The sequence below is a fragment of the Nafulsella turpanensis ZLM-10 genome, from assembly GCF_000346615.1.
GTDB classification, from domain to species: domain Bacteria; phylum Bacteroidota; class Bacteroidia; order Cytophagales; family Cyclobacteriaceae; genus Nafulsella; species Nafulsella turpanensis.
Genome location: NZ_ANNU01000051.1, coordinates 1 through 43,705, shown reverse-complemented (window position 1 = coordinate 43,705; position 43,705 = coordinate 1). Strand labels below are relative to the sequence as shown.

Sequence of the window (43,705 nt, the reverse complement as noted above, 5' to 3'; positions counted from 1 at the left end):
TTGTTACCACTAAAAATAAAAAGGTCGGAAGAAAAAATCTTCCGACCACTCCTGCCTTCCGGGAATGCCTCTTTTCTACACTACTAAAATTAAACACCAGATTTTTTAACAAGGAATCTTTTACCTTAACTTAAACTGAGAGCTGCCCAGGTAATTGTTGCCACTGTACACCCTCACGTAGTATACTCCCTCCTTCATTTTATCTTTAGGATCAAAAGCAACGGTGTATCTTTTATACTCCTCGGTAGAGAGCAGCGTGGTTTCAGTGCTGGCCCACAGGTCCATCTCTTCCAGTGCAGGTACTTCTTCAAAAGCCATCAGGGTTTCGCCAGGCATTTCATCGGCTTTTTCTGAACTCAACTTAATATAGATATCGCCAGCAAGTTTTTTAGAAGAGTTTACATCGAAGCTGATATTCAGCTTATGCATCTTTTTCGCTTTTACCGTTAGCTTATCCTTACGCTTCTTCACAGATTCAACCCGGAAGTTGTAGGCCATCAGTGGCTTTTCGAGGCTACGGGCATACAGCACTTCATTTTCTTTCCGCAAGGCTGCAATCGTTTGGTTAAGCTCCGCAACTTCCGCTTCCAGGCGTATATTGCTTTGCTTCATCCCTTCGAGCTGTGCCAGCAGTTCCTGTCTGATTTTCTTTACTGCGTCATTCTCCTTCTTTAGCTGCTGAACAGTGGCCGCATTCTGTTTTGTCATGCGGGCTATTTCTGCCTCTTTACTGGCTACCTTATATTTTGCCTCTTCAATCGCTTTATTCAGTTCCTTGTTTTTTGTGGTGAAGCCGGCCAGGTCATTCTTCAGCCTTTCCATTTCGCTCTTTAAGGAAGCTTTTTCTGCTGTAAGGCTTTCGGTGCGTACTTTTTCTGCTTTTACATCTTCGGTAAGCAGCGAATTGTTGCGGTACATTACTCCAATGGTAAGCATGGAGGCGAAAAGCGTAGCAGTCACTCCGGCTGCCATTGCTTTAATTTTACTTTCGTATGTCATGGTTATAAGATGGTTGTGTGCCTTTTGATGATTCAAAGATGCACTCCTCTTGTTAAAGCTGAATTAAAGCCGAATTAAAAAAGAATTAAAATGATGGTATCGTAATTATCCCCTGCCTGCACAACCTTTGCCCTTCTACACTCGTTGTTTAAACATTAATTATTGAGAATTAAAATTTTCAGATAAATGGACAAACAACAAGAATTGCTAAAACAATATACATTAAACGATTTAAAGCTAAACAACCGCATTGTAATGGCTCCTATGACCCGCAGCCGGGCCGACAATCCGGAAAAGGCTCCTACCGATCTCCATGCCACTTACTACCGGCAGCGGGCTTCTGCAGGCCTTATTATTTCGGAAGGTTCGCAGATTTCTAAAAGAGGAGTCGGCTATATAAACACGCCGGGCATCCATTCCAAAGCACAGGTAGAAGGCTGGAAGAAGGTAACGGAGGCCGTACATGAAGAAGGCGGAAAAATATTTATACAGCTCTGGCATGTTGGCCGGATGTCGCACCCCGACTTCCATGGAGGTGAGCTTCCACTGGCCCCATCGGCCCTGAACCCGAACGAAAAATCGTATACCAGCGAAGGGTTTAAGGATACGGTAACGCCTAAAGAAATGAGCATCGAGGAGATAAAGCAAACGGTACAGGATTTTAAGCAGGCAGCTAAAAATGCAGTAGAAGCAGGCTTCGACGGGGTTGAAATACATGCCTCCAACGGTTACCTGCTCCACCAGTTTTTTAACAGCACCTCTAACCAGCGAACCGATGAGTATGGTGGCTCGCCTGAAAACCGCGGCCGCATTTTGTTAGAAATTATTGATGCCGTAAAAGAAGAGATTCCTGAAAACAGAATAGGTGTTCGCATGAACCCTTCCCTGCACGGTATTTTCGGGATGACACTTAATGAGGAAACCATTCCTACGCACGATTACATCATTAACCGGCTCAATAATTACCAGCTGGCTTACCTCCACCTTTCGGAGCCTTTCAGCGACGTGAGCGATATACCGGGCGCCGAACCCAATATTGCCAAACGTTACCGCCCTATTTACAAAGGCACCCTCATCATTAACGGAGGTTTTGACCAGGAAAAAGGGAACAGGGTAATTGAAGAAGGAAATGCCGATTTAGTCGCATATGGTAAGCTCTTTATCTCGAACCCCGATTTACCAAAGCGTTTCGAATTGGGAGCAGAGCTGAGCGACTGGGATTCGGATACTTTCTACACCCCGGGAGCAAAAGGATATACCGATTATCCTGTACTGGAAGAAGTGGAAAACGAGCACTAGAAAGAATGTATGTCAGCTAAACAGAAAGCCTGCCGGGATGTATACCGGCAGGCTTTTTTCTTAGTGCAGATTTTAGACTGCTGGCAGATCGAGCGGCACCGCTTCCTGCTCAGTAGCTTTAGGTCTCCCCTTCAGCAGGCCCGGAGCAATAAGATAAAAGCCAAGAGCAGTGAAGGCCGATATGCCTCCCAGTATCCACCAGAGTGTGCTAAAACCAAAATGGCTCACCAGCTGTGTTCCCAGGTAAGGCGCCACTACAAAAGCTAGCGCAAAAGAAAAGGAATAAAGCCCCAGGTAAGCCCCCCGCTTCCGTTCTCCGGCCCGCTGCACGATAAAAGATACCATAAAAGGCATGGCAAGAACCTCGGCCATACTCAGCAGGAAAATGGAGACGTATAACATATATGCTCCGCTGGTAAGATTAAGTAAAAGGAAAGAGAGGCCATTCAGCAGGCAACCCACCACAATAATCCGCCATAGTTTGAAGCGCTTTTCCAGCAGGTATACCAATACCATTTCCACCGTAAACACAATGAGGCCATTCAGGCCCAGCAGGGTGCCAATCCGCCACTCCGGCAGGGCATATACCTCGCGGTAATAGAGTGGAAGTGTATTGAACAGCTGAAAAAATACCATGGCAAAAAGGCTGCAGAGGGCAATGAACAACAGAAACGGACGGTCGCGGTAAGGAGATTCCTCCACAATAGCGGCTGCCTTATTTTGCTGAGGAGCCTCATTCCGAGGGTTTTTATTTCTGAAGTAAAAAAAGAACAGAAAGGAGGCTGCAATACAGGTTAAGCCATCGGCAATAAAAAGCCATTCATAGGAAAAAGTGGCCAGCAAACCACCAAGGGCAGGCCCGATAGAAAAGCCCAGGTTTAGCGCCATGCGGTTGAGTGAAAAAGCGCGGGTAACATTTTCGGGCCTGGCATAAATGGCCACGGAGGCGGAATTGGCCGGCCGCAGGCACTCAATTACCGTACTGGCAATAAAAATGGCTAAAGCCAGACTTACAAAATTAGTAAACAGAGGGATAAACAGGAAAAGAAAACCGCCCACGAACAGGCTGAGAAACTGCACGTAAAACTGTCCAATCTTATCGCTGAGCCAGCCGCCTAAAAAGGAGCCGGCAATGGCTCCAAGGCCAAAAGCACCCAGAATGATACCTGCCTGCTCCACACTAAAACCCAGGGGACCGGTTACGTAAATGCTCAGGAAGGGAAGCACCATGGAGCCACTTCGGTTAATAAACATCACCAGGGCCAGCATCCATGCTTCCTGCGACAGCCCTCCATAGGCATTCCGGTACAGTGAAGTAAACTGTTTCATAAGTTTAATACCGAAAATTACTCTATTTCAGGGATGCAGGAGTGCAGCAGGTCTTAGTTTTTTTCTGGTAGTAATACAGATGCTGCGGCAAAACAGGAGCCTTTTGCTGAAATAATTTTATTTATCAACCTTTCCCACGCGCATAAAAACAGGAAAGTGCACCTCCTTAACTTCGCCTTTTTGCCAGAACCGATCCATTTCTTCTTCAAAGTCCGCCAGGGGAGATATTCCTTTTTCGCTGATGTAGTGCTGCACGGCCGACCAGGAACCAAGGTAACCTGTTAGCTGCTCCCGTGTCCAGTAGCAAACGATCTTAAATACAGGTGCTTTTACTTCCGGGAAAGGAAAAGGAATTGACTGGTAGTCTTCGTCTATGTACTTCCGCTCTGCATCCCAGTAAGCTCCTAATGTATGGCTATACAGCTTTTGGAGTACAGGGCCTGCCTCCGACGATATTTGAATGAGCCCATAGCCCCAAACTGCCAGTAAAGCTCCTGGTTTTGCAACCCGCTTCACTTCCCGGTAAAAGGCATTGAAATCGAACCAGTGAATTGCCTGGGCCACACAAATAAGGTCAAGGCTGCCGGAAAGAAGAGGGGTTTGCTCGGCACGGCACAGGAGGTACTCGATATTTTCTTTTCGCCCGGCCTGCTCCAGTTGATTTTGACTGATATCGCTGGCATATACCTTTTCGAAGCGCTCGGCCAGCCGTAAGGCCGCCTGTCCGTTGCCGGTACCACAGTCCCATGCAAGTGAAAAGCCATCTACCTGTTCGAACAGCCACTCATAGAGCTCAGGAGGGTAAGTTGGCCTGAACCTGCAGTAAGCGACCGACTGGCGCGAAAAATTATCTTTGCTTTGTTTCATTTCTATCACTCCTTAAATGGATGCATTTTATCCTGCTGAAGCGGAAATAAAAAAAGCCTTACAAATTGTAAGGCTTAAAATTATGATAAAAGCATTATATAATTTTAAAACTAAACACGCTTAACGTTTACAGCGTTTAGTCCTTTTCTTCCTTCTTCCAGATCGAATGTTACTTCATCGTTCTCTCTGATCTCGTCAATCAGACCAGATACGTGTACGAAATATTCTTTTTCTGATTCTTCGTCAATAATAAATCCGAAGCCCTTCGAATCATTAAAGAATTTTACTGTTCCTTTGTTCATTATTGTATTAGTATTATAATTGATTATACACAAACCTACACTTTTTATTTTAAAGAGGATAATAAAAAATCATAAATCTGCACCTCTTTAACAAAACCACCCCTTCTACTGCTATTTAAACGGCTGTTACCATGGCTGCGAGCCTGCTATTTAACCTAACTCCTGCTTAAGAATATATCCTGCTGAAAAAGCATTTTAGTCAATACCTATAAACAAAAAAGGATACACAAACAGGTAAATAAATACCTTTTGCATATCCTTAAATCTTTCAGGAAGGAGCATCTAATCGACTCTCCTTTATATATTTTATTCGGGTCTGATTACCAGCCGCCTCTATCGCCGCCGCCACGGTTGCCACCGCCGCCGCCATAGCCGCCTCTGTCGCCACCGCCACGGTTGCCACCGCCACCGTAACCGCCGCCGCTGCCACCACGGCTTCCGCCGCCATAACCGCCACCGCCACGATTACCGCCGCCGCTTCTTCTTTCGCCTTCTTTTCTTTCTTCTGCTTTATTCACAACCACTGCACGGCCGCCAATTTCAGATCCGTTTAATTCTTCAATTGCTTTAGCTGCCTGCTCATCATCAGGCATTTCAACAAAACCAAATCCTTTGCTTCTTCCGGTGAATTTATCAGAAATAATCTTTACTGAGCTTACCTCACCATACTCTTCAAAAAATTCTCTTAATTCGTCTTCCTCAAGTTTAAACGGAAGACTTCCAACAAAAATGTTCATAGTTGACTGTAATTTAATTCCTTGTAATAAGTAAAAATAGACTTTATTTGATTAAGATAATCATATTTAACCAGATTTTTACATAAGATATAAAACTATCTGTTAAGTATAATCAAATTAAGCTTATTTAGTTCCGGAAATAAGATACATTATTGTACCTCCTCCCGCATGGTAAGAGTGATTTTCTATCGCCTCGGCCATTCTTTCGCCCAGGTGCGCATATTTTCGTCTGTACATTTCATAAAAGGCCAGGTAGCCCCTGCCTGCTGATTTAAAATATACTTCATCGTCGGCAGCATCTCCGCTTACCCTTGCCCATTGTTGCAGGGTAGCCTCCTGCTCGGGCTTTGCATAAGGAGGGTACATGGCAATGGCCTTATCCGACAGGCGCACTTCTATATCTCTGAAACCGGCCTCGGCCAGCATGCCCGGCAACAAATCGCCTAAAGAATTATCTCCCTCGCCCCGCTTCTTTTTCCCTTTCTCATAAATAAGGGCATACTTTACATGCTCTAAAGTTTCTTCCACCGAATCATCGGCCGAAAGGGAGCTTTTAATAAGGGACTGGACGCGGTTATTGGGTTCCACACATAAAATGGTTCCCCCGGGCTTTAACACCCGCTTCATTTCAGCAATGGCCAGGGCAGGATTTTTAATATGGATTAATACCGTCTGGCAGGTTACCATATCAAAGAAGTCATCCTCAAACGGCAGAGTGCGGGCATCGGCCGCCTGCAGGCTGAACCGGGCTCCCAGCTTCCTGAAATCTTCCTTCACTTCAGGATCTTCGACCGACCATTTGGGGTCGTTATCTACCGCATAAATGTCTGGATTCTCGGCCAGGTAAGGGGTTAGCAGCCGGCTCCAGTGGCAAAGGCCACAGCCTACATCCAGCAGGCTGTGATGCTGCTTTAGCCTGAGCCTTTCGGCCATCAGGTCCAGGAAATCTTTATTCCACCAGAAGTCCCTGTAACCACCAAAATAATCTTCGGAATGCCCTTGGGCTTCACTGTTCTCCATTATTTACCCATCCTTTCCTTCCGGCAAATCCAAACCTAATCTCTATTCTGTCTTCCCCGGCCCGACCAGTTATTCCTGCTCTTTCGAAAGTCAGTGGTCCTCTTTTGTCCCTGCTGCTGTCTGCGTTCCGGTGCTTTTGCCTGAACAGGAGCGGTATCCTGCGCGGGAAAGGGATGGTCTTCAACTACAGGAATATTTTTCCCAATTAGCTTATGAATATCTTTCAGGTATGCGCGCTCTTCTGCATCGCAGAAGGAGTAGGCCATTCCGCTTGCGCCTGCCCGGCCTGTACGACCAATTCGGTGCACATAAGTTTCGGGCACATTGGGCAAATCGAAGTTAATTACGTGCGAGAGCTCATCGACATCGATACCCCTTGCGGCAATATCGGTGGCGACCAACACACGGGTTTTTCGGTTCTTGAAATTCTGCAATGCATTCTGGCGGGCATTCTGCGATTTATTGCCATGAATGGCTTCTGCTCTTACACCAGCTTTTGTCAGGTCCTGCGACACTCGATTGGCCAGGTGCTTGGTTCTGGTAAATACCAGCACACTTTCGATGGCTTCATCTTCAAGCATATGCAGGAGCAGCGACTTTTTGCTTTTTTTATCAACAAAATAAACTGCCTGCCCAACTGTATCGGCCGTGGAAGACACAGGTGTTACCTCTACCTTTACCGGATCGATTAGTATGGCACTGGCTAATTTTACAATAGCCGGCGGCATGGTTGCAGAGAAAAATAAGGACTGCCTTTTAGCCGGAAGCTTGGCGATTACCTTTTTTACATCGTGTACAAAGCCCATATCAAGCATACGGTCTGCCTCGTCGAGCGTAAAAAGGCTGATATGGCGCAGGTCTACAAAGCCCTGGTTCATGAGGTCGAGCAAACGGCCCGGGGTGGCAACGAGAATATCTACTCCGGATTGCAGGGCATCGGTTTGTGATTTTTGTGAAACACCGCCAAAAATAACCACATGCCTGAGGCCTGTATGTTGTCCATAGGCTTTAAAGCTTTCGCCAATCTGGATAGCCAGCTCGCGGGTTGGGGTAAGAATAAGTGCTTTTATTTTTTTAGATCCTTTGTCTGCCTGCTTTTCATTGTACATGATTTGCAGCATTGGAATAGCAAAGGCAGCGGTTTTGCCTGTACCGGTTTGGGCACAGCCTAAAAGGTCTTTTCTTTTCAGGATAACGGGGATCGCCTGTTCCTGGATAGGCGTGGGTTTTTCATAACCTTCTGTTTTAAGCGCTTTTTGGATAGGCGCTATCAGGTCGAGATTTTCAAATGTCATGTAATAGTATCTAAGAAAGGCTGGCTTAGCCTGTTTGAGGGACTTAATCAGCGCGGTCTGTAAGGAAAATGATGGCGGCGGAATTGCCTCCATCTAACAAAGGTAGCTTGTTTAAAGTGATAAAAAGCTTAAGCACCGCTTTATTTTTAATTCGCTGTGTTATGCTTACTACCTGCATGCCTCCTAGAATGCAGAAAACCAAAAAATCGTTCCTTTTAAGTAATGACAGGAGACGATACTACATTACAATGGCAAAGCGAGGCAGTAATATAAATTTTCTGCGCCTAAATCTTCGCTAACCTAGCTTCCTACCAGGTCCGCTTTACTACATAAGTAACGAGGCCCCACACATCCAGTTGGTTTTCGTCTGTAAGGGCAATGGGTCGAAAGGGAGAGTCGAGTGCCTCAAGCCACAGCATACCTTCTTTCCGGTACAGCCTCTTCACGGTAAAAGAACCGTTAATATAGCAAACCACCAGCTTGTTGTGCTGCAGGGGAGCATTTCGATCTACCACGAGTATATCGCCGGCGGAAAAACCACTATCCTTAGCACTGTCTACCACACGGGCATAAAAAGTCGATGCAGGATTGTGAGCCACTTCCTGGTTCAGGTCTACAGAGGTTTCCATAAAATTCTCCCCCGCTAGTTCATCATCCTCTTCTGCCTCTCGTATAACAGGTATACGGATAGAGGATGCCTTTACCGGCTTACATATTTCGACCAACACGCTCATGTTATTAGGATTCGCTCCAACTCTATCTTCACGGCAAGTATACGAGATAAGGTAGCAGGCATGCAAGGCATCAAAAAAATATATTTTTCCACAAGCAGCTCAACGACAGGAATTTCAGGCGAAAGCGACCTCCGGATAATTTAGCTTCGGGTAAATTAAAAATCGGCACCCCATCCTGGTGGAGTCGAAATTCCACAGCAAACACAAAGCCAAAGAAAATAAGTTTGATGATTTATATATATTTGTCGCTTAATTTAATTTTTCAATTTCAGGCTGCCTGACTCCTTCTTATTACAAATGTCTTTCTCTCTGGCAAAAAAAGTACAACGATATATAGGCCTGCTTAGGGAAGTCAGGAACTGGCCGTCTTACCTCCTTTTTAAAGCCCGCTCTTCACAGGATGAGGATGACTTTACCTTTAAGTTCAGAAATACCAGCCGACTGCTCGTCGCACGTCGAATGCTCCCACCCTTTAAGGAAGTATTCTTCGACCAGGTATACCTGCAGGGCATTCCTCAAGAGTTTTTTCAGAAAGAAGATTTAACCATTATAGACATTGGCGCCAATGTTGGATTCTTCTCTCTGTTCATGCTGTTCCGCCATCCAAAAGCAAGGGTTTATGCTTTTGAACCCATGCCTTATAATTTTAATAAGCTTGCACAGTACAAGGAAGAGACAAAGCTCGATAAGCTGTTCCCAATAAATAAGGCGGTGGCAGGCACAGCGGAAAAGTTATCGCTCAATTATGCCGGCAATGGCTCTTTTACCACCATGGCCAGTATATTTAGCAATCAGCGCAAAGATCAAATCTTAGAAGTGGATGCCACTACCCTGCACCAGATTGCAGAAGAACAGCAGCTTTCTTCCATTGATTTTATCAAACTCGATTGTGAAGGAGCAGAATATACCATCTTGTATAATACCCCTCCAAGCCTGTTTAAGAAGATTAAAGCCATGGGTATCGAAACACACCCGGGGCAGGATGCGCGTGAGAATGCAGATGCCCTGGCAGTTTTCCTGCAGGAGCAAGGCTATCAGATTAAAATAAAAAAAGGAAGAAGAACCGGCTATATCTGGGCATGGCGTGCCAGGGAGTAGCTTAATTTAGTTTTAATCTCTCTCTGCTACTCTACTGCCGCCTTGAAGCGGCTGCGCTCTCCTTCTTCTGCCCAGGAAAGCCATCAGCCTCTTTTTCCTTAAAACAGGACATAGATCATAAAAGGAAAACTTTATTTTCCTGAAATTGCCCCTTCACCCCAAGAATCACTTTCCAGCTACTTTCCCATATAAATATAAACCTACATTTGACCTGCAAATTATCAATACCAAAACATTAAGGACAGGCAAAGCCGTTTCTATGAAGGGAAACCTGGTTTTTAGTACAGTAAGAATATTTAAGAAGCTCATCTCATGCAGGTTTTTACCTACACCAGAAAACAGGAACTGGCCAACAGCCTTACCCATGGCCTTGGCGTTTTACTTAGCATAGCCGGTATTGTTATTTTATTCTCCAGGGCTGCCAGCCAGTCTATCAGCAGGCTCGACTGGGGTGCACTGCTCATTTACAGCGTCTCCTTACTAATGGTGTACGTCAATTCCACCATTTACCATGCCGCCAGAAGCGAAGCCGCAAAACACCTGTTTAAGGTACTGGACCACATCAGTATTTACTTCCTCATAGCGGGCACTACCACTTTCTTTGTGGTGTATTATACAGATAAAAGCTTCTCCACTACTGCTTTTTTAGTGGCGCAGTGGTTACTGGTGCTGGCTGGCACAATTTTTAAAATTTTCTTTACCGGTCGTTTTAAGGTGCTGTCTACCTTTCTTTACATAGCCCTTGGCCTGATGGTGTTGCTCATCATCCGTACCCTCTGGCTCAACATTCCACCCACTATTTTCAGCTGGATTATCGCCGGGGGTATTTTTTATATCTCCGGAACCATCTTCTACCTCTGGAAGAAGCTGTACTACCAGCATGCCATCTGGCACCTGTTTGTACTCTGCGGCAGCATAAGCCACTACATTGCCCTGCTGTACAGCCTGCAGCCCACCAGTTAAGTAAGGAAAAAAAGAGCGGCAGACTTTAATAATCTGCTGCTCTTTGTATCATTAATTTCTGATGGCCATTAGCTATCGAGCCACTCTTCAGCCTCCTGCTGCGTATTAAAGCTTTGCTTTGGCATTTTTGTCTCCTTCGAAACCCCGTCCAGCTGCATTTCCGCAACCTTATCTCCCTGAAGTTCTGCTACTCTACGAACACCGGCCTTCACAATCATGGTTTGTGCCTGTTCATGCAGGGTACGAACCGAGGCAGGATGAATTTTCATCTCGCGGGCATCTGTTAATAATGTAAAGCCAGGGCTTAAAACTGCTATTGTTTTCTTCCAGTCATTGAGGTATTCCGGAACCACTTCAGGCCCACGCCAGAATCCATTGATCGTCAGGTAAGCTCTGTTTCTAATTTTGTTAACCGACAGCTCATACTGCGGTGTTTGAGCAATTGATGTAGTCATAAATGAGTATATGATTTAAATTAACCTGTTTTTCCTATCAAGAATTTTTACCAAAATGGACTTTATTGCAAATTCTTCGCCCTCAATTTAATGTTCCGGTGTGTAGTTTTACAAGTAGAGGTATTGTTTTATTAACTCGTCCTTTAAAAGAAGGCCTCACCTGCACCTAATTAATGCTGCAAATACCTCCATAATACACAGGAGTTATCCGGAATTTTACTTATACTGTAGCAAGGAGAGGATTTCTTCACCTGCCCTCATTTTTTTCACTTAAATAAATTTTACTTATGGGACTCCTCAGTGGTTTAATGGGCCATGCTTCCGAAACTTCTTTAGATAAGATTGCCCCGGAATTTGAACCTATCTTAATAGAGGGAGAAAGCCTGCAAAAAGCTTATCAGGTGGTAAGGGATATGTTTGTCTTCACCAATAAGCGGCTCATCCTCGTCGACAGGCAGGGACTCACCGGCTCAAAAGTCGATTACCAGTCCATCCCCTACAGCAGCATTACCCGCTTCTCGAAGGAAGGACAGGGCATGCTCGATCTGGATGCAGAGCTAAAAATATGGATAAAAGGAGAAGCTTTACCTATCAAAAAAGAGTTTAGGAAAAGTGACAGCGTCAATGAAATTTATAAGCTGCTCAGCACTTACACATTGAAATAGATACTCCTGGGCTTACCGGAAAACGTTACCCCTACTGCCCGATAGATTCTGCAAGTATAAGTGCAACCTTTCCTGCTATGCCAGTACTCGCATTGGCATAGCAGGAAATTTATTGGCGATGCAGTACATGGAGACCGCCAGGGCTCTCACCCCCCTCTTCCTCAACAGGCACAAACCGCTTAAAGCAGTTTAGCGGCCCGGGTGCATTTTACGGATGGGCGTTAGCAGGTACTCCAGTCCGTTTGCTTTTATTTCGTAGATGAGTCCCAGTTGCTCGCCAAGCTTGCCCTTCGGAAAACCCTTCTGATGGTACCATACCAGGTAAGGCTCCGGCAGGTCAATTATTTTTCTTCCTTTGTACTTTCCGAAGGGCATTACGGCTCTTACCAGTTCGAGCAGAACGTGTTGTTGTGAAGATGGCTGCATGCCCTAAATATAGCCCGGCCGCCTATCCCGAGCAAGCCAAGCCACAAAGTTTACTTTCGACGCTTTACGCCCCTCACCGCTTCGGCTGTAAAGGGATCTTCAGGCCAGAAGTGCTTCGGGTAGCGCCCCCGTAAATCCTTCCGGACTTCTTTATAGGTGCTTTCCCAAAAGCTGCGCATATCCTGCGTTACCTGCACAGGACGGTAGGCGGGCGACAGCAGGTGCACCAGCACAGAGGTTCGTCCTTCATTAACGGCAGGAGTTTCGAGCTGGCCAAACATTTCCTGCAGTCGTACCGCCAATACGGGCGCACTACCATCAGCCTGGTACTGCAAACGGATCTGTGATCCGCTGGGAACGCTAACTTTTTCTGGAGCCAGACGTTCCAGTGCCTGCTGCTGAGGCCAAGGCAGCATAGCTTCCAGCATTGCCTGCAGTTTCAGGCGCGCAAAGTCTTCCCGCTTCCGAACATTCATCAGGTAAGGGGTGAGCCAGTCTTCGAGCATTGCCAGCAAGCCGGTTTCACTTACATCAGGCCACTCCTCTTCCGGCCGCCACTGCCGAAGGCTTAATACCCTTGCCTGCCACTGGCGCACCTCCCCTGTCCAGCTGAAAATATCCAGCCCTTCCGCCCGTACCGCTCCACATAAAATAGCCAGCCGCTGTGCTTCCGGCACCTGTGCCAGCGGGCTGATTTCCACCAGTATATCGCCCAATCGTATTTCGCTGCGAGCCATGAGCTCACCCTTATGGGCATCCCACTCCAGCACTTCCTTTTCCTGCGCCATATCCAATACATCGGCAGGGTTAAGTGGCGCCGCCACAAAAATACGGCCTGCCTGCCCCTGCCGTCCACTGTCGAGGCGCGCCACTGCCAGCCACTCTTGGTGCATCAGCGGATCGTGCTCGGGCAGCAGGGCCAGCCGGCCATTCGAAAGTCTGTAGCGGCCGCTGGCTCCTTCCCGCCTGGCAATTCGTTCAGGATAGGCAACTGCCAGCAGGCGGCCCACATCCGTATCGGCAGGCATTTGAGCATCGGGAGCAGTACGGAGCAGCCTTCGCCAGTGAGCCGCCAGCCGCTCCACGCGCTGCATTAAATTCCTGTCGGCCCGGGCTCCGCCTGAGCCCTTCCGCCGTAGTGCCTCTACCCGCAGGCTTAAATCGCTGCCTGCAGAGGGCGGTAAAATATCCCGTTCTTCCAGCAGGGCTGCCACCTCCGCCGCCAGTGCGGGCAGCTCCCACTCTGCCCCCTTGAGCAGGAGATTGGCGAGACGGGGATGGGTAGGAAAGTGCAGGAGCTCCTTACCTTTAGGTGTTATTCTTCCTTCCTCCATACTCTCCAGCCGCTGCAGCAATTCTTTGGCACCTGCCAGTGCACCAGCAGGAGGAGGAGTAAGCCAGGCCAGTGCCTGCATATCGCTTACGCCCCAGTTGGCGAGTTCGAGAGTGGCGGGCGAAAGATCTGCTTCCAGTATTTCGGGCTGGCGGTGAGGTTGTAGTTTATACTGCATCGGCTCTGCCCACAGGCGGTAGGCCACGCCCGGCCCCAGGCGCCCCGCACGACCCGCACGCTGGTCAGCAGTATCGGCCGACACCTTTACCGTCTCCAGGCGGGTAAGGCCCGATTGCGGATCGAAGCGAGGAATACGGCTATAGCCGCTGTCTACCACCACCCCTATACCTTCTATCGTTAAGCTGGTTTCGGCAATGGAGGTGGCCAGCACTATCTTTCGTTTTCCCTTCGGGTGGGGCAATATTGCCTGCTGCTGTTCCTGCTGGGGCAAATCGCCATACAGGGGGTATACTTCTACTCCTTCCGTCTCTTCCAGCAATTCTGCCGTGCGTCGGATTTCGCCGCTCCCCGGCAGGAAGGCCAGCACATCGCCTTCCTCTTCGCGGAGTGCCAGGCGAACCGCCCGGGCAACCAGCCGGGTAATGGGTTCCCGCTCCTCCTGCGCCAGGTAGCGCAGCTTTACCGGGTATTGCCGGCCTTCGCTGCGGATAACGGGTGCTCCTCCGAGCAGGCGCGACAACTCGTCCCCTTCCAGCGTGGCCGACATAATAAGGAGCCGTAAATCTTCGCGCAGCACAGCCTGTGCTTCCCGGCTGAGGGCCAGTGCCAGATCTGCCTGCAGACTTCGCTCATGAAACTCATCGAAAATGACCAGCCCTACTCCTTCCAGCGCATTATCGTGCTGCAACATGCGGGTGAGGATTCCTTCAGTCAGGACTTCTATACGAGTTTGGGAGCTTGTTTGGTTTTCGAAGCGCACACGGTAGCCGACGGTTGCTCCAACTTTCTCGCCCATCAGCTGAGCCATGCGCTGAGCAACCGAACGGGCGGCGAGACGGCGAGGCTCCAGCATCAGTATTTTCTGTCCTTTCAGCCATGCTTCCTGCAGCAACTGCAGCGGCAGAATGGTACTCTTGCCTGCGCCGGGTGGTGCCTGCAGGATAATGGTATTCCGCTCCTGCAAGGCTTTTTTAAGTGCCGGAATAATATCGAAGATAGGAAGTTGCTGCTCTGCCATAAATGCCCTGTAAAAATAGCCCGCTGCAAAAGTACAGGGATTCCGGCGAATCAGAAACACGTGCCCCTTTTTCCGGGCAATCTTTCAGCGCTTCTGCCCGCACACCAGGTACAGGCGTTCCCCGGAAGAGCGGCTACCATTCAGCATATTAGTATTCCTTCATTTCAGCAGCTAGTTACAGCTGTTTCCTTATTACCTTGACTTCTTCATCAGGAAAATCGGCATAGAAACGCTGCTGGTCTTTAAAGTTGAATACTCTTCCTTCGTTCCGGAGCTTTTCAATTTCAGCTAAATCGGGAGACTGGAAAAGCCAGCCTGGCACCTGTGGCATCATTTTCTCCATAATGCCCCTTTCCGGCATATCTAAAACCGGCGCGCAGTAACAGGCGGCCTGCCCGTAATTTACCGGCACGGCCGTCGACTCAGGAGCGTCGCCCACTGTTTGTGACACTATGGAAAAAGCCTGCGTTTCCAGGGCTCTTGCCCTTGCACCGATATGTACCCTGCTGGAACCACGGATGGTTTCCGTGCAGCTTGGCGCCAGAATAAGTGAGGCCCCTTCAGAGGCCAGAAGCTTAGAGCCGAGGGCAAACTCTACATCATAGCAAATCTGGATACCAAAACTGCCCCATGGAGCTTCGAAGAGGGTTAATACTTTGGGCGCTCTCCCTACTCCCCAGTCTTCGGCCTCAAATCGGGTAGTGAAAAATTTATCCTGATAGCCCACCATTCCTTTCGAAGAAAAAACATACGCCCTGTTCAGTACATTTCCTTCTTCCTGTACCGGGAAACTGGGAGCCACAATGGCGACATTGTACTTTCCGGCCAGCTCTGCAAAGGCCGAGCAGAAATCTCCTCGTAAAGTATCCATGGCCTTTATTTGCTCCCGTACATTCATCAGGCCTGCTTCTTCCGGCAACAAAGGGAGCAGGTCCAGCGAACCATATTCAGGAAACAGCAGGAGTTGCGCTCCTTCCTTTGCAGCGCCTGCGATCCATTCTTCGAGGTGCTGGTGCCACTCATCAAAAGTTTTATGTTCGACAATAGGATATTGCGCTGATGCTATTTTTACTTTCATCTGTGTTAATCAAATTTAATTTTATTCCGGAGCAGAAGAGAAAGACGATCCGGGAGGAAAGGGACAGCCATTGCTGCTGTAGCTGCTGGCTGGTTAATGTTCCATAACGGAATTAAAACATGACTGGTTACAGGCATAGCAGATTACCAATCGGACTCCTTCGGGTATAGCGAGAATAACCCGCTGAATTGCGTAGGGTGCTTTCATTTTTTCTAATAGCAGCCAGAGTGTCTGATAACTTTCTAAAACATCCTTAGCCCTTAATTTACGTTAGTTAAGAAGGAGAGAATGAATACCCAACCAGTGAAAGAAGACAAAGAAAAGGAAGTACAGGAGCTGCTGAAATTCAGAGAAATCGTGGAGTCTGCTGAAGACATGATCTACGAGCTGGATGAAGACGGGAAGTTTATATATGCCAATAAAGCCGTGGAAAGCTTTTCCTGCCTTACGAGAACCGAGCTCCGGCAGGTATACTGGTGGGAATTAATAAGGGAAGATGCCCGCCAGAATCTTATCCATTACTATAAAAACCAGTTAAAGAACCGCATCAGCGATACCTATACAGAGTTTCCGATGGTTAACCGGAAGGGAAAAGAAATTTGGATTGGCCAGAACGTTCGAATGGTATTTGAAGATAAATGGGTTACCAGGGTTCGGGCCATTGCCCGCGATATTACCGGCCGGCGAGAAGCGGAAGCAAAACTGGCAGAATCGCAGGAAATATTCCGGAAGGCTCAGGCAACGGCCAAAATCGGGAGCTGGGAATATGATATTGTCACAGATAAGGTTGTTTGGTCGGAAGAAATTTTCAGTATTTATGATCTGCCACAGGGAGAGGCTCCCAGCCGGCAGCAAAGCGGAAGCTACTTTCCGGAAAAGTCGTTAACCCAAATTCAGCAGTCGTTCGATGACTGTATTGAAAAACAGATTCCTTTTGACCTGAAGCTACCTTTTGTCAGCGCTGCCGGCAAAAATAAATGGGTTCGCGTTGTGGGTGCCCCTACTGTGCGTAATGAGGAGGTGGTTAAAATAGCAGGTGTTTTTCAGGATGTTACGGCCGACAGGGAAAATGAACTTCAACTGGAACACTACCAGAATAGTCTTAAGCTTCTCAACAGCATTGCTTCTGACAGAAACATTTCGGCAGATGAACAAATAGAAAATGCCCTTGCTGTGGTAACGGAATTTCTGCAGCTTCCCTTTGGTATCTTCAGCAAAATTGAAGGGAACATTTACCATGTAGAGCATTTCGTTACCCGCGATGGTGATAGCAGCATAAGGAAAGGTCAGCAGCTCTCCCTGCCGGACATGTATTGCGACATTACCTACAGGTTTAACGATGTGGTGGCCTTCAATAACGCAGGCAATTCAGAGTATGTTACCCATCCCAGCTACCTCAACTATAAGCTCGAAACCTACATCGGAATTCCTGTGTGGGTGAATAATGAACGCTACGGCACGGTCAGCTTTTCCTCCCCCGAAATAAGAAAGCAGGGTTTCTCCAAAAATGATATTGAATTTATCCGGATGCTTTCGCGCTGGATTGGCTATACCATTGAACGGCAGGAAGCACAGGAGACGCTGCTGCAGGAAAAGGAAAAAGCAGAGGCAGCCTCCCAGGCAAAAGGCGAGTTTTTGTCGGTCATGAGCCACGAAATTCGTACTCCACTCAATGCGGTTATTGGCATGTCGCACCTGCTTATGCAAACGAAACCGCAGCCTCACCAGCTTACCTACCTTAAAACACTTCGTTTCTCGGCCGAAAACCTGCTGGTACTGGTAAATGATATACTCGACTACAGCAAAATAGAAGCCGGAAAAATTGAATTCGAAGAAACCGACTTCCTGCTCCGCGACTTGATTGTGGGAATTAAGGAATCTTTAAGCGTAAAAGCAGAGGAAAAAGGTATACGCCTGAAACTACTGTGGGACGACGATCTGCCCGAGGTTGTTTGTGGCGATTTTGCCCGACTCGCACAAATACTCAATAACCTGATTGGCAATGCCCTTAAGTTTACGGAAAAAGGCCATGTTAAAATCATAGTCAACCTTCTTGAAGAAGAAGAACACCAATACCAGGTGGAGTTTATGGTCGAGGATACAGGCATTGGCATCTCTCCTGAAAAGCAGTTGCTCATTTTCGACAAATTTTCGCAGGCCGAAAGTAATACCACCCGCCGTTTTGGAGGCACCGGCCTTGGCCTTTCCATTACCAAACGCCTGCTGGAGATGATGGGCAGCCAGATTATGCTGAAAAGTGAAGCAGGGGTGGGCTCAAAGTTTTACTTTACCCTTCGCCTGAAGCGTAGTAATAAAACCGCTGCTGAACTCAATAACCTGCTCCCTGCCACATTTTTTAGCGAAAGCCTAAAAGGTGCCAGACTATTGTTGGTAGAAGATAACCAGGTGAATCAGTTTATTGCACTGGAATTTTTAAAAAACTGGGGCATGGAGGTAGAGGTCGCCAACAATGGAGTGGAGGCTGTTGAGCTGGCAAAAGCCAGGATATATGATCTCATTCTGATGGACCTGCAAATGCCGGAGATGGACGGTTACGAAGCCTCCAGAACCATTAAAGCACTGGAGAGCCCCTCCGGAAAAGCTCCTATTATTGCCCTTACAGCCTCTGCCCAGCTCGACTCTAAAGACAAGGTATATAAAAGTGGCATGGTCGATTTTGTGGCAAAGCCATTTAACCCCAATGAGCTCCGCGCCAAACTTCATAAGCACCTTGGCGCTGCTGAAAAATAAAATGAAAAATCAGCTAATCTCACCTTCAACCTTCCGCATAAATTGCTTAATTTCATATTCGTCAAGGCCTAAAAATTAATGGACTATCTCTACCGCGAAGCCACTTATGCCGACTTTCCTTCCATGATGAAGGTAAGGATGGCTGTGCGCGAAAATATGCTCAGCCAGCCCGGGAAGGTACAGGAGAAGGACTACCTGGAAATACTCTCAAGTGGCGGAAAAGGATGGGTCTGCGAAACAGGACAGGAAATGCTGGGCTTTGCCATTGCTGATATTGACCGGAAAAACATCTGGGCGCTTTTTATTTTGCCTGACTTTGAACAGAAAGGCATTGGCCGGCACTTACACATGTTAATGCTCAACTGGTGCTTTCAGCAGCCAGGAGTAGAAAATCTCTGGCTCAGCACGGATCCCGGAACAAGAGCAGAGCAATTTTACCAGAAGGCTGGTTGGGAAAAGAAGGAGCTACTGGAAAACGGAGAGCAGCTTTTCGAAATATCAAAAAATAGCTGGGTGGCACAGTGGTCGCTTAACAGCTCCATTTAAAGAAGAAAAATTATAAGCATGAAAAATCAGCAGAATAACCCTATGCTCAATCCTTCTAAAAAGCACTTAATTATTAGCACGCTTACCTGGTTGTGCGGAGTAACACTGCTGGTTTTAGCCATGACTGATTTTTTTCGGGACCCACCCTTTAAAGGGGACCACTTAATGCTTTACCTGCTAATAGCTGGCGCTACAGTTGCAGTATCCCTGCAATACATCTCCTTTTTCCGCAACAGGGATTCCACATCTGATTCGGAATCAAAGAAATAATCGATTACTTTCTACCATTTACTTTTTAATAAAAAAATTACTCCATGGAAAATACAGACGAATTTTTAAAAGCGGCCATCGAAGAAGCAAAGAAAGGATATGCAGCAGGAGGTATACCCATTGGATCGGTGCTGGTGCATAAAGGAGAAATTATTGGCCGGGGCCACAATAAGCGGGTGCAGGAAGGCAGTGTGGTTCTCCACGGCGAAATGGATGCTCTTGAAAATGCCGGCCGCCAGCCGGCTTCGGTATACAAGGAATGTACCCTCTATACCACCCTTTCGCCCTGCCCTATGTGCTCCGGCACTATTTTGCTGTACGGAATTCCCCGGGTAGTAATAGGCGAAAATAAAACCTTTATGGGCGAAGAAGAACTACTGAAGAGCCGGGGTGTAGCAGTAAGTGTCGCCAATAATGAGGAATGCTACCAGCTCATGCAGCAGTTCATTAAGGAAAAACCTGAGCTGTGGAATGAAGATATTGGGGTGTAATAAACTTTAACGGGAACATGCCAACCGAAGCTAAAACGGAGCCTATCCGCATCGGAACGGAAAGGCTTTTATTATCACCTCTGCAAATAGCCGACAGTCAGGCCCTGCTCGCTTACCGCTCAAACCCTGCTGTTGGTGGTTTTCTTACCTGGAAACCTAAAAATTTAGAAGAGGTAGAGGAATACATTCGAACAGCTAACTCCATTACCCCAAACACCCCGGAAACGTGGTATCAGCTGGGAATCAGGCTTAAAGATTCGGGTTTATTAATTGGCGATATGGGTGTTCACTTCTTTGGGCCTCAAAATCAGCAGACAGAGCTGGGCTATGCCATCGCGCTGGAACATCAAAGAAAGGGCTATGCTTCAGAAGCCATAAAGGCAGTAATAGACTTTCTGTTTGGCATTTACCGGAAGCACCGTATCACTGCTTCGGCAGACCCCGGAAACAAAGCCTCAATCCAGCTACTCCAAAAGCTGGGAATGCGGCAGGAAGCTCACCATATCAAAAGCTTCTGGATAGATGGTGAGTGGACAGATGATATTGTTTTTGCTATCCTTCGGGAAGAATGGGCGCAGAAAAACGCCTAATCTTTATCTCCATGAAATAAAGTTAAGCCAGCAATAGGGCTTTCGAGGATACGCCCCACCCGTAGCCCCTGGTCGGCAGCCGCCTGACGAAGGATGTTGCCATAGTAGAAAGCGATAGAGCCTACAAAATGCACCGGCAGTTCCTGATGTCCTTCATACTTGAGTACATTCGTGCGGATAAAGGCAGTAAAGCTGTTGTACACCAAGGTGTAACAGTACGGGTCCTTCAGGTTATGAAAGAGAAAACGGGAAAAGGTGGCCAGGTAAGGCTTGGGAAATGCCTGGCGGTAAATACGGTCCAGCACCTCCTCCACTGTTACTGAGAAGCGCTTCTGGAAGCGCGCCTGCAAATGCTCCGGCATATCGCCCCGCAGAAAATCCGACACTACTTTTTTACCCAGGTCACACCCGCTTCCTTCATCGCCTAAAATATACCCAAGGGCGGGCACCTGCTCAGCAATTTCTTTTCCATCGTACCGACAGGAGCTCGAACCGGTACCAAGTATACAGGCAACCCCCGGCTCATCGAGGCACAGAGCACGGGCAGCCGCCAGCAGGTCATGCTCTATCACCAGCTCAGTATCAGGAAACAGCACCTTAAAGGCCTCCCTAACAATATTTTTCGATTTTTCGGAACTACAGCCAGCGCCATAGAAAAACAGCTGTTCTACCGGGCCTTCCGGTATCTGCCCCGGCAGCTCTTTTTGCAAATGGGCAGTCATTTCCGCAGCCGTCTGGTGGTGCGGATTACATCCACTGGTACGAGCCTGAGAAATAGTGCCATCTGGCTGGAGAATCCGCCATTCTGTTTTTGTAGATCCGCTGTCTGCTATAATTATCATTAGTTGTTCGTTTTTAGTGGCTGATGGTTAGTTCTGCATGTCTATTCCCTGCCCAGGTACCTGCTCTTTAATGGAAACTGTAATGGCGAACAGAGTGCCGCCATCGCCTGCTTATTTGCAGAGTTCCCCTTTGATGCTCCCTCTCTCATAGATAAAGATTGCTTCACTCCGCCGGGCTGCGTTCGCAATGACAGCCTTTTAAGGACCTCTCCCTCTCTTGGATCCTGGCTCTAAAATTCTACATCCATCGTCACTCTACTCATTTCCAAATTTCCACATTCTCAAATTAGTTTTCCTACCACCTCAAACTTATCAAAAACTTTTTCGGTATGGGGGGCATCTTTTAATTCGTCTGTTAAATCCTGCCCGGCCCAATGTTCATAATGTTTGCCGTTACGCCAGAGGCGGGAGGCGCCTACATCGTATATCTGGCCGAGGTAGGCTACCCATATTTCCGGACGATCCTGTCCGTTTCGAAGGGCCAGCTGAGCGCGGGTATACACCTTTAGCTCTTCACTCATGCCTGTGTGCTCAGGTGTTGGTAGTCCTTCAGAAGAACGTTCAGGAATTTTACCGGAGGCATGTTCGTCTCCACTCCCAGCAATTCTTTTGCCTTATCGCTCATAAGCTGCACAGGCTGACCATTGGCCGTACGACGATACAGCTGCAACGTTTCACGTATCAGGGCAATATCTTCATCGGTCAGGCGATTTACCTGCGGAAATGTTACCACATGGTCTTCATCCTGCACAGGAGCATATACCGGCTGCATTCGGGTAAAAGTATCTTTCCGGTATTTTACCACGGTGGTGCCGGCAGCGATATCGCCCAGGCGCTGGCCTTTCCCTCCAATCAGGATACAAAGAATCGCCACGGAACCATAGAGCAGAAAGTCTACCGGGCGTAAAATCCAGCGCAACAAATAGCTTCCAAGCCCGGGTGAGGTGCCATCGAGCCGCACCACTTTAATATGCAGCTGCTTTTTGGCCAGGCTTTGTCCGTTAAAGAAAACCTCACAAATCAGGTGGTACAGAAACACCGGGAGCACCAGCACCACATTTACATAAATGGGCAGGGTCTGGATTTCTATATTGATGTACACCAGCACCAGCAGGTAGGCCCCCAGCAAAAGAGCATCGAGCAGGTAAGCGCCTATCCGCTCCCCCAAACCTGCGACCTCATAATCTATCAGTACATTTTGTGTGGTTTGAATACCAACTTTTTGCATGATTAGTTATATTTGACCTCGGAGTAAATTGCAAAGGTATGCGCGAGGCCTTGTTCGTCAAAAATAATTATAATAAATGGAAAGAGTTTGAGGAACTGCTGAATAAAAAACAGCGCGTACAGCCCGACAGACTGGCATCTCTCTTCATTACCCTTACCGACGACCTGGCTTATGCCCGGACGCATTACCCGCGCAGCCAGAATACCCGCTACCTCAATGGACTGGCAGCAAGCGTGCACCAGGAAATTTACCGCAACAAGAAAGAAAAGTCCGGCCGCTTTGTAAGCTTCTGGCTATACGAGCTTCCGCTGATTTGTTACGAGGCCCGCTGGCAGCTGTTCTATGCCTTCCTCATTTTTGCCGCCGCCATAGGACTGGGCGCCCTGAGTGCCGCCAATGACAACACCTTCAGCCGCCTGATTATGGGCGATGCCTATATTAACATGACGCTTGAGAATATAGCCAGTGGCGACCCTATGGGGGTATACAAGAGCATGGGCAGGCTGGAGATGTTCATCCTCATTACACTCAACAACATTAAAGTATCACTCTCCACTTTTGCCTTCGGCCTGCTATTTTCCGTAGGCACGGGCTATTTTCTCTTCCAGAATGGGGTAATGCTCGGTGCTTTCCAGTACTTCTTTTACCAGAAAGGACTTTTCCTCACCTCCTTCCTGACTATTTGGATACATGGCACCCTCGAAATCAGCGCCATTATTATTGCCGGAGGGGCGGGACTGGTCATGGGCAACAGCATTCTCTTTCCAGGCACTTTTCCGCGACTGGAGTCATTTAAGCGGGGGGCAAAAAAGGGATTGAAGATTGTTATCGGGCTGATTCCGCTCTTTATTACCGCCGGTTTTCTGGAAGCATTTGTTACCCGGCTTACCGACTGGCACTGGACTGCCAAAGCATTTATTATTCTTACATCGGCCGCTTTTATTGTCTACTACTTTGTAATTTACCCTGCACAATTATATAAAAAACATGCAACAGGCAACCCTCCACCACCGGCCAATTAACTTCAAAAAGGAAAGAAGTTTCAGCCAGAAATTAAATGCCACTTTTGAATTTCTGAGCCAGAACTTCAGGCCCATTACCAAAAATATCCTGCTGATTGCAGGACCCTTTGCCTTACTTACCGGCATCTTCTACGGGATGTACCAGGGCGAGACTTTTGGCGCTGTGCTGGCAGGGCGCAATGATCCTTTCGGTGCCGAAGGTCCCAACACCGCTTTATTAGTGACTGGAGTCATTGGCATGATGGTTTGCTCCATTATTGCCCTTACCCTTATTGTGGCTGTTACCATGCGGCACCTCCGGCAGTATATCGCTGAAGGTCATGCCCGCATTTCAACGGGAGCAGTATGGGCGGGTATAGGCAGAGAGTTCTTTCAGGTATTAGGCACCTCCATCGCCTTGCTTATTGGCGTGCTTTTCGCTACAGGTATTATTGCACTCCCGGTCATTCTCCTATCTGCAGCCGAGCCTACCCCTGTTTTAATTGGGTTGATGATGTTGCTGATGTTTATAGCTATTTTGATAATATACCCCGCTCTTACCCTGCTCTACCCCATTCGCAGCATGGAAGGTGTGGGTATTTTTACCGCCTTTAGCCGCTTATTTAAGCTCATTTCAGGCAAGTGGCTCAGCACTGCAGGCCTGGTTATTATTGTTGGCTTTATTCAGTCCATTATGGGCATTATCTTTGCCGTTCCGATGTATATTATGATGTTTATGCAGGTGATGCATGTTGCCGATGGAGAAGCTACGGCCGAAGCACCTGGCATGCTCTATAATATCCTGTTTTCGTTGGCTTCCGGTGTGAGTATGCTAGGCTCCTTTGCGCTTTACAGCATCCTTTTTATCGCCATTACTTTCCAGTACTACAGCCTTCGTGAGCGAAAAGAAGCGAGTGGATTACTGGAAAGAATGGAAAGCTTTGGTGTGCAGAAGAATGATTTACATGACGAAGACGAGCATTATTAAGCTTTTATATCCTTTTTTCCTCTTTCTTCTGCTTAGCCTACCGCAGCTCTCAAAAGGCATGGAGATGCAGACCGATAGTACGGCTGCACCCCAAATCCGCCATATTGAGCAGGAAACCCTACAGGAACTGTATGCCGATGAGGAAATGGACTATCAGCTGGCCAACCCGGACAATAACTGGTGGTTACAGTTCCGCAACTGGCTTCTCCTGCAATTGCTCAGGCTCTTTGGTACACCTAAGGCCGCCGGCTTTATCGAAGTAGTACTGTACACTATCTGCTTTGGCGCCATCGTATATACGGTGCTGCGGCTCATGAACGTAGACTTGAGCGGCCTCTGGAGTGCCAAAAACAGGCAGGCAGTGCTGCAAAATGAAGACCATGCCCCACATGAAAATATCCATGCCATTGACTTCCAGACGGCCCTGGCCGATGCCCTTCAAAACCAGGAGTGGAATAAGGCCATTCGACTGCTTTATCTTTCCGCCCTTAAAGAGCTTACCGATCGCGAGCATATTCAATGGAAGCCCGGCAAAACTAACTACCAGTACCAGCAGGAGCTTAAGCTTCCGCAGCTGCAATCGCCCTTCCGCCAACTAGGGTATTTCTTTGAATGGGCGTGGTACGGCAATTTCCAGATGCAGGAACAGTCCTTCCGGGAGGCAGAACAGCATTACCAGTCTTTAACGCAAAGCCTCCGTCAGCGCACATGAACAGGAAGAAACTCACCCCCTACCTGCTTATAGGGCTTGCACTTCTGCTGATGGTGCTGGCTGAACTGCTTATTCCCAAGCCTCTGAACTGGACCATTACCCTTTCCGCGGACGATAAAAATCCCTATGGGGCCTATGCCCTTTATCAGGTGCTGCCAGAGCTTTTCCCGCCACAGGGCATTACCCATAACCACCTCACTATATACGAGATGGATACGGCCCCTGCACAAAGGAACTACCTGATACTCGCGGAGCATTTTGCCCCCGATAAAGCAGATGCAGATGTGCTGCTGGAAAAGGCAGCCGAAGGAGCCCACGTTTTTATAGCTGCTCTCCACTTCCGCGGTTCTTTTGCAGATACCCTGCAGTTGCAAACCCGGCATAACCTTTTTGAAAGCATTAGTCAGGAAACTTATTTTGATGGGACAGCAGATTCTACTTTTATCCGGTTTACCCATCCGCAGCTACCGCAGGAGCGTTTTGCCTATACCCTGGCGGCCCTGCCGGCGTCCTTCGACTCTCTAGCAGCCGAAAGTGAAGTACTTGCACAGAACCAGGCGCAACAAGCTGTTTTCATTCGCAGGCCCTGGGGTAAAGGACAGCTATATCTTTCCACCACTCCCCTGGCATTCTCCAACTATTATCTGCTCGAAGGAAATAACCATCGTTTTGCCGAAACGGCTCTTTCGTACCTGCCACCTGCCCCGCTGTACTGGACGGAGTTCTACCAGAGTGGCCGACTGGAGTCCTCCTCGCCTCTGCGCTTCGTGCTAAGCAGGGATGAACTACGCTGGGCCTACTATTTTGGCATGATAGTACTGCTCCTTTTCGTGCTCTTCGGCCTAAAGCGAAAACAACGGCCTATTCCGCTAATGGACGCACCACAAAACACCAGTCTAGAATTTGCAGGCACTATTGGTCAGCTTTATTTTCAGCAGGGCGACCACCGCAACCTGGCACTTAAAAAGATTACCTACCTGAATGAATACATCCGAAGCCATTACCGCCTGCAGGCAAACTGGCACGACCCTTCTTTTGTGCAGCAACTGGCGCTGAAAAGCAGTAATAAGGAAGAAAAAGTCTTCCAGCTGGCAACACAAATTCATCAGGTAGAAAACCATTCGCAAATCTCTGCCGATGATTTACTTCAACTGAACAAAATCATCCTGATGTTTTACTATTCGGATGAGCACAATTTTAACCCAACGCAAGAATCACACTCGATATGAATACAGAAGAAAACCTTAGCAGCCCCTTTCAAACCAGTCGGCTGCAGCTGGAAGAACTGCGGGAAAGTGCTGAACGTATCCGCTCAGAAATAGGAAAGGTTATAATTGGCCAGCAGGAAATGGTGGAGCTGATGCTCATTGCGCTGCTGGCCGAAGGGCATGTATTGCTGGAAGGCGTGCCGGGGGTAGCCAAAACCCTTACCGCCAAATTGCTGGCAGGCAGCATTTCCACCGGTTTTTCACGCATCCAGTTTACGCCCGACCTCATGCCTTCGGATATCCTGGGCACCTCGGTATTCAATATGCAAACAACCACTTTTGACTATAAAAAAGGCCCTATCTTCAGCAATTTGGTGCTGATAGATGAAATAAACCGCGCCCCGGCCAAAACGCAGGCTGCCCTCTTCGAGGTAATGGAAGAGCGGCAGATAACCATGGATGGCAATACTTTTAAAATGGAGGAGCCCTTTATGGTGATGGCCACCCAAAACCCTATTGAGCAGGAAGGCACATACCGCCTGCCGGAAGCACAGCTTGACCGTTTTCTGTTTAAAATAGTAGTGCCTTATCCCGGACTGGAGGAAGAGGTAGCCATTCTTGAAGGGCACCAGCAGCGGAAAAATGTGGTTGCCAGCAAGGCCATTGAAGCAGTGCTGTCGCCCGATCAAATACAGCATTGCCGCCAGCTGGTAAAAGAAGTGCATGCCAGCCCTGAACTACTTCGCTATATTGCACAAATCGTCAACAGTACCCGGAACCATCCCGACCTGTACCTTGGCGCTTCGCCGCGTGCTTCCATTGCTCTTTTAACGGGTGCTAAAGCCGCGGCAGCTTTACAGGGAAGAGATTTTATTACGCCTGAAGATGTAAAGCGTCTTACCGCTCCCGTCCTCTCACACCGCGTACAGTTAACTCCTGAGCGCGAAATGGAAGGTGCCGCCATGGCCGATGTTATCCATCAGCTGGTCGAAAACATAGAAGTACCCCGCTAGTGCAGCTTATTCGCTCCCTATATATCCAGCGGCGCTTTTACTACTTTGCGCTGTTCCTTACCGGCCTGGCCCTTGCCGGCTTTAGCCTGCGCCTGCTCTTTGTGCTGGCCCAGGCGGGCTTTTGGGTGCTGCTCCTGTTCCTGCTCCTCGACTTGTTTTTGCTGTATCGCACCCGCCGTGGCATTAGCGCCCGCCGCATTTTGGCCGACCGTCTGTCGAATGGCGATGAAAACCCGGTGTTGCTCGAAATAGGCAATCATTACCCGCACCCTATTCAGCTGGAGGTAATCGATGAGGTACCGCCCCAGTTTCAGCTTCGCGACCTTTGTTTCCATTTCAGGCTCACCAGTGGAGAGCAAAAAAGCCACACCTACTTTTTGCGTCCCGTAAAAAGAGGTGCTTATCATTTCGGGAACATCAATTTGTTTGCGCAAAGCATTTTAGGTTTCTTCAGCCGGCGGTATACCATACAGGCCGAACAGGAGGTGCCGGTGTACCCCAGCTACCTGCAAATGCGGAAGTATGAGCTTCTGGCTATTTCTAATAAGCTGCAGGATTTGGGCATAAAGAAAATCCGCCGCCTGGGCCACAATCAGGAGTTTGAGCAGATAAAAGAATATGTACGAGGCGACGATTACCGCACGCTCAACTGGAAAGCCACGGCGCGCCGTGGCGCGCTCATGGTAAACAAGTACCAGGATGAACGCTCACAGCAGGTATATTCACTCATAGACAAGGGCCGCCTCATGCACATGCCCTTCCATGGCTTAAGTCTGCTCGACTACGCCATTAACGCCAGTCTGGTACTCTCGAACATTGCTATTCGGAAGGAAGATAAGGCGGGACTCATGGCCTTTCAGCATAAAGTGCAGGCGGTGGTACCTGCCAGCAAACACCCCCGGCAGATGCGCCTGATACAGGAAGCCCTGTACAAGCAAAAAACGGCCTGGCGCGAATCCGACTTTGGGCGGCTCTATCTTAGCCTGCGCCAGACACTCAACCAGCGAAGCCTGCTGCTGCTTTTCACGAACTTCGAGTCTTTACAGAGCATGCAGCGGCAACTGCCTTACCTCCGCCAGATGGCGAAACAGCACCTGCTGGTGGTTATTCTCTTTGAGAATACTGAAATTCAGACAGCCCTCCGGAAAGAAGCAAATTCGCTGGAGGAGGTATATACCCAAACTGTTATGGAAAAGCTGGCTTTTGAAAAAAAGCTGATTGTAAAGGAGTTGCATCGTTACGGTATTCAGGCGCTCCTGACGGCCCCGGAAGATCTTACCCTCAACACCATTAATAAATACCTGGAGCTAAAAGCCCGTGGTATGATTTAAATGTTCAGCTTAAGGACTGCATATTCCGTATAAAATCTCTCTCACCTACTCTATACCGAAGCAGACAGATGGCTAACTTTGGCCAATCGACCTACTTTAACTCGCCAAATAAAATTATTTTTGTACCTGCAGCGTTCTGGTATTGATTTGAAGAAGTTTTTCCCCTTTATCGCCCTCCTTTGCTTTACGGCCCTCCAATCTTATGCTCAGCAGGAGGGGCTCATCAGCGGCCGCATTGTTACGGCCGAAGATACCACTATTGGCATTGCATATGCGCATGTGTACAATAAGAACAACGAAAAAGGAACCACCACCGGTATGGGAGGCAACTATCGCCTGCTGGCATCTCCAAAGGATTCGCTCGAATTCAGAATGATTGGATATGTAGATACCACTCTTTCTTATGCACAGGCCATGGCCCTTAACTTTGTCATCCCGTTGAAAGAAAGGGTATACAAGCTGCGGCAGGTGGAGGTACGGGGTGAGCACCTGACAGAACCCTTCGCACCGGAAACCACACCGGACGACCCTTATTTTGGCTACCCCAGCGTAAGACCCAGCGGTCGTTCGCGGGAGGAAGATAAGATTGGTCTTACGGGTGGAATGGGGGGTACAGGGGTTACCGGCGCGGTAACTGCCCTGGCGAATAAGTTTAATAAAAAGGCCAAGCAGCGGGAGCGTATCCGTCAGCTAAAAGAGCAGAAAAGACAAAACCAATACTATGAGGCCCTTTTCGAATACTGGTTCGACAAAGAAATTGTACAGGAAATTACTGGTCTTGAAGGCAGGGAACTAAATCGCTTCTTAAAATTCTGCAACCCCAGTCTCGCCTTTCTAGAAAGCGCCACCGAATACGAAGCAATTTTAGCGATTCAACGGTATTACGAGAAGTACCAGAATGTTAACAGGTACTGAATAAAAACCCATTGCTACTCAGCTAGGCTAAAACAGCTTTGCATATACATTGAGCCAACGCTCGGGGAGTTCGCCTTCTACGGCAGTAAGATAATCGGAATAGCTGCAGGGGACCATAAAGTTGCGGCCATAGCGACTGTTCTTCTCCTCAGGGTGTGGCACTTCCATCCACCACTTTTCACTGAGGGTGCTCTTATAAAAGGTTATGGTAGCCGGCTCGGAGGGCATGGCTACAATATAACGTTTGTAGTCATTGCTCGCAAAACTCTGCTCCTTTTTGCGGTTGTAAAATCCTTCGATAAAGTACCAGATCATGGTAGCAATAACCGAAGCGGTGGTCTTGCGACTGTCGTCGAGACCAGGGTGATATTCGAAAAAACCCACGGAACTCAGTTTTTCACTCAGGCCGGCATACCAGCACAACTGGCAGGCTTCTTCGCCCGTAAGTCCGAAAGGCTGAGCCCGTACACTTCCGGGAGCATCAGCACCTTTTATGGCCGTGATATCAAAGCTTAAAAGATCGGCATCGCGAATAACGGGCTCTGACTCTTTTATATCCTCCCGCATTTGCCCCAGCCGATGAGCCTGAAAATAAAAGCGCTCCAGCACAGCCATGGCATTGGCGTCGGTAAGGTAGCTCTGGTAGCCCAGCAGGTTAAAGTTGAAAAGATAGTTTGGCTCATGTACCAGCATTTTATGAATGTGCCGCTGGTTATCGGGTAGCTCCTTCTCATCTTCCATATCCAGGAAAGCATCGACACTTACGACGGACACAAGCTTCTCCAGATCTTCATACGCCAGGTACTGCCCAAAAGCCATATCGTGGGAGCCGCCAATGAGCACAGGCAATATATTCTGCTGAATGAGCATCTGGCAGGCTTCCTTAATACGAAGGTGAGTTTCCTCAGGAGTGATTCCGGGGCTTAGATTACCAAGATCGGCGATTTTTAAAGTGCCCGAGCTTCCCTTCTTTAACTGGTACAGCTTCCGGCGGATTTCATTGGCTGCCTGCTCCGCCCCTTCGCTATTGGCCGCACCCCTGTATTCGCTCAGCCCGATAATGGCCATGTCTACCCCTTCATACTCCGGAAAGGTTTCGCCATGGATTAGCATACTCTTCATGAGCGAATTATGAGGCTTTATTCCGGCATACACCCATTCTTCAATGCCGGTAAAAAATATCTTGATATCGATGCTATCCATGCTTTGGTTGTTTGTTGCTGGTTGTTTGTTGCTGGTCTTTAGTGGGTGGTGGCTTGTGCCTGTTTGTTAATAGTGGGTTATAAGTACTAAGACACCTCCAATGAAATTAGCACAAATCTCCGACTTCCTCTTTAATGGTCTCTGGCAGTTTGATAGAGATTACTTCACTCCACAGAGCTACGTTCGCAATGACAGCAGTTTAGAAGGGCCTCCGTCTTGGCTCCTGATTCCGAGCCATTTACTCAACTTCACCCATTATCTATCACCTCTCACCTCTAGTCTCATTCAATCTCTAAATATACAGAAGAGAATAAATTCGGCCAACAGGCGGAAATAAAAAAGGGAGCTTTGCAGCTCCCTTTTTGTCAGAATTTTTCTAATTAACCACCGAAGTCGTCGAAACGAATATTTTCAGGTGGTACGCCCATATCGTCGAGCATTTTCAGTACGGCCGCGTTCATCATTGGCGGTCCGCAGAGGTAGTACTCTACTTCTTCCGGTTCAGGGTGGTTCTTCAGGTAGTTATCGTACAGCACCTGGTGGATGAAACCAACATAACCATCTCCTTCATCGTCGAGGCTTTTCTTCACTTTCCAGTTATCTTCCGGCAGCGGCTCAGAAAGACCTATGTAGAAGCGGAAGTTCGGGAAGTCTTTTTCGATATTCCTGAAGTGGTTGGTATAGAAAAGCTCTTTTTTGGAGCGGCCACCATACCAATACGATACTTTACGGTCAGTCTTCTCTGTATGGAACAGGTGGAAGATGTGCGAGCGCAAAGGTGCCATACCGGCACCACCACCAATGTAAATCATTTCGCGATCGGTCGGGTTGATGAAGAATTCACCATAAGGACCTGAAATAGTTACTTTATCGCCCGGCTTACGAGAGAATACGTAAGAAGAACAGATACCAGGATTTACATCCATCCAGCGATTGTTGGCTCTATCCCATGGTGGCGTAGCAATACGGATGGTGAGCATGATGATGTTTCCTTCGGCCGGGTGGTTTGCCATAGAGTAGGCACGGAACACAGGCTCGTCGTTCTTCATCTTCAGCCCCCACATCTGGAATTTATCCCAGTCAGACTTATACACATCCTGCGGGTGGTTGAGTTCAGGCTTAGGCGTAATGTCCATATCCTTGAAATCAACGGTAATTTCCGGCACGTCAATCTGGATATACCCACCTGATTCGAAGTCGAGGGTTTCGCCTTCAGGCAACTTCACCACGAATTCCTTAATGAAGGTCGATACGTTATAGTTTGATACTACTTCGCACTCCCACTTCTTGATACCGAATATTTCTTCCGGAATTCGGATGCGCATATCCTGCTTTACCTTTACCTGACAGGAAAGACGAACATTTTCTTTCTGCTCGGTACGGCTCAGGTGACCTACTTCGGTAGGGAGCACTTCGCCTCCACCATCTTCTACCACACACTTACACATGGCGCAGGTACCACCACCACCACAGGCAGAAGGAAGGAACACCTTTTGTGAGGAGAGGGTAGATAAGAGTGAGCTACCTGCAGAGGTAACAATTGGGTTCTTCTCATCCCCATTGACAACAATCTTCACATCGCCCGACTGCACCAGCTTAGACTGGGCAAAAAGGAGAATAAACACCAATAGTAAAATTACCAGGGTAAAAGCTACTATTGCAGTAATTACTACAGAACTCATTTACCTATCTCAGTTTTGATTTAACTTACAAGTTCCCTTTACAGGAATTGATGCAAATATATTCAATAATGCCGAATAAAGGCAGTAAAGTTTTAAAAATTTAGCACATCAGCCACCCTTTGCCACTGCCGGTTTCAGTGCAGTAAAAGCCAAACAAGCAGGCCTTATAAGACCTCCTTTCCCGGGAAACCTTCTCCCCACTAAAAAGGCAGCAAAGTTTTCCAGGTGCCTTTCATTAAATTGTATTTAAGGGTAGAGGGTAGAGCCTGCCAGAAGTACCGGCTCAGGTGAGTGGCAAAGCTTGGCTGCATATAACAGTTAATGGTACAACCCTGGCAAGCCGGCAGCCTCCCTTCCTGCGCAATAAGTGTCTGCACCTCAGGCGAGTGGTAGAGAGCCTCCAGCTGGTTTTCAATCGAAAACTCCTTCAGCCCAAGATGATAGCAGGGTAACACCAGCTTATTTTCCGGAGAAATTACTACCGTTGTACTTCCTGCCTTACAAACCGGCTTTTCTACCTGGTTTCCGCCATCTTTTCGGAGACCGATAAAGCCATCATTAAGATATACCCCCCGTTTTTTACCCCACAGTTGTAGTTCTTTTAAGGCGGCTAGTGTCAAACCACCACCCGTCTCCACCTCATTGTAGCCGAATACCGGGTTCAGGATTAGCACCAGGCCCTCCGGCTGGCTAATATTTTCATAGACCTCCTTTACCTGGTGAATATTGCTGTTCATCACGGTAAAAAGAATATCGGGCCGTTCCCCAAGCGCTTTGGCTGTTTTGATGGATTCTACAACAAAGTCAAAGCAGGCTACCCCGCGGGAGGCATCGTGTTCTTCCTTATGCGGTGAGTCAAGGGAAAAATGGAGCATATCGACCAGCCCTTTCAGTCGTTCTGCCCATTTTGGGTAAAGAAGTGTATTAGTAGTGAGGGTGGTAATAAAACCCATATCTTTGGCCATCCGGAGCAGCTTATCAATCTGCCGGTGCAGGAGTGGTTCTCCACCGGTAAAGTCAATCACTTTCACACCCAGCCGCTTCAGGTCCCGCAGGTTAGCGGCTACCTGTTCCTCATTAACATAGGGTGAGGGACGTTCCCAGATATCGCAGAAGCTACAACGCGCATTACAGCGATAGGTAACATAGTAGTTGCAAAGGACAGGGTGAGAAAGTAGCCGCATACATCAAATAAAGCGTAAAAATCTTGTCTTTCAAAAAGTAACCGCCATACAGACAGGCAGAACATAGTTGCTGTATGGATGCCCCCTCTCCCCTTCCTTCCTTTTTTACCTGAACTTGTACACCAGAGTAAAAGGTGGAGAACCTGAACAGCCCGCATAAAATCCTTCCTGCTCCCAAACTATCCTGCTCCACACGCCTTTAATTATTAAGAGACAAGTATCTGGCAAACAACTTTTTACAATCATAATTAAAATATTTTTTATGGAAAGATTAAAAGAAAAAGTCGCCGTGGTAACAGGTGGTGGTACAGGCATAGGAGAAGCAATTTGCAAAAAGTTTGCAATGGAAGGAGCCAGGGTGGTGGTGGCAGGAATGCCTCAGGACCCTGTGGAGGATGTTGTATCGGAAATTGAGGAAAGGGGCGGCAGGGCAATTGGTTTCAAGGGTGATTTGGCTGATAAAAAAGATGCAGAAAAATGTATTCGCATGGCTGTGGAGGAATTTGGGAAGCTGGATATCCTCATTAACAATGCAGGTATTTTTCCTGTTACAGCCGAGCTGCAGGAGTATGACATAGATGCTTTCGACAGCCTGATCCGCAACAATATCCGCAGCGCTTTTATGATGACCCGAGCCGCCCTTCCGGAGCTCCACAAGACCAAAGGTTGTATTGTTTCTGCCGGCTCTGAGGCAGGCCGCTTAGGAATTGCCCAGAATACTCCTTATGGGGGAACCAAGGGCTTTATCCATGCTTTTATGAAGGGAGTGGCTATTGAACAGGCAAAGCACGGCGTTAGAGCCAACTGCGTGTGCCCCGGACCTATTGATACCGCCTGGACCCGGAAGGAAGAGGGACCTATGGATGAAAAAATGGAAAAGACCATGATTGGGGCCAATGCCATGGGTCGCCGGGGTACTCCCGAAGAGGTGGCCAATGTATATTTATTCCTTGCTTCCGACGAGGCATCCTATGTTACAGGTGCCCTCTGTTTTGTAGACGGAGGCACTACTGTTGTAAAAGGCAATGTAGGAGAACAGGCCGATGAAAGCATGAAACAACAACCAAAAGGCTCTTTGCCGCTACGCCACTCGAAAGATGGGGCAACAGAAGTACGCTGGCCTAAAAGCAGCTCGGCAAAAGAAAAGACCTGATTTGCGATACAGCAATAAACAATTATAAGGCAGGTGGCCCCCTTTAGCTGTCTGCCTTTTTTAACCCGAAAACTGTTAGGCTCCTTATCTCAGGTGTACAGTTCCCTCCCCCTGAGCGCTCAATGGCTATCGATACATGTTTGGAATCGTTACCTTCACGATTGTTCCTTTTCCTAGTTCAGATTCAAGAAGAATGCTCCCCTGCAGCTTTAACAGGGCTTCTTTCACTATATACAAACCAAGTCCGGAGCCGGGTTTCTTATCCGTGGCCCTGTAGAACATATCGAACACCTTTCCCTGACGCGACTTTTCTATCCCTATTCCGTTATCCTCAATGGTAATTTGGGCCTCTTCTTCATTCACCTTAACATTAACCCCTACCATACCGCCATGTTCCTGCAGGCGCTGGTATTTAAATGAATTGGAGAGCAGGTTACTTAAAATAATATGCAGGCGGCTATCGTCTGTGGCAAAAGGCACTTCCTGCAGAATCTCGACTGAAAAATTGATACTTTCTTTCTGATAACTATATCGTAGCTGGGCAACCACTTCCTGGAGCACCTCCTCAAAGTCAACCTCTTCCGGTTTCACTTCCATCCGGGAATTGCGGGAGTAATCAAGAATATCCTTAATAAAGTTATCCTGCTTCTGCAGGCTTTTTCGCACGAGCACCAGCAATTCCTTAATCTTATCCACATCTTGTTCCTGGCTAAGAATAATTTCGATAAGTCCCAGAACAGAGGAGTTAGGTGCTCGCAGGTCGTGCGATACCCGGTACACAAAGTTATCCAGCTCTTCATTCAGCTTTTTCAGCTCTGCATTTTGTGCTTCAAGCTGTTGCTCGTGCTGTTTTATTGCCGTTATATTCTGCTTAAGTCCAATCAGCTTAAAAGGTTCTCCTTCTTTGTCACGCAGGCTTTCACCCATGCATTTGACAACAATAATTTCCTTATCTGAAGGCCTGATACAACGAAATTCGAAGGAGAACTTTGGTTCATTTAAAGAGCGGTTTAAGTTTTCGCTGAAGTGAGCGGTATCCTCCGGATGAACGAGTTCTTTAAACCTGCTAATAGAAAGTCTATCGAAAGTTGAAAGGCCAAAAAGCGTGCAAAAACCTTCCGACACCTGTAGCTGCCCTGTCCGTAAATCAGCTTCAAAGATCCCTATTTCAGCCACTTTCTGAACTTTAGAAAGAATCTCCTGCCGTCCCCTTACCTCTTCGTAGAACTTCAGGTACTGCCCGATTACATCCTGCAACTTTTGGTTCTTGCTCCTTAACTCAAACAGCTTTACTACCTGGCTGCCAAGGATCCGCAGTGCAAAGGCTTCACCGCTCCCCAGTTTACGGGGCCTGGTATCCCCAACTGCCAGAGTTCCTAACTTGTGCCCTCCCACACTTATCAAGGGCATACCCGCATAAAAGCGAATGTATGGCTCTCCAATCACTAAAGGATTATCGAAAAATCGCTCATCCTGCAGGGTGTCCTTCACTTCCATTATATCATCATGATGGATTGCATGACTGCAAAAGGCAATATCCCTTGCTGTTTCCTGAATCTTAAGCCCCACCCTTGCCTTAAACCACTGTCGGTGAGTATCGATAAGCGTAATAAGGCAAATAGGAGCATGGCAAACCTGTGCAGTCAGTTCGACAATATCCTGAAACTCCTGCTCCTCGGGTGTATCCAGCACCCGGTAGTTTATGAGGCGCTTTAGCCTCTCCTCTTCATTGTCCAGTAGACCTGCTACAATCATGCTTATAAATAGAAAAAATTAATTAATCACTTAAAAATGCGAAGGTCATTGTACTCTTCAGAGTTAAAATACGAACATTTTATTAAAAAGTATTAATTGTTATAAATTATTCTTTCATTCTATTAGCTGTGGAAGGGAGAGCTTAGTAACTAATAAAGAGCACTTTATAGCATTAAGCAAAATAAAGGAGGAGATCCGCTCCCGAATCTCCTCCTTTATCAGCTACTATTTCAGTTTTATTTATTTTCTCTTCACCTGCTCATATCCCTGATCTTTCTTTTCATCCCAATCTTTGCGGTGGGTCCGCTTTCCCTTCAGGAGGGTAGGTGTTAAGGTGGCCAGCAGAACAGCAATTAAATAAGTAATAAAGGAGAAGGCATACCTGAATTCAAAGCCTACGCCAATAATCCAGTAGAAGATAAGCTCCACAATTACACCTACCAATACCAGGCGTGCACTATTATAAAATGTGCGGGTAAGACTTCTTTTAGCTATCCAGAAGGCCGTACCTAGGTAACTGAGAAAGCCAATGGAAAGAAAAATCATGATACCGGTATTTTCCATATAATCCTCTGTAAAGCCGAGGTTATACTCCGGGTGAATAAGATTTCCCCACACATACACATAGAGCAGATTGGCTACTATTGGTACCAGCTCGGCACACAAGCCATACAGTGCAATTATCGTTGGGGTAATTTTTCTATTCTCTAATGAGGTATCCATAATGTATCGGTAAAAAATTAAGATCTCTTTACTAAAAATGCTTCACTTTCCTAATTTATACTGTAAACCAAGCGGTATAGTTTGTTCTGAGTCTCAAAATTTTCCGGAACAGGGATTTGAGTTTGGACGGCAACTGCCTGTATGGCATAAAAAAAGCCAACCCTAAGGTCAGCTTTTTTCATTATCGTATACTCATGGTTTAAGAGAGCACTTTCAGGAGCAGTGCTATTTTGCTTTTCAGGTTGCGACGGTCCACGATAAAATCGAGGAAACCATGTTCCAGTACAAACTCTGAGCTCTGAAAGCCTTTTGGCAGATCTTTACCAATGGTTTCGCGAATAACACGTGGACCGGCAAAGCCTATGAGAGCATCGGGCTCGGCAATATTAAAATCGCCCAGCATGGCAAAAGAAGCTGTTACCCCACCGGTGGTTGGGTCGGTCAGGAGCGAGATATAAGGAATACCTGCTTCTGAGAGTAACGCCAGCCTGGCCGAGGTTTTCGCCATCTGCATCAGAGAATAGCCTGCTTCCATCATACGGGCACCGCCCGATTTGGAAATCATCAGAAAAGGAATTTTATGTTCCAGGCTATAGTTAATGGCCCTGGCTATTTTTTCCCCTACCACAGACCCCATGGAACCACCAATAAAGCTGAAGTCCATACAGCCTACCACCAAATCCTGCCCATGCACTTTGCCGTGCGCAGTCCGTACCGCATCTTTCAGGCCCACTTTTTTTTGCGAAGCCTGTATCCGCTGCGGGTAAGGTTTACTGTCGACAAAGGAGAGTGGGTCGGCAGATTCCAAATCGGCATCCAGTTCTTTAAATTCATTTTTATCGAACAGAATTTCGAAGTATTCCTTCGAGCCGATTCTTACATGGTAGTTATCGTCCGGTACTACATAGCAGTTCTCCTTCAGTTCACGGGTATGGATAATCTTCCCGGCAGGTGTTTTAAACCATAACCCATCTGGTACTTCCTTCTTTGCTTCTGTAGGGGTAAGGATTCCTTTATCCTTTCTCTTAAACCAAGCCATAAGTCTCTTTTTGTTAAGAGTGCAAATTTATGCAATCGTTACTTCTTGAGAAAGATAAACGTCCTGAATCGCATTTAAAAGTTCAACACCTTCTTTCATTGGGCGCTGGAAAGCCTTACGACCACTGATTAGGCCCATACCACCGGCACGTTTGTTCACCACTGCGGTACGAACGGCATCCTGCAGGTCAGATTCGCCGGCAGATGCCCCACCTGAGTTAATTAAGCCAATTTTGCCCATATAGCAGTTGGCTACCTGGTAGCGGGTAAGGTCAATTGGATTGTCGGACGACAGCTTATCGTACATGCCCTTGTGGGTTTTGCCAAAGCCAATTTCCTTAAAGCCTCCATTGGTTTCTGGTAGCTTCTGCTTAATAATATCGGCCTGAATGGTTACACCCAGGTGGTTTGCCTGGCCGGTAAGGTCGGCGGCTACATGGTAATCAGTACCATCTTTCTTAAAGTCGTTGTTACGGGTATAGCACCAGAGAATAGTGGCCAAACCTAATTCATGCGCTCTTTCAAAGGCGGCAGCTACCTCCACAATCTGGCGGTTCGATTCCGGAGACCCAAAATAAATAGTCGCCCCAACGGCCGCTGCACCTAAATTCCATGCCTCTTCAACCGTACCAAACATAATCTGGTCGTATTTATTCGGATAGGTCATAAGCTCGTTATGGTTGATTTTTACCACGAAAGGAATCTTATGAGCATACTTACGGCTCATGAGCGCCAGGTTACCAAAAGTAGTGGCTACGGCATTACAGCCACCCTCTATCGCCAGCTTGATAATATTTTCAGGGTCGAAGTAGGCAGGGTTAGGAGCAAAAGAAGCACCTGCAGTATGTTCAATGCCCTGGTCGACTGGCAGAATGGATACATAACCAGTACCGGCAAGACGTCCTGTATTGTAGAGAGAGGCCAGACTCCGCATTACCTGCGGATTACGGTTTGAATAGGCAAAAATCTCATCTATACTGTTGGGGCCAGGCAGGTAGAGCTGATCTTTAGAGATGGTTTTACATTCGTGGTTGAGCAGGTTTTCTGCTTCTTTACCTAAAAGCTGTTCGATTTTGTTGGTTGACATAGAGCTAAAAAATTAACAGTTTGTAAAATTTCTTTCATTGGTACTTTATGGTCCTTTATCGGGCAGCGCCATTCCGGAGCATTTTCATACCTTTATTTAACGGGCCAATTTTATAAAGAATAATCAATATGAACAAATATATACTAAAGTTGCTCCTGGGGGTTTTTGTTTGCTGTATTATCAGTTATAGCGCAAGTAGTTGCAGTCGTACCGTGTATGTAAGGCAGCAGGGACAAACTTACCATGACTACGAAGCCATGAAGCACGATAAAGTGGTAAATAAAACAAAGCGCCCGAAAATGAAACAGAAGAAAAACAAGTTAAGGAACTACTGATAAACCTCCCCTCTTATTGGGCCTCCGCTAAAGCAGCAGAGGCTTTTTCTTTTTACAGAAGGCAAAAGAAAAGGCCACTCCTTACAGAATGGCCTCTTTGTTAACTTATAGCTATTTATCTACTTCTTCGTAATCTACATACTCCCCACCACGGAAATTCACCTGCTTTCTTTTTTCTTTCGGCGGCTCATACTCTACATGAATACTTCCTTCCGGACGACGGCGGTTTTGCCGCTGCCGCTGTTGCTTATGACTATTTTTATGCCGCTGCCCCAGCAGGATGAAAAAGGCCTTAAAGAAAAAACCAATAAACCTGTAAAGCAGGTAACAGATGAGTAAGAAAGTAAAAATCTTTAATATCATATCTTTTTGCTAACTTATTTACTAAGGTATAAGTTTCGCTCTGAATAAATATTGAGGAAGTAGTCGTCCATCAGGTCATCGATAAAGTAAATCGCCTCGCCGGTCGATTTCATCTCCGGCCCCAACTCCTTATTTACATTCGGGAACTTATTGAAAGAGAAAACCGGTACTTTTATAGCATAGCCCTTCCTGTGCGGGTTAAATTTAAAGTCTCTTACCTTCTTTTCTCCGAGCATTACCTTTGTGGCATAATTCACATACGGCTCCTGATATGCTTTACATATAAAAGGCACGGTTCGCGATGCCCGTGGATTGGCCTCGATAATATATACCTTATCATCTTTAATGGCAAATTGAATGTTAATCAGGCCGACCGTCCCCAGGGCAAGGGCAATCTTTTTGGTATACTTCTCAATCTGTTGCATAACAAAATCGCCTAAGTTGTAAGGCGGAAGCACTGCATAAGAGTCACCTGAGTGTATACCTGCCGGTTCTATGTGCTGCATAATTCCGATGATGTGAACATCTTCTCCATCACAGATGGCATCAGCTTCAGCCTCCATTGCACCCTCAAGAAAATGGTCGAGCAGCACTTTATTGCCGGGTATATCGCGCAGCAGGTCAATTACATGTTTTTCGAGTTCTTTCTCATTAATCACAATCTTCATCCGCTGCCCTCCCAGCACATAACTGGGGCGTACCAATAATGGAAAACCTATTGTTTTAGAGAGCTCCACTGCCTGCTCGGCATCTTCAATAACTCCAAATTCCGGGTAAGGGATATTATTTTCCTTCAACAGCTGAGAAAAGCTTCCCCTGTCTTCAGCTAAATCGAGTTTTTCATAACTTGTACCAAGAATTGGAATTCCATAACGGTTAAGCTTTTCAGCTAACTTCAGCGCTGTCTGTCCACCCAGCTGCACAATAACGCCAACAGGCTTCTCATGCAGGATAATATCATAAATATGTTCCCAGAACACCGGTTCGAAATATAGCTTATCGGCGATATCCGGGTCGGTCGATACAGTTTCTGGATTACAGTTAATCATGATGGTTTCGTAGCCACATTCCTTAGCGGCCAGAATACCGTGTACGCAGGAATAGTCAAATTCAATTCCCTGCCCGATGCGGTTAGGTCCGGAGCCTAAAACAATTACCTTTTTCCGGTCGGAAGAAACCGACTCGTTCTCCTCCTCGAAAGTAGAGTAGAAATAAGGGGTCTCCGCTTCAAACTCTGCAGCGCAGGTATCGACCATCTTATATACCCGCTTCACTCCCATTTCATGCCGCTTCTTAAACACTTCGCTCTCCATGCAGCCCAGCAGGTGGGCAATTTGACGGTCGGCATAGCCACGCGATTTAGCTTCCTTCATCAGTGGAAGCGGCAGCGTATCGAGTTGATACTTTTGGATTTCCTTTTCCAGCACGACCAGCTCTTCGACCTGGCTCAGAAACCACCTGTCGATTTTGGTCAGTTCCAGAATGGTACGCATGGGTATGCCCAGTTTAAAGGCATCATAGATGTGGAAGAGCCTGTTCCAGCTGGGGCGCTTCAGGCTCTGGAGTATTTGCTCCTGATTCGTCAGCTCTTTGGCGTCGGCTCCCAAACCATTCCGCTTTATTTCGAGCGACTGACAGGCTTTCTGCAGGGCTTCCTGAAAGTTGCGGCCAATACCCATTACCTCTCCTACCGATTTCATCTGGAGTCCCAGGTCCCTGTTAGCACCTTCAAACTTATCGAAGTTCCAGCGAGGAATTTTTACAATTACATAGTCTAGGGCAGGCTCAAAATACGCTGAGGTGGTTTTGGTAATCTGGTTTTTAAGCTCATCCAGGTTATAACCAATTGCTAACTTAGCGGCTATTTTGGCGATAGGATATCCGGTAGCTTTCGATGCCAGTGCTGAAGAGCGCGATACCCGGGGGTTAATTTCGATGCCTACAATATCATCATCCTCAGGATTAACTGCAAACTGTACGTTACATCCGCCCGCAAACTGGCCAATGCCATTCATCATGGTAATGGCCAGGTTGCGCATTTTTTGATACACTGTATCAGGCAGCGTCATAGCCGGCGCCACGGTAATGGAATCTCCCGTGTGGATGCCCATTGGGTCGAAATTCTCGATGGAACAGATAATAATAATATTACCGATGTTATCCCTTAACAGCTCCAGTTCATACTCTTTCCAGCCAAGGATACTCTTTTCAATTAGTACTTCATGGATAGGTGAAGCATGCAATCCGGCCGTTAAGGCCTTTTCAAATTCTTCAGGTTTTTCTACAAAACCGCCACCTGAACCGCCAAGGGTATAGGAGGGGCGGATAACCAGCGGGAATCCTATTTCCTGCGCAATTTCTTTTCCCTGCAGAAAAGAGGTTGCTGTTTTTCCCTGGCATACATGCACCCCTAACTCCTCCATCTTCAGCCTGAACTTCTCCCTGTCTTCCGTGGTTTCGATGGCATTAATGTCCACCCCTATAATCCTGACGTTGAATTTTTCCCAGATTCCTGCTTTATCACAGTCAATGGCAAGATTGAGAGCTGTTTGTCCACCCATTGTTGGTAGCACTGCATCTATCTGCGGGTGTTCTTTCAGAATCTGTATTATCGATTTCTTTTCGAGCGGTAAGAGGTAAACATGATCTGCCGTTACGGGATCAGTCATGATGGTTGCAGGATTTGAGTTTATAAGTATTACCTCAATTCCTTCGTCTCTTAAAGAGCGCGCTGCCTGAGAACCAGCGTAATCAAACTCTGCAGCTTGTCCAATTACAATCGGGCCACTCCCAATAATCAGAATTGATTTGATGGAATTATCTCTTGGCATTTAAGTAGGGTTGAATTTTTATGAGTGGAGCATTGCATTTTGGATGCAAAGTTAAATCTTATTACCTAACATTCAAATGCCGATGCTTCTTATTGCATTAATGCAGTTAAGGGGTAACAAAACCCCCTGCTAATTGTACCGTATACTAAAATAGAAATTAATTCTGGTATAGTATTTGATAATTACATTATTGAACGTAACTTAAGCAAACGGAGGAAATAAAAATGATGATATATATTGATAATTTGTTAGAAGCATTAAATGAACTTGTAGCTGGTTTGCGGGAAAAGCTAAGCCCTAAACCGGAGCTACAGCCGATTCCTGTTAGGTCCGGCAATGGCAGCAGACCATCCAGGAATTAAAATAAAAAGCTTAGAAGCAGAATTTAGCGGTTAATAGCCGCTTTTTTTATGCCTTTATTTTTAATTTTGGCTAGCGTAGCTTTTTCTTTTTTTCCTGGTCTGGATCTTTGTCTTCTCTTCCTTTGCTTATATAGTTTCCATCTTTGAGGCTTCAGCTATATCACTCCCCATACAATTACCTGACTTTTTACACATCCTATAAATTTGATAAGCTGCCATTTTGCCATTGCTCTTCCTAAGTAACCTGAACTCGGGAATTGATTCTACGAATAGAGGGTCAAATACTTTAAATTCAGCATGATATA

At 47.2% G+C, this 43,705-nt stretch carries 43 protein-coding genes; 19 read left to right on the top strand and 24 right to left on the bottom strand.

All coding sequences use genetic code 11. The features are described 5' to 3' along the window. Positions 1–120 precede the first annotated feature (120 nt). Entirely contained in the window at positions 121–999 is an 879-nt protein-coding gene (locus tag F752_RS0118485; RefSeq protein WP_017733239.1) for a hypothetical protein, read from the bottom strand. 186 nt (positions 1,000–1,185) lie between these two features. Between F752_RS0118485 and F752_RS0118480 the strand changes: the two genes are divergently transcribed. After that, positions 1,186–2,298, top strand: coding sequence for an alkene reductase (locus tag F752_RS0118480; RefSeq protein ID WP_017733238.1), 1,113 nt, complete (start codon positions 1,186–1,188; stop codon positions 2,296–2,298). Between the two features lie 72 nt (positions 2,299–2,370). On the opposite strand, the gene F752_RS0118475 is transcribed toward F752_RS0118480, so the two are convergent. The 7 genes from F752_RS0118475 to F752_RS0118435 all read right to left on the bottom strand — a co-directional run bounded on the left by F752_RS0118475 (position 2,371) and on the right by F752_RS0118435 (position 8,582). After that, entirely contained in the window at positions 2,371–3,627 is a 1,257-nt protein-coding gene (locus tag F752_RS0118475) for an MFS transporter (RefSeq protein WP_017733237.1), read from the bottom strand. Between the two features lie 117 nt (positions 3,628–3,744). Continuing rightward, positions 3,745–4,494 carry a class I SAM-dependent methyltransferase gene (locus F752_RS0118470; protein ID WP_017733236.1) on the bottom strand — a complete coding sequence of 250 codons (750 nt, stop codon included), beginning with the start codon at positions 4,492–4,494 and terminating at the stop codon, positions 3,745–3,747. A 110-nt stretch (positions 4,495–4,604) separates the two neighbouring features. Further along, entirely contained in the window at positions 4,605–4,796 is a 192-nt protein-coding gene (locus F752_RS0118465; RefSeq protein WP_026135836.1) for a cold-shock protein, read from the bottom strand. Positions 4,797–5,116: 320 nt separating this feature from the next. Further along, positions 5,117–5,533 (bottom strand): RNA recognition motif domain-containing protein, encoded by a 417-nt coding sequence (locus F752_RS0118455; RefSeq protein WP_017733234.1) that lies wholly within the window; start codon positions 5,531–5,533, stop codon positions 5,117–5,119. A 123-nt stretch (positions 5,534–5,656) separates the two neighbouring features. Further along, the gene (locus F752_RS0118450; RefSeq protein WP_017733233.1) at positions 5,657–6,553 is read right to left on the bottom strand and encodes a class I SAM-dependent methyltransferase; all 897 of its coding nucleotides are present in this window, start codon (positions 6,551–6,553) and stop codon (positions 5,657–5,659) included. 35 nt (positions 6,554–6,588) lie between these two features. Then, positions 6,589–7,848 carry a DEAD/DEAH box helicase gene (locus F752_RS0118445; protein WP_017733232.1) on the bottom strand — a complete coding sequence of 420 codons (1,260 nt, stop codon included), beginning with the start codon at positions 7,846–7,848 and terminating at the stop codon, positions 6,589–6,591. A gap of 308 nt (positions 7,849–8,156) precedes the next feature. Beyond that, positions 8,157–8,582, bottom strand: coding sequence for a LexA family protein (locus F752_RS0118435; protein ID WP_017733230.1), 426 nt, complete (start codon positions 8,580–8,582; stop codon positions 8,157–8,159). Positions 8,583–8,879: 297 nt separating this feature from the next. Here F752_RS0118435 and F752_RS0118430 point away from each other — a divergent pair, with 297 nt between their 5' ends. Both F752_RS0118430 and trhA read left to right on the top strand, forming a co-directional pair. Beyond that, complete coding sequence (locus F752_RS0118430; RefSeq protein ID WP_017733229.1) at positions 8,880–9,680, top strand: FkbM family methyltransferase; 801 nt, start codon at positions 8,880–8,882, stop codon at positions 9,678–9,680. A gap of 312 nt (positions 9,681–9,992) precedes the next feature. After that, positions 9,993–10,643 (top strand): PAQR family membrane homeostasis protein TrhA, encoded by a 651-nt coding sequence (trhA, locus tag F752_RS0118420; protein ID WP_017733228.1) that lies wholly within the window; start codon positions 9,993–9,995, stop codon positions 10,641–10,643. A gap of 68 nt (positions 10,644–10,711) precedes the next feature. On the opposite strand, the gene F752_RS0118415 is transcribed toward trhA, so the two are convergent. Further along, entirely contained in the window at positions 10,712–11,098 is a 387-nt protein-coding gene (locus tag F752_RS0118415; protein WP_017733227.1) for a hypothetical protein, read from the bottom strand. A 287-nt stretch (positions 11,099–11,385) separates the two neighbouring features. On the opposite strand from F752_RS0118415, the gene F752_RS0118410 reads away from it, so the two are divergent. Continuing rightward, the gene (locus F752_RS0118410) at positions 11,386–11,763 is read left to right on the top strand and encodes a PH domain-containing protein (RefSeq protein ID WP_017733226.1); all 378 of its coding nucleotides are present in this window, start codon (positions 11,386–11,388) and stop codon (positions 11,761–11,763) included. Positions 11,764–11,952: 189 nt separating this feature from the next. On the opposite strand, the gene F752_RS0118405 is transcribed toward F752_RS0118410, so the two are convergent. The 3 genes from F752_RS0118405 to F752_RS0118395 all read right to left on the bottom strand — a co-directional run bounded on the left by F752_RS0118405 (position 11,953) and on the right by F752_RS0118395 (position 15,798). After that, positions 11,953–12,189: a DUF3820 family protein gene (locus F752_RS0118405; RefSeq protein WP_040664862.1), complete on the bottom strand. Its 237-nt coding sequence runs from the start codon at positions 12,187–12,189 to the stop codon at positions 11,953–11,955. A gap of 50 nt (positions 12,190–12,239) precedes the next feature. Beyond that, entirely contained in the window at positions 12,240–14,720 is a 2,481-nt protein-coding gene (hrpB, locus tag F752_RS0118400) for an ATP-dependent helicase HrpB (RefSeq protein WP_026135834.1), read from the bottom strand. A 175-nt stretch (positions 14,721–14,895) separates the two neighbouring features. Beyond that, complete coding sequence (locus F752_RS0118395; RefSeq protein WP_017733223.1) at positions 14,896–15,798, bottom strand: carbon-nitrogen hydrolase family protein; 903 nt, start codon at positions 15,796–15,798, stop codon at positions 14,896–14,898. A 288-nt stretch (positions 15,799–16,086) separates the two neighbouring features. Here F752_RS0118395 and F752_RS25555 point away from each other — a divergent pair, with 288 nt between their 5' ends. The 5 genes from F752_RS25555 (at position 16,087) to F752_RS0118370 (ending at position 20,446) form a co-directional block, all read left to right on the top strand. Next, a complete protein-coding gene (locus F752_RS25555) occupies positions 16,087–18,549 on the top strand; it encodes an ATP-binding protein (RefSeq protein ID WP_017733222.1) in 2,463 nt (820 codons plus the stop codon). A gap of 78 nt (positions 18,550–18,627) precedes the next feature. Then, complete coding sequence (locus F752_RS0118385; RefSeq protein WP_017733221.1) at positions 18,628–19,095, top strand: GNAT family N-acetyltransferase; 468 nt, start codon at positions 18,628–18,630, stop codon at positions 19,093–19,095. A gap of 18 nt (positions 19,096–19,113) precedes the next feature. After that, positions 19,114–19,365 carry a hypothetical protein gene (locus F752_RS0118380; RefSeq protein ID WP_017733220.1) on the top strand — a complete coding sequence of 84 codons (252 nt, stop codon included), beginning with the start codon at positions 19,114–19,116 and terminating at the stop codon, positions 19,363–19,365. Positions 19,366–19,409: 44 nt separating this feature from the next. Beyond that, positions 19,410–19,856, top strand: coding sequence for a nucleoside deaminase (locus tag F752_RS0118375; RefSeq protein WP_017733219.1), 447 nt, complete (start codon positions 19,410–19,412; stop codon positions 19,854–19,856). Positions 19,857–19,873: 17 nt separating this feature from the next. Further along, positions 19,874–20,446: a GNAT family N-acetyltransferase gene (locus F752_RS0118370; RefSeq protein ID WP_017733218.1), complete on the top strand. Its 573-nt coding sequence runs from the start codon at positions 19,874–19,876 to the stop codon at positions 20,444–20,446. On the opposite strand, the gene F752_RS0118365 is transcribed toward F752_RS0118370, so the two are convergent. The 3 genes from F752_RS0118365 to F752_RS0118355 form a co-directional block, all read right to left on the bottom strand. After that, positions 20,443–21,288 (bottom strand): hypothetical protein, encoded by an 846-nt coding sequence (locus F752_RS0118365; RefSeq protein WP_017733217.1) that lies wholly within the window; start codon positions 21,286–21,288, stop codon positions 20,443–20,445. The two genes, F752_RS0118370 and F752_RS0118365, sit on opposite strands and share 4 nt — an antisense overlap. A gap of 281 nt (positions 21,289–21,569) precedes the next feature. Beyond that, positions 21,570–21,809 carry a cytochrome b5 domain-containing protein gene (locus F752_RS0118360; protein ID WP_017733216.1) on the bottom strand — a complete coding sequence of 80 codons (240 nt, stop codon included), beginning with the start codon at positions 21,807–21,809 and terminating at the stop codon, positions 21,570–21,572. Then, positions 21,806–22,516 carry an RDD family protein gene (locus tag F752_RS0118355; protein ID WP_017733215.1) on the bottom strand — a complete coding sequence of 237 codons (711 nt, stop codon included), beginning with the start codon at positions 22,514–22,516 and terminating at the stop codon, positions 21,806–21,808. Before F752_RS0118355 ends, F752_RS0118360 begins: the two co-directional genes overlap by 4 nt. Positions 22,517–22,554: 38 nt before the next feature. Here F752_RS0118355 and F752_RS0118350 point away from each other — a divergent pair, with 38 nt between their 5' ends. From F752_RS0118350 to F752_RS0118320, 7 genes are all read left to right on the top strand, one after another. Next, entirely contained in the window at positions 22,555–23,538 is a 984-nt protein-coding gene (locus tag F752_RS0118350) for a stage II sporulation protein M (protein ID WP_017733214.1), read from the top strand. After that, on the top strand, positions 23,504–24,505 hold the full coding sequence (locus F752_RS0118345) for a V-type ATP synthase subunit I domain-containing protein (protein WP_017733213.1): 1,002 nt from the start codon (positions 23,504–23,506) through the stop codon (positions 24,503–24,505). Before F752_RS0118350 ends, F752_RS0118345 begins: the two co-directional genes overlap by 35 nt. Further along, positions 24,483–25,217 (top strand): DUF4129 domain-containing protein, encoded by a 735-nt coding sequence (locus tag F752_RS25550; RefSeq protein WP_017733212.1) that lies wholly within the window; start codon positions 24,483–24,485, stop codon positions 25,215–25,217. The genes F752_RS0118345 and F752_RS25550 overlap by 23 nt, the downstream gene beginning before the upstream one ends. Further along, on the top strand, positions 25,214–26,446 hold the full coding sequence (locus F752_RS0118335) for a DUF4350 domain-containing protein (protein ID WP_017733211.1): 1,233 nt from the start codon (positions 25,214–25,216) through the stop codon (positions 26,444–26,446). Before F752_RS25550 ends, F752_RS0118335 begins: the two co-directional genes overlap by 4 nt. Beyond that, positions 26,443–27,438 (top strand): AAA family ATPase, encoded by a 996-nt coding sequence (locus F752_RS0118330; protein ID WP_017733210.1) that lies wholly within the window; start codon positions 26,443–26,445, stop codon positions 27,436–27,438. Before F752_RS0118335 ends, F752_RS0118330 begins: the two co-directional genes overlap by 4 nt. After that, a complete protein-coding gene (locus tag F752_RS0118325; RefSeq protein ID WP_017733209.1) occupies positions 27,438–28,769 on the top strand; it encodes a DUF58 domain-containing protein in 1,332 nt (443 codons plus the stop codon). Before F752_RS0118330 ends, F752_RS0118325 begins: the two co-directional genes overlap by 1 nt. A 147-nt stretch (positions 28,770–28,916) precedes the next feature. Further along, entirely contained in the window at positions 28,917–29,684 is a 768-nt protein-coding gene (locus tag F752_RS0118320) for a carboxypeptidase-like regulatory domain-containing protein (RefSeq protein WP_160164139.1), read from the top strand. Positions 29,685–29,711: 27 nt separating this feature from the next. Here F752_RS0118320 and F752_RS0118315 read toward each other — a convergent pair whose 3' ends face one another. The 3 genes from F752_RS0118315 to F752_RS0118305 form a co-directional block, all read right to left on the bottom strand. After that, positions 29,712–30,887: a formimidoylglutamase gene (locus F752_RS0118315; RefSeq protein ID WP_017733207.1), complete on the bottom strand. Its 1,176-nt coding sequence runs from the start codon at positions 30,885–30,887 to the stop codon at positions 29,712–29,714. A 380-nt stretch (positions 30,888–31,267) separates the two neighbouring features. Further along, complete coding sequence (gene nqrF / locus F752_RS0118310; protein WP_017733206.1) at positions 31,268–32,569, bottom strand: NADH:ubiquinone reductase (Na(+)-transporting) subunit F; 1,302 nt, start codon at positions 32,567–32,569, stop codon at positions 31,268–31,270. Positions 32,570–32,769: 200 nt separating this feature from the next. Beyond that, a complete protein-coding gene (locus F752_RS0118305) occupies positions 32,770–33,753 on the bottom strand; it encodes a radical SAM protein (protein ID WP_017733205.1) in 984 nt (327 codons plus the stop codon). A 262-nt stretch (positions 33,754–34,015) separates the two neighbouring features. On the opposite strand from F752_RS0118305, the gene F752_RS0118300 reads away from it, so the two are divergent. Continuing rightward, positions 34,016–34,906, top strand: a complete 891-nt coding sequence (locus F752_RS0118300) for an SDR family NAD(P)-dependent oxidoreductase (RefSeq protein WP_017733204.1) — start codon at positions 34,016–34,018, stop codon at positions 34,904–34,906. A gap of 126 nt (positions 34,907–35,032) precedes the next feature. Here F752_RS0118300 and F752_RS25545 read toward each other — a convergent pair whose 3' ends face one another. The 4 genes from F752_RS25545 to F752_RS0118275 form a co-directional block, all read right to left on the bottom strand. Further along, positions 35,033–36,661, bottom strand: a complete 1,629-nt coding sequence (locus tag F752_RS25545; RefSeq protein WP_017733203.1) for a sensor histidine kinase — start codon at positions 36,659–36,661, stop codon at positions 35,033–35,035. 240 nt (positions 36,662–36,901) lie between these two features. Continuing rightward, the gene (locus F752_RS0118290; protein WP_017733202.1) at positions 36,902–37,384 is read right to left on the bottom strand and encodes a hypothetical protein; all 483 of its coding nucleotides are present in this window, start codon (positions 37,382–37,384) and stop codon (positions 36,902–36,904) included. A gap of 199 nt (positions 37,385–37,583) precedes the next feature. Continuing rightward, complete coding sequence (gene accD / locus F752_RS0118280) at positions 37,584–38,423, bottom strand: acetyl-CoA carboxylase, carboxyltransferase subunit beta (protein ID WP_017733200.1); 840 nt, start codon at positions 38,421–38,423, stop codon at positions 37,584–37,586. A gap of 27 nt (positions 38,424–38,450) precedes the next feature. Beyond that, a complete protein-coding gene (locus F752_RS0118275) occupies positions 38,451–39,509 on the bottom strand; it encodes a class I fructose-bisphosphate aldolase (protein ID WP_017733199.1) in 1,059 nt (352 codons plus the stop codon). A 128-nt stretch (positions 39,510–39,637) separates the two neighbouring features. Here F752_RS0118275 and F752_RS0118270 point away from each other — a divergent pair, with 128 nt between their 5' ends. Next, positions 39,638–39,844, top strand: a complete 207-nt coding sequence (locus tag F752_RS0118270) for a hypothetical protein (protein WP_017733198.1) — start codon at positions 39,638–39,640, stop codon at positions 39,842–39,844. A 111-nt stretch (positions 39,845–39,955) separates the two neighbouring features. Here the strand turns inward: F752_RS0118270 and F752_RS0118265 are convergent, their stop codons facing one another. Together F752_RS0118265 and carB are read right to left on the bottom strand one after the other, a co-directional pair. Further along, positions 39,956–40,207, bottom strand: coding sequence for a hypothetical protein (locus F752_RS0118265; RefSeq protein ID WP_017733197.1), 252 nt, complete (start codon positions 40,205–40,207; stop codon positions 39,956–39,958). Between the two features lie 14 nt (positions 40,208–40,221). Continuing rightward, entirely contained in the window at positions 40,222–43,038 is a 2,817-nt protein-coding gene (carB, locus tag F752_RS0118260; RefSeq protein ID WP_017733196.1) for a carbamoyl-phosphate synthase large subunit, read from the bottom strand. Positions 43,039–43,262: 224 nt separating this feature from the next. Between carB and F752_RS26310 the strand changes: the two genes are divergently transcribed. Further along, positions 43,263–43,400 carry a hypothetical protein gene (locus F752_RS26310; RefSeq protein ID WP_160164138.1) on the top strand — a complete coding sequence of 46 codons (138 nt, stop codon included), beginning with the start codon at positions 43,263–43,265 and terminating at the stop codon, positions 43,398–43,400. The last annotated feature ends 305 nt before the right edge of the window (positions 43,401–43,705 follow it).

What these genes read in the sequence shown, in the direction of transcription:
- F752_RS0118410 (WP_017733226.1), top strand. Translation starts at nt 11,386, where the DNA reads ATGGGACTCCTCAGTGGTTTAATGGGCCATGCTTCCGAAACTTCTTTA.
- accD (WP_017733200.1), bottom strand. Translation starts at nt 38,423, where the DNA reads ATGGCTTGGTTTAAGAGAAAGGATAAAGGAATCCTTACCCCTACAGAA.
- F752_RS0118345 (WP_017733213.1), top strand. Translation starts at nt 23,504, where the DNA reads ATGCAACAGGCAACCCTCCACCACCGGCCAATTAACTTCAAAAAGGAA.
- F752_RS0118355 (WP_017733215.1), bottom strand. Translation starts at nt 22,516, where the DNA reads ATGCAAAAAGTTGGTATTCAAACCACACAAAATGTACTGATAGATTAT.
- F752_RS25555 (WP_017733222.1), top strand. Translation starts at nt 16,087, where the DNA reads ATGAATACCCAACCAGTGAAAGAAGACAAAGAAAAGGAAGTACAGGAG.
- hrpB (WP_026135834.1), bottom strand. Translation starts at nt 14,720, where the DNA reads ATGGCAGAGCAGCAACTTCCTATCTTCGATATTATTCCGGCACTTAAA.
- F752_RS0118480 (WP_017733238.1), top strand. Translation starts at nt 1,186, where the DNA reads ATGGACAAACAACAAGAATTGCTAAAACAATATACATTAAACGATTTA.
- F752_RS0118380 (WP_017733220.1), top strand. Translation starts at nt 19,114, where the DNA reads ATGAAAAATCAGCAGAATAACCCTATGCTCAATCCTTCTAAAAAGCAC.
- F752_RS0118470 (WP_017733236.1), bottom strand. Translation starts at nt 4,494, where the DNA reads ATGAAACAAAGCAAAGATAATTTTTCGCGCCAGTCGGTCGCTTACTGC.
- F752_RS0118360 (WP_017733216.1), bottom strand. Translation starts at nt 21,809, where the DNA reads ATGAGTGAAGAGCTAAAGGTGTATACCCGCGCTCAGCTGGCCCTTCGA.
- F752_RS26310 (WP_160164138.1), top strand. Translation starts at nt 43,263, where the DNA reads ATGATGATATATATTGATAATTTGTTAGAAGCATTAAATGAACTTGTA.
- F752_RS0118275 (WP_017733199.1), bottom strand. Translation starts at nt 39,509, where the DNA reads ATGTCAACCAACAAAATCGAACAGCTTTTAGGTAAAGAAGCAGAAAAC.
- F752_RS0118305 (WP_017733205.1), bottom strand. Translation starts at nt 33,753, where the DNA reads ATGCGGCTACTTTCTCACCCTGTCCTTTGCAACTACTATGTTACCTAT.
- F752_RS0118415 (WP_017733227.1), bottom strand. Translation starts at nt 11,098, where the DNA reads ATGACTACATCAATTGCTCAAACACCGCAGTATGAGCTGTCGGTTAAC.
- nqrF (WP_017733206.1), bottom strand. Translation starts at nt 32,569, where the DNA reads ATGAGTTCTGTAGTAATTACTGCAATAGTAGCTTTTACCCTGGTAATT.
- F752_RS0118315 (WP_017733207.1), bottom strand. Translation starts at nt 30,887, where the DNA reads ATGGATAGCATCGATATCAAGATATTTTTTACCGGCATTGAAGAATGG.
- F752_RS0118395 (WP_017733223.1), bottom strand. Translation starts at nt 15,798, where the DNA reads ATGAAAGTAAAAATAGCATCAGCGCAATATCCTATTGTCGAACATAAA.
- F752_RS0118300 (WP_017733204.1), top strand. Translation starts at nt 34,016, where the DNA reads ATGGAAAGATTAAAAGAAAAAGTCGCCGTGGTAACAGGTGGTGGTACA.
- F752_RS0118455 (WP_017733234.1), bottom strand. Translation starts at nt 5,533, where the DNA reads ATGAACATTTTTGTTGGAAGTCTTCCGTTTAAACTTGAGGAAGACGAA.
- F752_RS0118290 (WP_017733202.1), bottom strand. Translation starts at nt 37,384, where the DNA reads ATGGATACCTCATTAGAGAATAGAAAAATTACCCCAACGATAATTGCA.
- F752_RS0118270 (WP_017733198.1), top strand. Translation starts at nt 39,638, where the DNA reads ATGAACAAATATATACTAAAGTTGCTCCTGGGGGTTTTTGTTTGCTGT.
- F752_RS0118435 (WP_017733230.1), bottom strand. Translation starts at nt 8,582, where the DNA reads ATGAGCGTGTTGGTCGAAATATGTAAGCCGGTAAAGGCATCCTCTATC.
- F752_RS0118485 (WP_017733239.1), bottom strand. Translation starts at nt 999, where the DNA reads ATGACATACGAAAGTAAAATTAAAGCAATGGCAGCCGGAGTGACTGCT.
- F752_RS0118350 (WP_017733214.1), top strand. Translation starts at nt 22,555, where the DNA reads ATGCGCGAGGCCTTGTTCGTCAAAAATAATTATAATAAATGGAAAGAG.
- F752_RS0118335 (WP_017733211.1), top strand. Translation starts at nt 25,214, where the DNA reads ATGAACAGGAAGAAACTCACCCCCTACCTGCTTATAGGGCTTGCACTT.
- F752_RS0118475 (WP_017733237.1), bottom strand. Translation starts at nt 3,627, where the DNA reads ATGAAACAGTTTACTTCACTGTACCGGAATGCCTATGGAGGGCTGTCG.
- F752_RS25550 (WP_017733212.1), top strand. Translation starts at nt 24,483, where the DNA reads ATGACGAAGACGAGCATTATTAAGCTTTTATATCCTTTTTTCCTCTTT.
- F752_RS0118365 (WP_017733217.1), bottom strand. Translation starts at nt 21,288, where the DNA reads ATGATAATTATAGCAGACAGCGGATCTACAAAAACAGAATGGCGGATT.
- F752_RS0118405 (WP_040664862.1), bottom strand. Translation starts at nt 12,189, where the DNA reads ATGCAGCCATCTTCACAACAACACGTTCTGCTCGAACTGGTAAGAGCC.
- F752_RS25545 (WP_017733203.1), bottom strand. Translation starts at nt 36,661, where the DNA reads ATGATTGTAGCAGGTCTACTGGACAATGAAGAGGAGAGGCTAAAGCGC.
- trhA (WP_017733228.1), top strand. Translation starts at nt 9,993, where the DNA reads ATGCAGGTTTTTACCTACACCAGAAAACAGGAACTGGCCAACAGCCTT.
- F752_RS0118265 (WP_017733197.1), bottom strand. Translation starts at nt 40,207, where the DNA reads ATGATATTAAAGATTTTTACTTTCTTACTCATCTGTTACCTGCTTTAC.
- F752_RS0118430 (WP_017733229.1), top strand. Translation starts at nt 8,880, where the DNA reads ATGTCTTTCTCTCTGGCAAAAAAAGTACAACGATATATAGGCCTGCTT.
- F752_RS0118330 (WP_017733210.1), top strand. Translation starts at nt 26,443, where the DNA reads ATGAATACAGAAGAAAACCTTAGCAGCCCCTTTCAAACCAGTCGGCTG.
- F752_RS0118370 (WP_017733218.1), top strand. Translation starts at nt 19,874, where the DNA reads ATGCCAACCGAAGCTAAAACGGAGCCTATCCGCATCGGAACGGAAAGG.
- F752_RS0118375 (WP_017733219.1), top strand. Translation starts at nt 19,410, where the DNA reads ATGGAAAATACAGACGAATTTTTAAAAGCGGCCATCGAAGAAGCAAAG.
- carB (WP_017733196.1), bottom strand. Translation starts at nt 43,038, where the DNA reads ATGCCAAGAGATAATTCCATCAAATCAATTCTGATTATTGGGAGTGGC.
- F752_RS0118465 (WP_026135836.1), bottom strand. Translation starts at nt 4,796, where the DNA reads ATGAACAAAGGAACAGTAAAATTCTTTAATGATTCGAAGGGCTTCGGA.
- F752_RS0118385 (WP_017733221.1), top strand. Translation starts at nt 18,628, where the DNA reads ATGGACTATCTCTACCGCGAAGCCACTTATGCCGACTTTCCTTCCATG.
- F752_RS0118450 (WP_017733233.1), bottom strand. Translation starts at nt 6,553, where the DNA reads ATGGAGAACAGTGAAGCCCAAGGGCATTCCGAAGATTATTTTGGTGGT.
- F752_RS0118445 (WP_017733232.1), bottom strand. Translation starts at nt 7,848, where the DNA reads ATGACATTTGAAAATCTCGACCTGATAGCGCCTATCCAAAAAGCGCTT.